The following is a 55601-nucleotide window of genomic DNA, read 5'->3' on the forward strand; positions in this document are numbered from 1 at the left end:
ATGAGCGGCGCGGCGGAGGGCTCGTACGGTATCCATCTGAATTATGTTCCCTATTTACTGCTGCATACGCCGGTGCTTGGCTGGCTGAAAGGGGCGGCGCTGGTGGCGCTGATCTGCTGGCTGTTTCCCGGTAAGCCGCATCCGCCGCGCGACCTGGCGCCGATGCCGGCGATGAGCCGCGACGAGAAGCGTCTGGCGTGGCTGCTGGCGGTGGTCCTCACGCTGTGGGTGACCGAGAGCTGGCATGGCATCGGCCCGGCGTGGACCGGCCTGGCGGCGGCGGTGGTCACGCTGCTGCCGCGGGTGGGCTTTATCAGCGGCGAAGAGTTTGCCAGCGGGGTGAATATGCGCACCTGCATTTATGTTGCCGGGATTCTGGGACTGGCGATCGCCGTCACCCAAACCGGAATTGGCGGTGCGGTGGGCAATGCGCTGCTGCAGGTGATGCCCCTGGATAAAGACAATCCTTTCACCAGCTTCCTGGCGCTGACCGGAATTACCAGCGCGCTGAACTTTATTATGACCGCCAACGGCGTGCCGGCGCTGTATACCACCTTTGCCCAGAGCTTTGCCGACGCCACTGGCTTCCCGCTGCTGAGCGTGATTATGATTCAGGTGCTGGGTTATTCCACGCCGCTGCTGCCGTATCAGGCGTCACCGATCGTGGTCGCGATGGGGTTAGGCAAAGTTCCGGCGAGGGCGGGGATGTTGCTTTGTCTGGCGCTGGCGGCGGTGAGCTATTTGATTTTGCTGCCGCTGGACTACGCCTGGTATCAGCTGCTGGGAAAACTGTAGCGGCAAAAAAAGCCCGGCTTGCGTTGTGCGAAGCCGGGCCTCAGAGATTTATCAGTCATCCCGGTCGCGTGTCGCCACCGGGAAAAGCGGATTACGCTTTTTTCGCCGCTTCCGCAGCTTTCACGATCACCGCGAAAGCGTCAGCTTTCAGGGAGGCGCCGCCAACCAGCGCGCCGTCGATGTCCGGCTGGGTGAACAGCTCTGCGGCGTTGCCAGCGTTAACGGAACCGCCGTACTGGATGATCACTTGCTCAGCGATTTTAGCGTCAGCTTTAGCAATGTGGTCACGGATGAATTTGTGCACCGCCTGAGCCTGAGCCGGGGTCGCGGATTTGCCGGTACCGATAGCCCATACCGGTTCGTAAGCGATAACCACGCCTTCGAAAGCGGCAGCGCCCTGCGTTTTCAGTACCGCGTCGATCTGACGTGCGCAAACTTCTTCCGTTTTGCCCGCTTCGTTTTCGGCTTCGGTTTCACCGATGCACAGTACCGGAGTCAGACCCTGCTCTTTCAGCACGGCGAATTTCTTCGCGATCAGCTCGTCGGATTCTTTGTGGTAGGTACGACGCTCGGAGTGGCCGATGATGATGTACTGTGCGCCGATATCTTTCAGCATTTCGGCGGAGGTTTCACCGGTGAAAGCGCCGGACAGGTTTACGTCAACGTTCTGCGCGCCCAGGTGGATGTGGCTGCCTTCTGCCGCACGCTTAGCCAGGTCCAGATACATTTCCGGCGGGGCGATGGCAACTGCGCAGCCGCTTACGCCAGCCAGCTCGGTACGCAGGTTCGCAACCAGTTCGTTTACCATGTGGCGGCTGCCGTTCAGTTTCCAGTTACCCATCACTAAAGGATGTCGCATTTTAATTCTCCACGCTACTTAAGCGAATTAAGGAATATAGCCGCCCCAGAGGGCAGCATGGTCTGTGAAACAGTATAGAGACTCGTCACTGGAAAGGCTTTGCTTTTTGTCATTTATTGTTACCTTCCAGCGTTTCAGATAGCGCCAGCTTAATCGGTTCAACAGCGAAGGTCAGACCCTTTTCACCATGATCTGCCACCACATAGCGCACAGCGCCCTCGGTGTCGGAGAAGTAGCGTTTGCCTTTGCCGGCAGTCAGCAGTTTCTGCAGTTTTTGCTGGCTCTGCGCCGGGCTAAGGGTGGGCACGAAGGCGCGGATCATGGCGCTCATATACTCCAGCGCTTTGGCCTTCGCCGCCTTTTGCTCCGGCCCCTGGATCGGCAGCCAGGTGATCTGCATGGATTTGATCTTCAGCGTGCCGCGCTCCAGCGCGGTGGAGGCATAGAGATTTTCGTTAATCTTGCTGGCGGCGCGGGTCAGGTTAGCCCGATCGCGGCTGGTTGATATGGAACGGAATTCATTCAGAGGCAGCTTCGGGTTATCGGTGTTAAATTTTTCCCGGAACTGGCTGATCGACAGGTCAAAGCTCGGCGCGCCGGCGAGCAGGTAGGGGGCTGCGGTCGTCGATTCGCTTTCTGCGGACAACGCATGCGGGCCGACGGCAAGGCCCATCAGCCCACTGAAACACAAGATTGTCCACTTCTTCATGCCCGTCGTTCCTTTTTTTGCCTGCTGACGATTAAATCGGGAAGCGCGGCGCTTGTCAAAAAGTCACGACGCCAGGGTAAACTACGCAGACGATGATGATAAGGAAAAACGCATGACCCTACAGCAGTGGTTATTCTCAATTAAAGGGCGCATTGGCCGCCGCGATTTCTGGATCTGGATTGCCATTTGGCTGGTGACCATGAGCGCGCTGTTCACCCTGGCAGGCAGCAATCTGCTTAATCTGCAGACGGCGGCGTTTATTATTGTCTGCCTGCTGTGGCCGACGGCGGCGGTGGTGGTGAAGCGGCTGCACGATCGCGGCAAATCCGGACTGTGGGCGCTGCTGATGATTCTGGCGTGGATGCTGCTGGCGGGGAACTGGGCGATGCTGCCGCAGGTCTGGCAGTGGGGCGTTGGGCGCTTTGTGCCGACGCTGATTATCGTCATGATGCTGATCGACCTGGGGGCGTTTGTCGGCACCCAGGGCGAGAATAAGTTCGGCAAGGAGACCCAGGACGTGCGCTGGAAAGCGGACGCCTGATTACCAGTAGTGCTCCGCCGTCATGTGGCCCGGCCGGCGACGCAGATGTTTGGTCATCTGCCGGGTCTCTTTTAACAGCTGTTGGGTATCGCGTACCATCTGCGGGTTGCCGCACAGCATCACATGGCTGGTGTCGCGGGTCATCGGCAGGCCGACCGCCTCCTCCAGCGCCCCGGTTTCAATCAGGGACGGCACCCGGCCGGTCAGCGAGCCTGCCACGGTTTCGCGGCTGATCACCGTCTGGATGCGTAATTTGCCGGCGTAGCGCTGCTCAAGCTCGCGCATCAGCGGCAGATAGCTCAGGTCTGCGGCGTAGCGCACGGCGTGGACCAGCACCAGATGATTAAATCGCTCAAGATCTTTGCCTTCCTGGAGAATCGACAGATAAGGCCCGAGGGCGGTGCCGGTCGCCAGCATCCACAGAGTATCGCAATCCGGTACTTCCTCGAGGACGAAGAAGCCAGCCGCTTCGCTCACCACCTGGACCTCATCGCCCGGTTTCAGCGCCGCCAGACGCGGGCTCAGCTTGCCTTCCGGGACGGTGACCAGATAGAACTCGAGATCGGGATTGCCGGGGGCGTTGACGTAGGAGTAGGCGCGCTGCACGCGTTCGCCGTCGATTTCCAGCCCGAGCTTGGTAAATTGCCCGGCGGTAAACGGATGGACAGGCGCCCGCACGTATAAACTGAACAAGGCGTCCGTCCAGTACTCCACTTTTGTCACTTTGCCGCTAACCCAGTCCGCCATCGTCTTCTCCCGTTGCCAAGCGATGCCTTATCTTCGGCCCAGACGGGCAAGATTTCCACCCCGCAGGCGCAAGAAAGCTCTATTGATCAAATATAAACGAAGAACAGGACAACCGCCCGCGGACGGTTGCCTGGAGGAGAGAAAGCGGTATTACAGGATGTGCTGCTGGACGTCCGGATCTTTACGGTCGAGGTAATGAATCGACTGGATCCGACGGATGGTGCGCGACTTGCCGCGGATCAGCAGCGTCTCGGTGGTGGCCATATTGCCCTTACGGGTGATGCCGTCCAGCAGATCGCCTTTGGTGATGCCGGTAGCGGAGAAGACGACGTTATCGCTGCGCGCCATTTCATCAAGGCGCAGCACTTTACCCGCTTCGATGCCCATGGTTTTGCAGCGCGCCAGCTCGTTTTCACCGATGCGGCGATTCTCTTCGCTGTCGCCCTTCACGTGGTGACGAGCCAGCAGGCGGCCCTGCATATCGCCGTCGAGCGCGCGGATCACCGCGGCGGAAACCACCCCTTCCGGCGCGCCGCCGATGCCGTACAGCACGTCCACTTCGCTATCCGGCATGCAGGTAAGAATGGAGGCCGCGACGTCGCCATCGGGAATGGCGAACACGCGCACGCCCAGCTGCTGCAGCTGAGCAATCGCCGCATCGTGGCGCGGTTTCGCCAGCACGGTGACGGTCAGCTCGCCCAGCGGCTTGTTCAGCGCGCGGGCGATATTGCGCAGGTTCTCTTCCAGCGGCAGATTGAGATCGATAGCGCCTTTAGCGCCTGGGCCGACAATCAGCTTTTCCATATACATATCCGGCGCGTTGAGGAAGCAGCCTTTATCGCCGACCGCCATCACTGCCAGGGCATTAGCCTGGCCCATCGCCGTCATCCGGGTACCTTCGATGGGATCGACGGCGATATCCACCGCATCGCCCTGGCCGGTGCCCACTTTTTCGCCGATATAGAGCATCGGCGCTTCATCGATTTCGCCCTCGCCGATGACGATGGTGCCGTCGATATTGACGAGGTTAAGCATAATGCGCATGGCGTTAACCGCTGCGCCGTCGGCGGAGTTTTTATCGCCGCGGCCCAGCCATTTATAGCCCGCCAGCGCGGCGGCTTCGGTGACACGCGAAAATTCGATGGCCAGTTCTCGTTTCATAATCCACTCATTGTGTAGAAAGATTGCCCGCAGCGCGGCAAAAGCGCGCTACGCGTTGGAATAGCGTTCGGTTTCCGGCATCCAGCGCTCGATCAGCGCCTGGGCCTGCAGCGGATAGCGTTCATGAATGTGGCGCGCTATGCGCTGAACGTCGGGGATCATCGCCTGATCGCGCAGCAAATCCGCCACTTTAAACTCAGCGTTGCCGGTCTGGCGGGTGCCGAGCAGCTCACCGGGACCGCGAATTTCAAGGTCTTTCTGGGCGATGACGAAACCGTCGTTACTGTCACGCAGCACCTGCAGGCGTTTCTGCGCCGTTTTAGAGAGCGGCGATTTATAGAGTAGCACGCAGTGGGAAGCGACCGCGCCGCGCCCGACGCGCCCTCTGAGCTGGTGCAGCTGCGCCAGACCCAGACGTTCCGGGTTTTCGATAATCATCAGGCTCGAGTTCGGTACGTCGACACCGACTTCAATGACCGTAGTGGCCACCAGCAGATGCATTTCGCCCTGCTTGAAAGCCTGCATCACCGCCTGCTTCTCCGCCGGTTTCATCCGCCCGTGCACCAGACCGATATTCAGCTCCGGCAGCGCCAGCTTGAGCTCCTCCCAGGTCGCTTCCGCCGCCTGGGCCTCCAGCAGATCGGACTCCTCAATCAGCGTACAGACCCAATACGCCTGGCGGCCTTCGTGGGTGCAAGCGTTGCGCACGCGGTCAATAATATCGCTGCGCCGGGTGTCCGGGATAGCGACGGTAGTCACCGGGGTTCGGCCCGGCGGCAGCTCGTCGATAACCGAGGTATCGAGGTCGGCGTAGGCAGTCATCGCCAGGGTGCGCGGGATCGGCGTGGCGGTCATGATCAGCTGATGCGGGTGGAAACCTTGCTGCTGACCTTTCTCCCACAGCGCCAGCCGCTGGTGTACGCCGAAGCGGTGCTGTTCGTCGATGATCACCAGCGCCAGGCCGTTAAACTGCACCTGTTCCTGGAAGATGGCGTGGGTGCCGACAATCATCTGCACCTCGCCGCTGGCGATAGCGTCCTGCTGCGCCTGGCGTGCTTTGCCTTTCTGTTTGCCCGCCAGCCAGCCGACCTCAATGCCCAGCGGTGCAAACCAGCTGCGGAAGTTGTTGGCGTGCTGCTCGGCGAGCAGTTCGGTGGGCGCCATCAGCGCCACCTGTTTGCCGTGGGCGATAGCGCGCAGAGCGGCCAGGGCGGCGACCAGCGTTTTACCGGAGCCAACGTCGCCCTGCACCAGGCGCATCATCGGCACGTCCAGCGCCATATCGCGCTCGATCTCGGCGGTGACCCGCGCCTGCGCGCCGGTGGGCTTAAAGGGCAGGGAGGCCAGCAGCTGATTTTTCAGGGTATCGTTGGCGCCGAGCGGCAGGGCGTGATAGCGCTGGGCGCCTGCCCGTAGCGCCAGCATACTAAGGTTGTGCGCCAGCAGCTCTTCCAGAATCAGGCGCTGCTGCGCCGGGTGCTTGCCGCTTTCCAGCTCGCTAAGTTGCAAGGAGGGAGGCGGACGGTGCAGCGTACGCAGCGCCTCCGGCAGGCTCATCATCCCCTGCGCCAGCTCCGGCGGCAGGAGTTCGCTAATTGCGCAGGTCTCGAGCAGCTCGAGCGCCTGATCTGTGAGCTTGCGCAGGGTCGCCTGCTTAATGCCTTCGGTAGTCGGGTAGACCGGCGTCAGGGTCTCCTGCAGCTCCGGGGTGCTCATATCGCCCTGGACGCGGTATTCCGGGTGGATCATCTCGGCTCCGTACTTCCCGCGTTTGGCTTCACCGTAGGCCAGCACTCGTCGACCGGTCGCGAGGCTGTTTTTCATCGCCGCGTTGAAGTTGAAAAAGCGCATGGTGAGGATGCCGGTGCCATCGCTGATCTGGCAGGTCATCATTCGGCGGCCGCCGAAGGTGATATTGCTGTTGAGCACTTCGCCTTCCACGGTGGCATAAACCCCGGGCAGCAGATCGGCTATCGGGTAAAGATGGGTGCGATCTTCGTAGCGCAAAGGCAGGTGCAGCAGCAGATCCTGTACCGTATGCAGGCCGATCTTCGCCAGCTTGCTGCTCTGCGCAGCCCCAACGCCGGTGAGTGAACTGAGCGGAACGGCATCTAACAGGCGGCCTGACATGGGGTTTACCTCGCAGCCTGCATGGTGGCCCACCACGCGGCATCGGCTTCCACTTCGCCCTGCTCGTTAACGTGGGGGTAAGGCAGCCCTTTCTGTCTCGCGACGCGGGCCAGCACCGGATAGCCGCCTTCAAACAGCAGGCGCTGCTGCTCTTCCGGCGGCAGCATGCTGTTGGCGCGTTGGTACATCCCGGCGTTTTGTCGCTGCCGCTGGGCTTCATACAGGATCAGCGCCGAGGCGACGGAGACGTTCAGCGACTGCACCATGCCGATCATCGGGATAATAATGTCCTGATCGGCCAGGGCCAGCGCTTCCTGAGTGATGCCGGTTTTCTCCTGACCCATCAGGATGCAGGTTGGGCGCGTATAGTCGATTTCACGGAAATCGATGGCTTTGCCGGAAAGATGGGTGGCGAGGATTTGCATACCCTGGCCTTTGAGGTGGCCGACGGCATCTGCGATGGTACGGTGGGTTTTCACCTGCACCCAGCTGTTGCTGCCCGCGGCGGCGGAGGCCATGGTGCGCATCCGGCTGCTCGGCCAGACCGCGTGCACCTCGTGTACGCCAACGGCGTCTGCGGTCCGGATGACCGCAGAGACGTTATGGGGCTTATGGACCTGCTCCATGCAGACCGTCAGGTCAGGCTGACGCCTGGCGAGCATCTCGCAGATACGCGCGTAACGCTGTGAATTCATTACACTTCATCCTTCGAATTACCTCTTTAGTCGCTGCGGATCACGCGGCCCATCCCTGAGCCTCTCCCCTGACGGGGCCTGCAAGCAGCGTTCAAATCTGCTCCCGGCAGATTTGTCATTCGCTTGCTGCCTTGATGCAATTCGAATGTTTTGTCTAAAAGCTAATTTCGGTTACGGGTGACTTTAATCACGTCCGGCATGACGCGGATTTTGCGCATGATATTCGCCAGATGCACGCGGTCGCGGGCGGTCAGGCGGATAAAGGCGCTGTATACGCGGCCATCTTTCTCTTCCGTATTCAGACTCTGGATATTGGAAGAGGCGGTGTTGATCGCCGCCGTCAGGTTAGCCAGTGCGCCCTGGTGGTTAAACATATCCACCTTGATCTCCGTAATGAACTCCTGAGCGGTCTCTTTATCCCACTCAACCGCCATAAATTTCTCCGGCTCTTTCTGGTAGCCGCGGATGTTACGACAGGATTCATGATGGATAACCAGCCCTTTGCCGGGACTGACGTGGGCGATAATCGGGTCACCGGGGATCGGACGACAGCATTTGGCGAAAGTGATCAGCACGCCATCGGCGCCTTTGATCGGTAGATGGCCGTGGTTCGAGGCATTGGCCGGCACCGGTGCCGCAGCGGCTTCGCCCTGCTGCAGGTTTTTCGCCACCACCACGCTCATGGCGTTGCCCAGACCGATCTCCGCCAGCAGATCGTCAAGCGAGGCCAGCTTCATCCGGTCGAGCTCGCGCTGGATATTCTCCGGCGGGATCTCGGCGAGTTTGCGGCTACCGCCCAGCGCGTGGTTGAGCAGACGACGGCCAAGGCTGACCGAGTCATCGCGCTTGAGGTTTTTCAGCAGCTGACGGATCTTGGCGCGCGCCTTCGAGCTGACGACAAAGTTCAGCCAGGCGGCATTCGGACGTGCGCCCGGCGCGGTAATAATTTCGACAGTCTGACCGCTGGAGAGCGGCTGCGACAGTGGATAGGGCTGGCGGTCGACGCGCGCGCCGACGCAGGCATGGCCGATATCGGTATGCACCGCATAGGCGAAGTCCACCGGCGTGGCGCCAGCGGGCAGTTCGACAATGCGCCCTTCCGGGGTGAAAACGTAAATCTCATCGGGGAACAGATCGGATTTAACGCTCTCAATAAATTCAAACGAGCTGCCGGCGCTCTGCTGCAGCTCCAGCAGGCTTTGCATCCAGCGCTGGGCGCGGATTTGCGCGGTGGTGCTGCTTTCGCCGCCGTGCTCTTTATAAGCCCAGTGCGCCGCGACCCCCATCTCCGCCATCTGGTCCATGTCTTCGGTACGAATTTGTACCTCGACCGGGACGCCGTGGGGGCCGATCATCGAGGTGTGCAAAGACTGATAGCCGTTCGCTTTCGGAATGGCGATATAATCTTTGAAACGACCTGGACGCGGTTTATAGAGGCTGTGCATCTGGCCAAGCACGCGGTAGCAGACATCGGCATCATGGACGATAACGCGGAAGGCGTAGATATCCATGATCGAGTGAAAACGCTGCTCTTTGAGCACCATTTTGCAGTAGATCGAGTACAGATGCTTTTCGCGACCGCTGACGCGGCAGGGGATCCCCGCTTCCTGCAAACGCCCTTCGATTTCCGAGAGGATCTTTTGGATCATCTCTTTACGGTTGCCGCGCGCCGCTTTGACCACCTCTTTAATGACGCGGTAGCGGTTCGGGTACAGCGCCTCAAAGCCCAGCTCTTCGAGCTCAGTTTTGATGTGATGGATACCTAAACGGTGCGCCAGCGGGCTGTAGATTTCCAGCGTTTCGCGGGCGATGCGGCGGCGTTTATCCGGGCGTAGCGAGCCCAGGGTACGCATGTTGTGGGTGCGGTCGGCAAGCTTGATGAGGATGACGCGGATGTCCTGCACCATCGCCATGATCATTTTACGAAAGTTTTCGGCCTGCGCCTCTTTCTTATCGCGGAACTTGAGCTTATCAAGTTTCGATACCCCCTCTACCAGTTCGGCGACGCTTTTACCAAAAAGCTGTTCCATGTCCTGGTAGGTGGCGGGAGTATCTTCAATCACATCATGCAGCAGCGCGGCCATCAGCGTTTCGTAGTCGAGCTTCATCTCGGCCAGAATACAGGCTACCGCGACCGGGTGCGTGATATAAGGTTCACCGCTTGAACGTGTCTGACCCTCGTGAGCGTCACGTGCAACGAGATACGCCTGCCGCAGACGTTTGATCTGGTCTTCCGGCAGGTAGTTTTGAATCAGCTGATTCAGGCTTTCAAACAGATACAAGGGCGACCCGCTGTGTGATTAACGACGACCTTCAGCAATCGCGGTAACGGCTTGTAATTCAGCGGCTTCCTGCTCTTGCTGTTCCTGGCGCTCACGTACGTCGAGGATCTGGTTGTTGATCAGACCTTCTTCGATTTCGCGCAGTGCGATTACGGTGGTTTTATCGTTTTCTTCCGGTACCAGCGGATCCTTTCCGCCTACCTGCATCTGACGAGCGCGACGCGCGGCGACCAGTACCAGGTCAAAACGGTTACCAATTTTCTCTACAGCGTCCTGAACAGTTACGCGTGCCATACTTAAAATGCTCCACAGGTGAAGAAATGACTGGGCATGATACTGAATGTGGGTTCAGTCTGCCAATAGTTTGGTGATTAAAGCGCCATGTCGCTGCTTTTGGCGGCTCATGCGCAGACGTTCAGCGCGGATGATATTTTTCAGGTCGCTCAGGGCGGTGTCAAAATCATCGTTCACAATCAGGTAATCATATTCGGCGTAATGGCTCATTTCCGCAACGGCCTGGGCCATTCGTTTCGCGATCACCTCTTCGCTGTCCTGGCCGCGGCCGCGCAGGCGACGGTCCAGTTCATCTTTTGACGGCGGCAGAATAAAAATGCTGCGTGCGCCCGGCATGCTTTTACGGATCTGCTGCGCGCCCTGCCAGTCGATATCGAGGAAGACATCAACACCGGTCGCCAGCACCTGCTCGATCGCTTTACGCGACGTGCCGTAATAGTTGCCAAAGACCTCTGCATGTTCCAGAAACGCGTTTTCGCCAATCATCGAGCGGAATTCGTCGTGATTCACGAAGAAATAGTGTTCGCCGTGCACTTCACCCGGACGCGGCGCCCGCGTGGTATGGGAAACCGATACCTGGGTGTCATACAACGGTTGGGTTTTTAATAAAGCCTGAATCAGGCTGGATTTACCCGCGCCGCTAGGGGCGGAAACAATATAAAGCGTGCCTTGAGCCATGAGTGTCTTTTGTATGTGGTTATCGAAAGAGGTCCTACATACGAGCCTATTATACACGTCGCCGCGGCGTGACGCAGTCCTTGTCACACTTTTTGCCGCTGTTTCTTTCATTTTGCCTGCCGTTTTCCTAAATTCGCCAGCCGTTGCTGCAACGAGGTGCAAATCCTGGAAGGCGCTTCGCAGGGTGAAAAAGCCCCCGTCGCGGTTTCCGGTATTCTGCCGCAGACTCTCCGTCAGGTGCTGAAGGAGGGAACTGCAATGCGTAAAGGAGGGGGGTGGCTGGCGATAGGGATGTTCTCTGCCAGCGCGCTGGCGACGTGCCCGGACTGGCCGCCGGCTAAAGGCAGACAGGAGATTGCACGTCTTCATCAACAGATTGACGCCTGGAACGAGGCTTACTGGCGACAGGGCGCCAGCGAGGTGAGTGATGACGTTTACGACCAGCTCACCCAGCGCCTGACGCAGTGGCGGCAATGCTTTCCGGGCGCGACGCCTGAGGAGGACGGTCTGTCTCCACCGACCGGCGATACGCGTCATCCGGTCGCCCATACCGGCGTACGCAAGCTGGCGGATGAAGCCAGCCTGGCCCGCTGGATGAAAAATAAAACCGACCTGTGGATACAGCCTAAAGTGGACGGCGTGGCGGTAACCCTGGTCTATCGCCAGGGGCATCTGGTTCAGGCTATCAGCCGCGGGGATGGCCTGCGCGGTGAGTTGTGGACCGCCCGAGCGCGGCAGATCCCGGCGCTGGCGAAGCTGACGACCGGCGAACTGGCCAACAGCGTGCTGCAGGGGGAGCTGTTTCTGCGTCGGGAGGGGCATGTTCAGCAGCAGGCTGGCGGAATGAACGCGCGGGCGAAAGTCGCCGGGTTGATGATGCGGGCTGACGCGGCGGCGCCCCTCAGCCAGCTGGACGTTTTTATCTGGGCCTGGCCAGACGGTCCGTTGGATATGCGCCGTCGTCAGAAGCTGCTGGCGCAGGCGGGGTTTATCTACAGCGGACAATACACCCATCCGGTGACGCGTGTTGAGCAGGTGGCGGAGTGGCGCCAGCGGTGGTATCGCTCGCCGCTGCCCTTCGTCAGCGATGGCGTGATTGTGCGTGAAGGGCGCGAACCGGCGGGGCGCGTCTGGTCACCGGGAAAGGGCGAATGGCTGGCAGCCTGGAAATATCCTCCGGCATCGCGGGTGATGGAGGTGCGGGCGATCCATTTCAGTACCGGCCGCAGCGGTAGAGTCAACGTAGTGGTTGAGCTTGAGCCCCAGCGACTGGATGACAAACGCGTGCAGCGGGTTAACGTTGGCTCTGTGGCCCGCTGGCAGGCGCTGGATATTGGGGTTGGCGATCAGCTGCAGATCAGTCTGGCAGGTCAGGGTATTCCACGGATCGACGCGGTCGTCTGGCGGATGGCCGAGCGCCTTAAACCGACGCCGCCGGCGGCCAAATTCAATGCGCTAACCTGCTATTTCGCCACCCCTGAGTGCAGCGAACAGTTTCTTTCCCGGCTGGTCTGGTTGTCATCAAAGTCGGTGCTGGATATCGATGGCGTAGGGGAAAACGTATGGCGCGTCATTCAGCGGCAGCACCCGATGGAGCATCTTTTTTCCTGGCTGGCGCTCACGGCGGAGCAGCTGCAGGCGATGCCTGGGATCTCGGCCGCCCGTGGGCAGCACCTCTGGCATCAGTTTGATCTTATTCGTAAACGGCCTTTTATACGCTGGGTGCTGGCGATGGGGATCCCGGTGCCCCAGGAGGCGCTGGCGCAGCCTGGAAATGAAAACTGGCGCCTCCTCACGGCAAAGAGTGAAGCGCAATGGCGCACGCTGCCGGGCGTGGGGGCGATCAGAGCCCGACAGCTGGTGGCTTTCCTGCATCACCCTGACGTGGCGGCGCTGGCGCAATGGCTTAGCGGGCAACGCATCCCCGGGTTTTGAGGCGGTTAGTGGGCGTCGTGGGTGTAGTGGAAGACCGGTAGCCCGAGCTTCCAGCGCAGCGCCAGCATGCGGGCGGTAAAGCCGAACAGCAGCGTGGCCAGGACCACCACATCGTGGCTGCTAACGTAATGTTGCAGCGCTATATAGAGTACCGCTGCGGCAAACGAGATCCCGGCGTACAGCTCTTTCTGGAAGACCAGCGGAATGCGTTTGCAGAACATATCGCGCAGTACACCGCCAAAAACGCCGGTGATGACCGCAGCAATAGAGGCGATAACCGGCCCTTCTCCCATATCCAGGGCGATTTGCGCACCGATGATGGAAAATACGATCAGCCCCAGCGCATCCAGCACCAGGAAAAGCCGGCGCAGGTGCGGCATTACCGGGGCGGCAATTGTGGTAAGGACGGCGGCGACGGCGACAATAATGACGTATTCCGGATGCTTCACCCAGCCGAGAGGATAGTGTCCCAGCAGGATATCGCGAACGGAACCCCCGCCCAGCGCGGTCGCGGTGGCGATAATAATGACGCCGAACGTATCCATCCGCCGACGCCCGGCAGCCAGCGCTCCGGTCATGGCTTCCGCGGTGATACCGATTAAATACAGAACATGAAGCAGCATAGATCCCCCCAGACAGTGGCCGGCAGGTTAACGATTTGTGCGCAGGATCACGATTGAGATTTTCTAAAGTGAAATAGTTAGGCCAGGAAAAACTAATGCCAATATAGATTAAATTGGCTTTAATTGGCGGTTGATTTCTATTTTTTGAATTTTTAAAGATTAGAAAAAGTAATGACTTGTTCCCGATCGATTTTCTATATTGAAAACGCTACGAATACCTAATGTTTAAGTCCCGACCTTTATCCTTTTATTTTCTTTCTCGAGGAGATGAGAAAATGCGTGTCGCCGCCGGGAGCAAACATTCTCTGACTCGCCTGTTGGCCGTGGTATTAACCGGGATTCTGGCCGGTCTGTCCGGCATGGTTTTGGCACTGATTTTACACGCCATTCAGCACCTGGCTTTTGGCTACAGTTCCGGGCTGATCGTCGGTTCGGTGTCATTTTTACAGGGCGTCACGGCGTCGCCCTGGCCACGTCGCATCGCGGCAATCGTGGCCGGCGGCATCGTCGCCGGATTTGGCTGGTGGCTGCTTGGTCGCTATGGGCAGAAGCGGGTTTCCATTGCCGCGGCGGCGGCTAACCCTTCCGTCCCCATGCCCGCGGGCACCACGACGATCCACGCCCTGTTGCAGATCGTCACCGTAGCGCTGGGTTCCCCGCTTGGCCGCGAAGTGGCGCCGCGGGAAATGGGCGCGCTGGGAGGGGGGATGGTGGCGCGTAAGCTGAGCCTGCTGGAGGATGACACCCGCACGCTGATTGCCTGTGGGGCGGGCGCGGGCCTGGCGGCGGTGTATAACGTCCCGCTGGCAGGGGCGTTGTTCACCCTCGAGGTCATGCTGCTATCGTTTAGCTGGGAAAAAACGCTGGCGGCGATAATGACCTCGGCGATTGCCGCCTGGACGGCCACCCTCGGGTTAGGGGATGAATCGCAATACCATTTTGTTTCCAGCGCGCTTCCGCACACCTTTCTCTGGTGGGCGATTCTGGTGGGCCCGATTCTGGGCGCCGGCGCCTGGCTCTTTCGCAAAGCGACCAGCGCAGCGCGTTCACGCGTGCGAATTAACTGGCAGATGCCGGTGTTCTGTCTGCTGGCGTTTTCACTTCTTGCCGTCCTGAGCCTCTGGCTCCCTGCGCTACCGGGCAATGGCAAGGGGCCGATGCAGCTGGCGCTCAGCGACGGGCTGTCTCTCTCCATGGTCGCGATCCTGTTAGGGCTGAAGATGGTGGTGATCCTGGCGGTGCTGCGCGGCGGCGCGGAGGGCGGGTTGCTAACCCCGGGGCTGGCGGTGGGCGGGCTGGCCAGCCTGCTGCTCTGCGCGCTCTGGCAATCAGGGTTCCCCGGCGGAGATGAAAGTAGTTTCGCCCTGGTGGGAGCAGCCGCTTTTCTCGCCGCCTCCATGCAGATGCCGCTGACGGCGGTGGTGCTGGTGATGGAATTCACCCACATGGATCACAGCTATCTGGCCCCGACGCTGCTGTGCGCGGCAGGGGCGTTTTTGACCTGCCGGGTACTGGATAAGAAAGCGGTTAATGAGCTGCAGCGAAAGTGAACCGGGAGAGGGCCATTCATCCTGGAAGTAAAATCAGCCGCAATTTTGCCTGATGGTTGCCTCATGGTTGATAAGCCATTTTTTACGCGCAATGCCGCCGCCATAACCCGTCATCGAACCATCTTTGCCGATAATTCGATGACAGGGGATGATGATGGCGACACGATTGGCACCATTTGCGGAAGCGACCGCCCGCGTGGCCGTCGGCTTACCTATATCCATGGCAATGGATTGATAATTCGTCGTCTCGCCGAAGCTAACGCGCTGTAAACTGTGCCAGACCGCTCGCTGGAACTCACTGCCTGGCGTATCAAGCGCCACCTCGAATGATTGGCGCTGCCCGGCAAAATACTCTGTTATTTCTTGTTGCGCCTGCCGGGTGTGGGCGTTTTCTCCTGCGATGATGCTGGCGTCGAACCGTCGCTGCAGGTCGCTGAATTCTGTCTCCAGCGCTCGTCTGTCGACAAATTCCAGCAGACAAATTCCCCCTTGCGTTGCGCACACGAACATTGGTCCTAGCGGAGTGGTAAAGCGATGAATTAAAACAATCTGGCGTTGCGCGCTGGGAGCGGAACCGGTCAATTTTTTGCAGGTATAGCCGAAGCCGCTTAAGGATTCGTAGCCGCTATCGAAAGCGACATCGGTAGTTGAGCGGCCTGCTTTCAGCTCCTGAAGCGCCATATTCACGCGCTGCATCCGTTGAAAAGCCTGAAAAGTGATCCCGTGATTTTGCAGGAACCAGCGGCGAACGCGTTCCGGGCTAATATCATGCTGACGTAGTTCGTTATCGCTGAGGCGAACCTTCGGATTTTCTCGCAGCAGGCGAAGCGCTTGCTCAACAAAGGCGGGAGCCGTCCGGGCATTCTCCGTCGGGCGACAGACTTTGCATGGCCGGAATCCAGCATCCAGCGCGGATTTAACGTCATTATAAAATTCGACGTTTTCGCGTCTGGGTTTTCGCGCCCGGCAGACCGAGATACAAAATACACCGGTGGTTTTGACGCCAACGAAAAAGACGCCGGTGAATTCCACTGCGCGTTCAAGCAGCGCCTGATACCAGATATCGCACTGGACACTGTCGGTAATTTTCATGGTAAAAAAACGTCCGAGAAAGAGTGATGAGCTTGTACCTGACAGAATAAGTCTTTCAGTTTGGTCTGTGTGGCAGCGTGCAAAAAATTGCCCATTGAAATACGTCTTACGCCCAGCGCAGATAAGGCGCTGAAGTCTGCCAGCTCAGGCATACACATTACGTTTAATGGTAAAGGCACGCGGCGAACGATGGAGGTAATATCCTCTGCATGGGTGACGCAAGGCACAAAAAAACCGTCTGCGCCGTGGTTCGCGTAGAGTTGACCGCGATAGAGCGTCTGATCCAGCGCATCTTGAACGTCGAGAAGAAAGGTATCGGTGCGGACATTAACAAACATGCCGGGACAGGCGCGGGTGATTGCCTGCAGTTTGACGGCAAAGCGCTTCGGATCATCAAGAAGACGCCTGTTATTTACCACCTGACTATCCTCGAGGTTTATTCCGCTCACGCCGAGATGCGCCAGACGCTGAATATTCTCAATAATGTGGCTGGTTGTGGCGCCGTAGCCGGCCTCTAAATCGACGCTTAACGGCAGTTCGCTAACGGCTTTGATGCGTGAGACGATATAGAACAGCTCGTCAAAACTCATCTCTTCGCCATCTTTATAGCCTAACATCGCGGCGATAGCGGCGCTGGAGGTTCCCAGCGCCTGGTAATCGGCCTGCTGAGCGGCCTGAGCGCTGCTGGCGTCCCAGACGTTGGCAAGCAACAAAGGTTGGTTTTGCTGGTGAAGCGCGTTGAAGTCCATTCTTTTCTCCCGCAGTGGTGTTTCCCCTGACTGTGCCGCGTTGTGCTCATTGGCCACAACCGAAAACTGGACGACTATTTTTTACGGCAGCTTATCGTCAGCCTGCGGTAGAGATAAATAAAAAGGCCATGATTGATCATGGCCTTGTGAACGGAAAGACTTTAACAGACGAGAGCGCGTTACTCGATATTCTGGATCTGCTCGCGCATTTGCTCGATCAGCACTTTCAGCTCAATCGCAGAGTTGGTGACCTCGGCATTGATCGATTTTGACGCCAGGGTGTTCGACTCACGGTTGAACTCCTGCATCATAAAGTCGAGACGGCGACCCACGGCCTCTTTCTTTTTCAGAATGTTGTAGGTCTCTTTCACGTGGGCTTCGAGGCGGTCCAGCTCTTCGGCAACGTCGATACGCTGCGCCATCAGCACCAGCTCTTGCTCGAGACGGTTATTCTCCAGCTGCACTTCCGCATCCTCCAGCTTGGCGACCAGACGCTCGCGCTGCCACTGGAGAATTTCCGGCATATGAGCGCGAACTTTCGCCACTTCGCCGCTCACGCCTTCAAGACGCTGCTCGATAAGCGTTTTCAGCGCCTGGCCTTCCGTTTCGCGAGCGACGATGAAGTCATCCAGCGCGCCGTCAAGGGCTGCCAGAATGTCGGCGGCGATGGCGTCAAGATCCTGCTCTTTGGCGGCCATCACGCCCGGCCAGCGCAGGATATCAACCGGATTGATTTCCCCTTCATCGCTCTGCATTTTCACCCAGTTGGCAGCGTTAACCAGCTGTTTAGCCAGTTTTTCGTTGAGAATGAGTTCGCCCTGAGCGCTGGGGTCTTGTTCAAAACGCAGGGTGCATTCGACTTTACCGCGAGTCAGGCGGGCGCGAATGCGTTCGCGTACCACGGGCTCCAGGCTACGGAACTGCTCCGGCAGGCGGAAGTACGTTTCCAGATAGCGCTGGTTTACCGAGCGCAGCTCCCATGCGGCGCTACCCCAGTCACCCTTGATTTCACGGCGGGCATAGGCGGTCATACTGCGGATCATAGTCGTTCCTGTTTTTAAAGGAGAGTGGGGAGGATTATAGCTTTCGAGGCCTTATCAGGATAGGAATAAGCGCCTTTAATCCGTATAATGCGCAGCCACATTCGTTTCAAGCCGGAGATTTCTATCATGCGTCCAGCAGGTCGTAGCGCCAACCAGGTGCGCCCCGTCACCCTGACCCGTAATTACACAAAACACGCTGAAGGCTCTGTGCTGGTTGAATTCGGTGATACCAAAGTGCTGTGCACCGCCTCCATTGACGAAGGCGTTCCGCGTTTCCTGAAAGGACAGGGACAGGGGTGGATCACCGCTGAATATGGCATGCTGCCGCGTTCAACGCACACGCGTAACGCGCGTGAAGCGGCAAAAGGCAAGCAGGGCGGCCGGACGATGGAAATTCAGCGCCTGATCGCCCGTGCGCTGCGCGCGGCGGTTGATCTGAAAGCGCTGGGCGAATTTACTATCACCCTCGACTGCGATGTGCTGCAGGCCGACGGCGGCACCCGCACCGCGTCTATTACCGGTGCCTGCGTGGCGCTGGCCGACGCGCTGAATAAGCTGGTGGCGGCCGGCAAGCTGAAAACTAACCCGATGAAAGGGATGGTTGCGGCGGTCTCTGTTGGGATCGTTAATGGCGAAGCCATCTGCGATCTGGAGTACATCGAAGACTCTGCCGCGGAAACCGACATGAACGTGGTGATGACCGAAGATGGTCGCATCATTGAGGTGCAGGGTACGGCAGAAGGCGAGCCGTTCACCCATGAAGAGCTCCTCACTCTCCTGGCGTTAGCCCGAGGGGGGATCGAATCCATTATTACGACGCAGAAGGCGGCGTTAGCAGATTAGTTTTTAAGGCGACTGAGAAGTCGCCTTTTTTTTGACCGTAAAAAAGTAAGATGAGGAGCGAATCCATGAAGCCGTATCAGCGCCAGTTTATTGAGTTTGCGCTTAGCAAGCAGGTTCTTAAGTTTGGCGAGTTTACGCTGAAATCCGGGCGTAAGAGCCCCTATTTCTTTAACGCCGGCCTGTTTAACACCGGGCGCGATCTGGCTCTGCTGGGCCGTTTTTATGCCGAGGCGCTGGTGGATTCCGGGATTGAGTTCGACCTGCTGTTTGGCCCGGCCTACAAAGGGATCCCGATCGCCACCACCACCGCGGTGGCGTTAGCCGAACACCATGACCGCGACCTGCCTTACTGCTTTAACCGTAAAGAGGCAAAGACTCACGGCGAAGGCGGCAATCTGGTCGGTAGTCCACTGCAGGGGCGGGTCATGCTGGTGGATGACGTGATCACCGCCGGTACGGCGATTCGCGAATCCATGGAGATCATCCAGGCCAACGGCGCGCAGCTGGCGGGCGTGCTGATCTCCCTGGATCGTCAGGAGCGCGGCCGCGGTGAAATCTCCGCCATTCAGGAAGTGGAGCGGGATTACGGCTGCCAGGTTATCTCGATCGTAACCCTGAAAGAGCTGATCGCTTATCTGGAAGAGAAACCGGAGATGGCGGAACACCTGGCCGCCGTTCGCGCTTATCGCGAAGCCTACGGCGTGTAACGAAAAAGCCCGGTAAGCAGAGCGCTACCGGGCAATGCAAAGAAAACTACTGCAGCTGTGCGGCGACCAGCGGCCAGCGGGCGTCGAAATCATCCGTCGGACGGTATTTGAACTCGCTGCGCACAAAGCGCGACAGCATGCCCTCGCAGAAGGCGAGCAGCTGGCTGGCCAGCAGCGTTTCGTCGAGCGTGTAGCCTTCGCCTTCGCGCATTTTTTTCTCGCGCATCACCTGACGCAGCTGCACTTCGATGCGTTCAAAAAGCTGGTTGATACGGCCCTGCAGCCGGTCCTGTTCGAACATCAGCGCGTGTCCGGTGAGGATGCGCGTCAGCCCAGGATTACGCTCGCCAAACCCAAGAATCAACAGAACAATCAGGCGCAGGCGCGCGGACGTGTCCTTCTCATCTTTCAGAATCAAATTGATGCGCGTAATCAGACTGTCTTCAATGAACTCGATCAGGCTGTCAAACATGCGGGTTTTGCTGGGAAAATGGCGATACAGCGCGGCCTCAGAGACGCCGACGGAAGCCGCCAGTTTCGCGGTGGTAATACGTTGACTACCATCGCTGGATTCCAGCATTAGCGCCAGAGATTGAAGTATTTCTTCGCGACGATTCCGTTTCGCAGTTTGCTTTTCTGCCATGTTTTAAAATACCCCTGAAAATAAGCACTTGTCAGGCAGACATCCACAACGCGACCGCAAACCAGAGTTTGCGGTGGTGTTATTGCATTATGCGCGTTGGGATGCAGATTCCGTGTTGCTGGGCCTATTTGCGCCCTGAGTGACCGAAGCCGCCTTCGCCGCGGTCGGTGGCATCGAAAGATTCCACCAGGTTAAATTCCGCCTGCACGACCGGCACAAAGACCATCTGCGCGATACGTTCGCCCGGCTCGATAACAAAACTCTGCTGACCGCGGTTCCAGACGGACACCATCAGCTGCCCCTGGTAATCGGAGTCGATAAGGCCCACCAGGTTGCCCAGCACCACGCCATGCTTATGACCCAGGCCGGAGCGCGGCAGGATCACCGCCGCCAGAGAGGGATCGGCGATATGAATCGCAAGGCCGGTCGGCAACAGCGTGGTTGCGCCCGGCGCAAGCTCTACGGCGTCGTCGAGACAGGCTCGCAGGTCAAGTCCGGCGGAGCCGGAGGTGGCATAGGTCGGCAGCGGAAATTGCTGGCCGACACGCGGGTCCAGAATCTTAACGTCGATTTTTTTCATCATAACGGGTCACGATCTCGTCGAGTAATAATTGGCCCAGGAGTTCCTTGCGCTCAAGTGGTAAGCGCTTTTCCCCATCCTGCCAGAAAAGGTGTAATGCGTTGCTATCGCTGTTAAAGCCCTGATTAGGCTGGGAAACATCGTTGGCGCAAATCAGGTCGAGGTTTTTGCGGGCACGTTTTTGCCGCGCATATTCTTCCACATTATTCGTTTCGGCGGCAAACCCAACGACGTAGGGGCGATGCGATTTTAGCGCTGCAACCCCGGCCACGATATCCGGGTTTTTAACCATTTTTATTGTTAATTCATCACCTTGTTTTTTTATTTTATCTTCGGCGATGGCGGCGGCGCGGTAATCCGCCACCGCGGCGCAGCCAATAAAAATGTGCTGCTGCTGAGCGCCGGCCTGGACGGCCGCTTCCATTTCCAGCGCGGTAGTGACATCAATACGCTGCACAAAGGGCGGTGTCGGAAGTGATACCGGTCCGCTGACCAGGGTCACGTTCGCGCCGCGCTGTGCGGCGGCGGCGGCAATCGCGAAGCCCATCTTACCGGAGCTGTGGTTAGAGATGTAACGCACCGGATCCAACGGTTCACGGGTCGGGCCCGCGGTAATCATGAGGTTGAGATGTTGCAAATCTTTGACAGGGGAGGCGAAATGCTGTGCGGCCATCTCCACGATGGTTAACGGATCGAGCATTCGCCCCGGGCCGATGTCGCCGCAGGCCTGGCTACCGCTGTCCGGTCCCCACAGCAGCAGGCCGCGGGAAGCGAGCGTCTGCAGATTATGCTGGGTGGCCTGCGCGCGATACATCTGCTGGTTCATGGCGGGCAAGACGGCAACCGGAGAAGGGGTGGCAAGACAGATCGTCGACACCAAATCGTTAGCCATGCCGGCCGCCACGCGGGCAATCAAATCGGCGGTCGCCGGGGCGAGGATCACCAGGTCGGCCCATTTTCCGAGCTCAATATGGCCCATGGCCGCTTCCGCCGCCGGATCGAGCAGGCTATCGGAAACCGGATAGCCGGATACCGCCTGCAGGCTGAGTGGGGTGATGAACGCTTTTGCCGCCTCCGTCATTGCGACACGCACTTCCGCGCCGCGTTCACGCAGTCGCCGCACCAGTTCCGGGGTTTTATACGCCGCGATACCGCCGCTGACGCCCAGGACGATTTTTTTACCCGCCAGAGTCATCATGATGTATTCCTGTTGCCGTAGACCAGAATCCGCGCATCTTATCACAATCCTGACGTGGTCGTGCCTCTGACGGGCATTCACTTTGCGAGCGGCTACGCAGGGTGAAAAGCGGCGCGTCGGCAGCGCCGTCAGGTTGTGCCAGGATAGGCTGATTCACGCAGGAGGGCGCATGGACGGAACGGAAAATCTGATGCCACGGGAGAAGATGCTGCAATTCGGCATCGAGGCGCTGACGGATGTTGAGCTACTGGCGCTGTTTCTGCGCATTGGCACACGCCGTCAGGATGTGCTGAGCTACGCCCAGGCGTTATTGCAGCGTTTTGGTTCGCTCTACGCTCTGCTTTCCGCTGATAAAGCGCAACTGGTTGCCGTTGACGGGCTGGGGCTGGCGAAATATGCGCAACTGAAGGGGATTGCCGAGCTGGCGCGGCGCTATTTTAGCTCGCAGCTGGTTGAGGAGGCCGCGCTGGTCACCCCCTCGATGACGCGGGAATTTTTGCAAAGCCAGCTGACGGAAGAGGAGCGCGAGATCTTTATGGTGATCTTTTTAGATAATCAGAACCGCGTGTTGAAACATAGCCGCCTTTTTTCTGGTACTCTTAGCCACGTTGAGGTGCATCCGCGAGAAATTGTACGCGAAGCCATCAAAGTGAACGCCGCCGCCGTGATCCTTGCGCATAATCATCCCTCCGGTAGTCCGGAGCCGAGTCAGGCTGACAGGCTGATTACCGAAAGGGTGGTAAAGTGTTGTCGATTCATGGAGATACGTGTGCTTGACCATCTGGTTATCGGCCGCGGTGCGTATGTATCTTTTGCCGAACGTGGCTGGATTTAGCCCCGAACTGGCGATCCTTCGGGATCTTTGTCTGTTCGGGACTTGAGCACATCGCCGAGTCAGCGTATACTACGCCACCTTTGAGAATCTCGGGTTTGGCATTTGGGCCTGGCAGTCGAGAGTTCACATTGAACTGCGATGACCAGGCTGTAAAGCCTGACGAGGCGCCAATACCCCATACGAAGCTCGAGCTAATTTGATTTTTGGAGAATAGACATGTCCCGAGTCTGCCAAGTTACTGGCAAGCGTCCGGTGACCGGTAACAACCGTTCCCACGCACTGAACGCGACTAAACGCCGTTTCCTGCCGAACCTGCACTCTCACCGTTTCTGGGTTGAGAGCGAGAAGCGTTTTGTCACCCTGCGCGTATCTGCTAAAGGTATGCGTGTAATCGATAAGAAAGGCATCGATACAGTTCTGGCTGAACTGCGTGCCCGTGGCGAAAAGTACTAAGTACTTAGAGGAAATAAATCATGGCTAAAGGTATTCGTGAGAAAATCAAGCTGGTTTCTTCCGCTGGTACTGGTCACTTCTACACCACCACGAAGAACAAACGTACCAAACCGGAAAAAATGGAACTGAAAAAGTACGATCCGGTTGTACGTCAGCACGTTATCTACAAAGAAGCTAAAATCAAATAATTTTAGCCTCCTTGTATAAAAACCCCGCTCCGGCGGGGTTTTTTGTTTTTAAAACTCCCCCATATTGCTTTCACACACTCCCTTTTCAGCCACCTGTCCGTGAAGCACAATACGCCGGGTTAATGGAGGAAAATCATGCCTGAATTACCAGAGGTTGAAACCAGCCGTCGCGGCATTGAGCCGCACCTGGTTGGCGCCACCATTCTGCACGCCGTCGTGCGCAACGGACGGTTGCGCTGGCCGGTTTCCGAAGAGATTTATCGCCTGAGCGACGTTCCGGTGCTCAGCGTGCGACGTCGCGCCAAATATTTGCTTCTGGAACTCCCGGACGGCTGGATCATCGTCCATCTTGGGATGTCGGGGAGCCTGCGCATCCTGAGCGAAGAGCTGCCTGCGGAAAAACACGATCACGTTGATCTGGTTATGAGTAACGGTAAAGTCCTGCGCTATACCGATCCGCGCCGCTTTGGCGCCTGGCTATGGACCAAAGAGCTGGAAGGCCACCCGGTGCTGGCGCATCTGGGGCCGGAACCGCTAAGCGATGCCTTCAACGCCGACTATCTCCAGCAGAAATGCGCGAAGAAGAAAACCGCGATCAAACCCTGGCTGATGGATAACAAGCTGGTGGTGGGCGTCGGCAATATCTACGCCAGTGAATCGCTGTTCTCCGCCGGGATCCACCCTGACAGGCTGGCGTCCTCGCTGTCGCGGGACGAGTGCGAGCAGTTGGTGAAGGTGATTAAGCTGGTCCTGCTGCGCTCGATAGAGCAGGGCGGCACCACGCTGAAGGACTTCCTGCAAAGCGATGGCAAGCCTGGCTATTTTGCCCAGGAGCTACAGGTCTATGGCCGCAAGGGCGAACCCTGCCGGATCTGCGGCACGCCGGTCGTCGGGACCAAACATGCCCAGCGGGCGACCTTTTATTGCCGCCAGTGTCAGAAATAGTTACCGGAACAGGAATGATTGTCGGCAGGTCAGCGAAACTGCGGGTGCGCATCTGGCGGACCCGGGGCGTTTGTAGGCCAGGTAAGCGCAGCGCCACCTGGCATCAAGACAGAGACAGAGCCGGTGTGGATGGCCCAGCGGCGCAGCGCCAGCCCGTGTGGCTCACGCCCCAGCAGATGCGTTACTTCAGCTTATTCAACAGCGCCTGGTGGACGTTGGCTGGCAGGAAATGAGAGACATCGCCCTGGTGGCGCGCGACTTCCTTCACCAGCGAAGAGGAGATAAACGACCACTCTTTGCACGGCATCAGGAACACGCTCTCAAGGGTGGGCATCAGATGGCGATTCATATGGGCCAGCTGCATCTCATACTCGAAATCCGCCACCGCCCGCAGGCCGCGGATCAGGATATTGGCCTGCTGCGCGCGCGCGAAGCTGGCCATCAGGTCGCTGAAGCCGACCACCTGCACGTTCACCAGGTGGGCCGTCGCCTGCTCCGCCAGCGCAATGCGTTCATCAAGGCTGAACATCGGCTTTTTGCTTGGGCTGGCGGCGATAGCCAGCACCACTTTATCGAACATACTCGCCGCGCGGGTGACAATATCGATATGGCCATTGGTGATGGGATCGAAGGTACCCGGATAGATCGCTTTTGTGCTCATGATGACTCTTTCTCCGAGTAGCCGTGGCTCAGCGCCCACAGCTCGGTATATTTTGTAAACGTATACTGCGCGTTGACCATCGCCAGTAACCAGCCCTGCTTACCGTCCAGCACCCCACCGCGCAGCAGCAGCGTTTTCAGGAACGCCCCCAGCGTATGGCTGAATATCCCCGCCATCGAGGTCTTCTTGCCCTTCTGATGGCGTTCCAGCGCCCACGCGGCGGCATACGCCAGCTGTTTTTGCTGGAAGCCAGCGAAGTCGCGGCACGTCAGATGCAGGAGATCGCCGGTCAACGGAATGACCTCGGCGCCCAGGCTATCCAGCGATTCATGGACCAGATTATCGTTATAGCGGTAACGGGCGCGTTCGTACAGGCGCAGGACGCGATCGGGGTACCAACCGCTGTGGCGCATAAAGCGTCCGAGAAAATAGTTACGCCGGGCGATGCTGTAGATGGCGCCGCGCTGCGGGGCTTCCAGTACCTTAAGAATAGCCTGCCTGAGTTCTGGCGTGACGCGCTCATCGGTATCGATCATCAACACCCAGTCGCCGGTGGCGTAGTCCTGCGCGCGTTGGCGCTGAATGCCATAGCCTCGCCAGTCGGTATGGGTATAGACCTGCGCCCCGAGGCGGCGAGCCAGCTCGACGGTGCTGTCAGTACTGCCGGAGTCGAGGACGATAATTTCATCCGCCCAGCTAACGGAGTCCAGACAATCCGGCAGCAGGTCCGCTGCGTTTTTGGCGATCATCACCACGGAAAGCCGGTTAGACATTAATGACTCCGCTGCGGCAGGTAAGGTTGCAGTAACTGTAGCAGACGCGACAGCGCGCCCTGGTTCTGGTGCAGCACTTCCACCGCGTGACGGCCATACCACAGGCGGTAGTCTTCATCGGTCAGGAGCGTGGATACCTCTTTGACCAGCGAGTTCGCGTCGGTGACGGTGATCAGGCCATCGTCCTGCTGCAGCTTGGCGCAGATATCTTTGAAATTGAAGGTATGCGGCCCCATCAGCACCGGAATGGCGTGCGCCGCCGGCTCGAGCGGATTATGGCCGCCGCGCTCCACCAGGCTGCCGCCGACGAAAGCGAGGTCGGCAATGCCGTAGAGCAGCATCAGTTCGCCCATGGTATCGCCAATAACCACCTGGGTACTGGAGGAGGGGATCTCGCCGGTGCTGCGTAGAGTGAAGCTCATCCCGGCTTTTTGCACCATGTCGCGAGCGTCAGGGAAGCGCTCCGGATGGCGGGGAACAAGGATCAGCAGCAGGTTCGGAAAGGTCTCCAGCAGCTTTTTATGCGCCTGGAGGATAATTTGCTCTTCGCCATCGTGGGTGCTGGTGGCAATCCAGACTTTGCGGTGCGGCGCCCATTGCCGACGCAGCGTCACCGCGCGCGCCGCCAGCTCTGGCGTAACGGAGATATCGAATTTCAGGCTGCCGGTGACCGCCAGCTGATTGCGCTTCAGTCCCAGCGCGAGGAAGCGGTTGCCATCTTCTTCATTCTGCGCGGCGATAAGCGTAATACGGCTCAACAGGCGGCGCATAAAGCCGCCCAGTTTGGCATAGCCTTTGGCGGAACGTTCGGACAGGCGGGCGTTGGCAATCACCAGCGGGATCTTACGCTTATGCAGCGCGGCCACCATGTTCGGCCACAGCTCGGTCTCCATGACGATCACCAGCTTCGGCTGAACGGTGTCCAGGAAGCGGTTCATGGCGCCGGGCAGATCGTAGGGCAGATAGACGTGATGGACATCTTTGCCGAAGGCCGACATGGCGCGCTCGGAGCCGGTCGGCGTCATGGTGGTGACGGTAATCGGCAGAGAAGGGTAGCGGTGGCGCAGGGCGCGAACCAGCGGAATGGCGGCTAAGGTCTCGCCGACGGAAACGGAGTGCAGCAGAATGCCATCCGGCTCTACCTTGTTCTGACAGAAGCCATAGCGTTCCGCCCAGCGTTTACGGTAGGCAGGAGCCTTACGACTGCGCAGCAGCAGCCGCAGCCACACCAGCGGCTGAATAAGGTAAAGTAGGGTGGTATAAAGCAATTCCAAACTATTTATCCGTTCTCTGTTTTGGCGGGCAAATTCTAAGCATTTAGCCCGCGTAAAGCTATCTCTTTGGCGGAAACAGCGGGTTTTTGGTCTATCCCGCGTGGCGATAACGCTTAATACGCAGATAACGGCGTCCCAGGCGCCAGCGTAAACGGAAAGTACAGGCGTTTTTCCAGATTAACCGCCAGATACCGCGGTCGAAGAATTCTTTAATAATAACATGCTTTTTCGACTCATCTTTCATGCTGTCGAAGGTGTGGATGATCCCCAGGCCTTCTTTGGCGATCTGCCAGCGACAGGCGGCGATATGGCGCACTTTATCCGGGTAACGCTGGTTGATCGCCTCCAGCATCTCCAGAATTTTCATGTAATGGCGCGCCGAACGCATCAGCGTGTCGTCGTTGTCCGGCTTATGCGATACCGACTCAGAATGGATGTAGTAATCATAGAATTGCTGACTGGTGTACTGCACGCGCTCCGCGGCCAGCAGCGCCTCGGTGGTCCACGGGATATCCTGATGGCGCAGGCCGGGCTCGAAATGGAAGTGATGCTGGCGGATAAAATCGTGGCGATAGATATTGAGCCAGGTGACGTGCAGAAATTTCCGCGAGTCCAGGGCCTGCTTGAGCCAGACATGGCCCGGCAACACGCCGGTCGAGGGCAAGCGATCCAGCGGGAAGATCGGGTGGCTCTCGCGGCGCTTTTCGTACACGTAGGTGCCGTTGCAGGTGGCGACATCGAGATGTGCTTTCTCGGCCATTTCCAGCAGCGTGCGATACATGCCCGGATAGAGTTTATCGTCGATGTCCGGAAACGCGAGGTACTTGCCGCTGGCGGCGGCGAGGCCGGTATTACGCGCGACCGAGACGCCCTGGTTTTCCTGCTCCAGCACCTGGACGTTCTGCAGCCGATCCCGCCATTCGGCGATCACCGCCAGGCTGTTGTCCGTCGACCCATCGTTCACCAGGATCAGTTCATAGCTGTCCAGCTGCTGCTGTTCAATGCACTCAAAGAATTGCGCAAGAAATTTCTCACCGTTGTAGACGGCAGCCACGATGCTCAGTAAAGGCGTTTGACTCATAAATCTTCGATCCTGGTTAACTAACGGCGTCAGGTGCGCTGCAGCTGACGGTACTGCTGACAAATGGACACGACGCTGAATTTTTCCAGCGCGGCATCGTCGATGGCCGGCGGGTTATGGTAAATGCTTTGCATCGTCTGAGCCAGCGCCGGACTGGTGAGATCCGCCAGACCCCGGGCAAGTTCGCCGGTCAGGATCTCGGTGACGCCGCCGGGACAGCGGGTGCTGGCGACCGGGGTATGTAACAGCAGCGCCTCCACTACCACATTGCCGAATCCTTCGCTATCCGAGCTCAAAACCAGCATCCGCGCGCCTTTGATCCACGGTAAGGGGTTTTTCTGAAAACCCTTGAACCACACCCGGTCTTCAATCTCAAGCGTTTTGGCCAGCTGGCGCAGGCGTTGCTCTTGCTCCGGTTTCCCCTGTCCTAACAGCACCAGCGGCGCGTCAATGCCGCTTTGCGCGTAGGCTTCGAGCAGGCGGTCGTGACGTTTACCGGGATGGAAGCGGCCGACGTGAATCAGGTAGTCGCCGTCCGGGCGCTCGCTGTCGGCTTCCGCTTCTGCGCGCAGGGCGGCGATATCGAAGGGGTTATAGATGGTTTTCAGCTGCGCCGGGCGCAGGGCGAAGGCTTCCACCAGATCGCGCCCCACGGCGTCGGAAACCGCCACCACGTTGCGCCCCTGGTAAATCTGCTTAATTTTCTGCTGCTTCATCCAGCGGTCAAAGCCGGTACGGTGACCGAGATAAGAGGCCGAGAAGACGCCGTGCAGGCAGAACCAGACGTTGCGCTCGCGCAGCGCGCGGCTGCGGGCGACGATGCGGTCGGTTTTATGCAGGTTGGAGAGTACAAGGTCAAATTGTCCCTGCTGCTCGGCCCGGATGACCGCGGCGTCCAGCTGGCGGGCGCGGCGGGACAGCTCGGTCAGCTTGCGCCAGGGTTTGCGGCAGCGATCGGCCACCACCTGGTAGTCGAGCCCCTCGGGCAAGGGGTACTCGCAGACGTCGCGTAGCGAAATGAGTGATACCCGATCGCCGTCGCGCAGGAACTGTGCTGCCAGGGTCAGGACCACTTTTTCCGCGCCGCCGCCGGGCAATCCATCAATCACAAATAAGATGCGCATCGTTATTTCACCAGATCCTGATAAAGGGAAAGCAGCTGGGTGGAGAGGCGCTCGCTGGTGCAGGCCATGATGCGCTCGCGGGCGCGGTCGCCTTCCGCGGAGCCCAGCGCGCGGGCGGGCAGGGCCATCACCGCCTGCTGCAGCGCCGGGATATCCAGGGCGTCGCAGACGTAACCGTTGTGGCCGTTGACGATAAACTCCGCCCCGCCGCAGCCGGTGGTGGTGATCACCGGCAGACCGCAGGCCATTGCCTCGAGGATGACGTTGGGGAACGGATCGTAGAGGGTGGGCAGCAGCAGGCCATCGGCCATCTGATAGAACGGCAGCGTCTCCGACTGCATGCCGAAGAAGCGCACCCGCGCTTCGCAGTTCAGGCTCTTCGCCAGCGCCTGGTAGCGCGGCTGATCCTTATCTTTGCCAACCACCAGCAGATAGCGATCGGTCGGGGCGATGGCGCGGATCGCCGCCGCCAGCCCTTTACGCTCAAAGCCGGAGCCGACGTAAATCAGGCAGGTTGCCTGCAGCGGCAACTGCCATTTGGCGCGTAAGGCGGCAAAGGTGTCTTCGCCCGGCGGCAGGAAACGCTGGTTATCAATGGCGTTATAGATAACGTGGATCTTGTCCGCCGGCAGGCCAAAGTCTTCGATGATCTCGCGCTTGATCATCTCGGCGTTGCAGATCACCCCGCGCAGATGCGGGTCTTCGTACATCTCCCGTTCCGCTTTCATCACATAACGGTGGTAGCGGTCGGCGAACAGCAGGCGGCTTTTCCAGGCCGGTAAGATGCGCGAGCGCTGTTGCAGCCAGCGGCGATGAACGCCATCGCCGGCGCGGTAGAGATCGCAGCCGGGAATACGCTCATGGCTCTGCACCAGGTCGAAGGACTCGCGCTGCCAGAGCGCTCGCGCGGCGTTGGCAAACCCACGCTCGCGGCTGATGCGCCCCCATTTGCGTGGGTTACAGATATGGATCTGCCAGTCGGGCTTGACCGGCCCCTGCCATTCGCGGGTGATGACGTTCAGCTGCAGATGACTGCTGTCGAGGGCTTCCAGCGCGCGGGAGACAAACCGTTCTGCGCCGCCGTCCGGGCGGTACTTCTGCCGCACCAGAGCCAGCCTGAATTTACTCATGCCAGTACCTTTTTCGCCGCCGCGATCACGGCGTCGGTAGGAATTAAATCGAGATAACGTTCGTCGGTGTTGGTGTTGATGGCGTCCGGGTCGGGCAGCGGTCCGAAGTCGCCGGCCCAGATCACCTCGCCTTTCGCCTGCCACGGACGCCAGAAGGTCAGCTTCGAGGGGCCGAACAGGGCGACCAGCGGGGTGCCGAGAGCCGCTGCCATATGCATCGGCACCGAGTCGACGCCGATAAACAGCCGGGCGTGATCGATCACCGCCGCCAGCTGGCGCAGCGTTAACTGACCGGCTAAAGAGTGCAGCCGCGCCTGCGGGCAGCCGGCGATGATGGTCTCCACCATCTGCTTCTCTCTGTCGTCGGGGCCGGAGGTGAGCACCACCGCGTACCCTTCGGCGGACAGCGCGTTGATCAGGGCGCTCATCCGATCTTCGCGCCAGCATTTAAAGAACCAACGCGACGTTGGCTGGATGACGATGTAGTTATCCCGGAAGTCCTCCGGCAGCAGGGCGCGGCTGGTGGCCCAGTCTGCTTCGCTGTAGCCCATCCGCGCCGGCGCGTCGTTCAACTGGATACCGAGCGGAGCGAGGATAGAGAGATTCTGCTGTACCGTATGCAGCTGATTATGCTGTTGGGTGGCGGCCAGCGCGGTGTGGCAATAGCGCCAGAACGGGTGGCGACGCTTCGGAAAATCAAAGCCGATCCGCGTCGCGGCGCCGGTCAGTTTGCTGATAATCGCGCTCGGCCACTGGTCGGCAAGGTTAAGCACCATATCGTATCGCTGCTGGCGCAGCGTCTGAATGAGCTGCCATTGCATCTTCAACTGATGCTTTTTCCCCTGCTTTTTCCAGCGGCGGTCGAGACCATAAATTTGGTGAATATCGGGGTTGGCGGCGAGCATATCCCGGGTCTCTTCATACAGCAGGACATCCACGCAGGCGGCGGGGTACTGCTGTTTCAGCGCGTGAATAAGCGGGGTGATCAGCAGCATGTCGCCATGATGGCGCAGCTTAATGACCAGGATCCGCGCCGGGTTCAAGGGGCTGCGGGAGAGGGTTTCAGGCGTCATACTCTGTTCTTCATCCAGGATAAGGGTTCCGATTCTAGGGGATCAGACAGATTGAGAGAAGCGTTGTATTGCTCTACCATGACCCGATACGTATGGCCTGAGGACGTTTTCGTGCACAATCCCGCATTTCTCATCACGATTGATACAGAGGGCGATAACCTCTGGCAAAAACATGACAGCATCACCACCGAGAATGCGCGTTATCTCCCGCGTTTTCAGCAGCTTTGCGAAAAGTATGGCTTTAAACCGGTCTATTTGACCAACTATGAAATGGCCATCGACCCCTTTTATATCGAATTCGCCAGAGACGTGATTGCCCGCGGCACCGCGGAAGTCGGTATGCATTTGCATGCCTGGAACAGCCCGCCGACCGAGCCGCTGACCGCCGACGACTGGCGGCATAAGCCTTATCTCATTGAATACAGCGATGCCATGATGCGTGAAAAGGTCGACTATATGACGCATCTGCTGGAGGACACCTTCCAGACCAAAATGGTTAGCCATCGCGCCGGGCGCTGGGCCTTTGACGAGCGCTATGCGCGTCTGCTGGTGGAGCACGGTTATCAGGTGGATTGCTCGGTGACCCCACGGGTGAACTGGAAGACCGCCAAGGGGGCGCCGCAGGGCGATGGCGGGACCGATTATCGCCGCTTCCCGCAGCATGCCTATTTTCTCGATGAAAATGACATCAGCCGCGAAGGCCACTCGCCGCTGCTGGAAGTGCCGATGAGCATTCAGTACAAGCACTCCGCGTGGATGAACAGCGTGAAGCAGGGCTACGACCGCCTGCGCGGCAAAGTGCGTTCTCCCTCCGTACACTGGCTGCGTCCGATGGGCGGCAACGTGGAGACGATGAAAAAAGTCGTCGAACAAACGTTGACGCAGGGCAATGACTACGTGGAATATATGCTCCACTCTTCAGAGTATATGCCCGGCGGCAGCCCCACGTTCCAGAATGAACGGGATATTGAGCGTTTATACGCTGACCTTGAAGCCTTTTTTAGCTGGCTGGCGCCGCAGGTGAAGGGCATGACGTTGGCAGAATATTACCAGCGGAAAATCACACAGCGCTAACACAGCTCAAGGTACCGTATGCGTATCCTTAAACAATTGACGCGGAAAAAGAACGCTTTTTTCCGCGGCATTAAATTTAATTTAATTAACTATCGATACAGAAATAAGCCGGCGCGCAAACCCTTCGACCCGGTCCCCGTGCGCCGCGTGCTGCTATTGCGTCTGGACGATAAAGTCGGCGATATGGTGGTGACCACCGGCTGCGCCAGAATACTGGCCGAACGGGGATATCAGGTTTCGGTGTTAACCGGACCAATATGCTGCGAAATATTAGCCGGCTCAGAATTCATCGAGCAAGTATATTTATATCGACCACGCATGCCCTTAAATACGTTACGGGCGGCGGGTTTTGATGCGGTTATCGATTTTGATGACGTGACCAGCTATGAACGTTTTAAATTACTCGCCGATTTACGGGCGACCAGCGTGATTGGGTTTAATAAAGAGCCCTATAAACTTTACGATCATTCGATCGCTTTTTTTGACAGCAACAGCCATATTTCCCAGCGCTATAAACAGGTGGTGAAGCTTTTTGGCGTCGTTGACGACCAGCCATACGACTATCATCTCCCTGGCTGTCGCCATGAGCGGGAGAAGGTGGCGCGCTTGCTTTCCCAGGCCGGAGAGGTCGCACTGCGCATCGCCATTAACCCTTTTACCGCCTCCGAAGATAAAGACTTCTGTCGTCATCAGGTGGCGACCCTGGTCGAGCGGCTACATGCTCTGCCTTACCGGGTCTGTATCGTGATGGTGGGGCGCAGTGAGAAGATTCAGCAGCTGGGGCTGGATATGGCGCTGTACATCGCCGACAGCACCATCAACTCCGCCGTGGAGGTGATCCGCAGCTGTGATTTAGTCATTACGCCGGACACCTCGATCGTGCATATCGCCCGCGCCTTCGATAAACCGATGGTGGCGGTCTATAACAAACGTAAACTCAAGGATACCGGGCTGCCCGGCTATCATATTTGGGCGCCGGGCTATGACAAAGCGAGGCAGATCGTCTGTGAAGAAGCGAATGTCGCCGATGTGGCGATTGAGTCGGTGTGGCCGGTGATTAAAGAGCAGGCCGACCGGCTGGTCGCCGCCCGCAGTTAATATAAAAGTGACTATAAAAAAGGGCCGTCAGCGGCCCTTTTTTGTTAACGCTTTTCCGCTAGCCCTTTGCTGAGCGCTATGCCCAGCGGCAGCCAGAACAGCACCCAGGTCTCCCGGGGGTTGCTGATGATAAACATCCCCTGCGAGGCCATAAACACCAGGGCGTAAAACAGGATCGCCAGACTGTAGCGGCTGTCGGAGCGGCGCTTGCGCCACGCCTGCCAGAGTCCGCAGGCAATGACCGCAAGCAGCAGTAGTAAACCCACGATGCCGCCTTTCAGCAGGGCGCCCATATACACGCTGTGGGTGGTGGTGATGTGTTCGCCGCTGTAGTTGATGAAATCCAGTTCATAGCTGAAACCGCGTCCCAGCCAGGGCTGGCTGGCCATCTCCGACAGCGTATGGTGCCAGATACTCAGACGCAGCCCGCTTTGGGTGCCCAGCTCTTCGAAACGGGCGAGCAGCATGTCGCCCACCGGCGTCATGACCAAAAGCAGAGCCACCAGCACGGCCAGCGCCGCGGCGATCAGCAGGTTGCGGCGGGTGAAGACGTGCAGGTGCAGCGTACAGCCGACCGCCAGCACCAGGGCGATGATCGGCCCGCGGCTTTGGGTCAGCAGCATCATCACCAGCATGATGGCCACCGGCAGATAGAGCCAGTGGCTGGCTTTTTCTTTCAGTAGCATGCCGCAGATTAAGATGCCGATGCCGCAGTATCCGGCAAGGTCGATAACGTTTGTTGGCCCGGGGTTCTCGGGGGAGACCGCTCGTTCGGTGAGGACCAGCGTGTGGTCGAACATCAGCGTCCACAGCGAGAGCACGGTGATCCCGCCAACCACCGCCAGCATGGCCAGGCGGCGGGTTCGTTCGTCGCTAAGCAGCATCGCCATCAGCAACAGATAGCCCGTCAGATACACACCGTGGGTGATCGGCGAATCAATATGCTGCGGCGTATGGCCCCACAGGTTACTGAGGGCGTAATAGGTAAAGAAGGCCGCCAGCAGCGTCCAGGTCTGCCACTGCTCGCGTAACACGTCGGCCAGCGCCTGGCGGTTTTCCTGGCGTACCAGAGACAGCAACAGCAGCAGGATCGATAAATGCAGCAGATTATTGGTCCGGGTGGACATACAAAAAATCGCGCTAAAAAATAAAAACAAAGGAAAGACAATCGAGTAACCCTGTCGGGCGAAGTTACTCACTTTTAAAGTACTCATTAAACGCAACCTTTTCGAAAATAGTATCCGGTACAGCGCTTTCTGGGGAAAAATTAATCACCCGGATCTGGCGTTGCTGCAGTACCTGCGCGGCATGCGCAAAGGAGGGCATGACGAGGGTATCCACTTTTGTTGCCAGGTAAGAAGGCAATTTTTCTTGTTGTGTTTCGTAGAATCGCGGCTGGTTAAAATTGGTCATATCCAGGCCGCTCACCAGGATAGTATTGAAGCCCAGCCAGGCGAGAACTTGCAGCGCCCAGTAGACCACCGTACCGGCATCAAAGACGCCCTGGCGAATATCGGTGCTAAAGCAGATATCCGGGCGCTGGGGATGAAAGCACATCGCCGGATTCTGCTGGTAAGTGCGCTTTATCGCTTCGCTGGCGACTTTCGGCTGGTAAATCTTATAGCAACCGTCCTCAATCAACGCCAAACGGCAGCGCAGCGCGTCCGCATAGCGATCGACGATTTTGGCGATCCCATGCATGGTGGTGAACAGCAGAATGTCCGGTTGGCTGACGATAGCGCGGATAATGTCCGGCTTCTTATCGAAAAACTCCATGTCGACGATGGTATAGAGCGAAAAGTGCAGGCGGTCGGCAAGATGCCAGGCGCCATTGACGCCCATCACTGGGATCGTTTTCGACAACAGGGAAAAATCGATATTGCGGGTCGAAGGACCGGTGGCGGTCAGCAGGACTTCACCCTGCATGCTGTTTTTCAGCGCGCTCAGGCTGACCAGCGGCACCGTTTTCCCTCTATAGCGCAACGCGCTGATTTCGCCGCTCGGCGCGCGAGTGATGCGGGTAAAAGGCCACAGATTTTCATTGTGACGATAAGCGCGAGGGCGGGTGTAGCGATAGATCTGCTTAAACAGAGATCCCATCAGAGCAGCCCCTGATTGTGCAGAAGAAGATGAACCCGGCTGGCGGTAATATCGCCGGTGCTGGCGCTGTTTTCCGGCCGCACGATGTGCTGGTTTTTACCGTATCCGCCAATCAGCCCCGGATCGGTCGGGCCGTAAAGCGTGAAGTTCGGTTTATCCAGCGCGGCGGTCAGATGACTGAGGCCGGTATCGACCGAGACGACGGCCCGGGCGCTGGCCAGAACCTGCGCTACCTGCTCAAGGCTCATGCGCGGCAGCACTTCAACATACTCCCGGCCTTCCGCCAGCCGCTTCGCCCGCGCCTCTTCGTGCGGGGCGCCCCACGGCAGCTTAATGCGGACGCCACTGTCGGCCAGCAGATCGAGCAGCTCCTGCCAGCGGTTTTCCGGCCAGTGCTTATCGTCGCGGGTGGTGGCGTGCAGGAACACCAGATAGGGGGCGGCAGCGCTAGCCTCGTGCTGCAGGAAATGGCGCGCAATGGCGTAATCCCCCTGGGTTTGGGGTTTCGCGTAGCCGAGACTTTTGGCGAACAGCTCGCGGGTACGTTCCACGGCGTGCTGCTGTTTCGCAATGTGGTGGCGGCGGTTGTAAAACAGGCTGGCCAGCGGCTCGCGGGCCGTTTGCCAGTCCATACCATGCTTGACGCCGTGCGCCAGGCGGGTGACTAGCGCAGCGCTTTTCACCAGCCCCTGGGCGTCGATGATGGCGTCATACTTTACCGCCTGGACGACCTCGCGAAAGGCTTTACGCTCCGCTTTGATCGGCGCGGAGAACCAGGCTTTACGCCAGCGGCGGATCGCCACCGGGATCACCCGCTCGACGCTTTCATGCCAGGAGGGGATCTGCGCGAAGCCTTCTTCCACTACCCAGTCGAAGCGGATGCCGGGGATAGCCTGCGCGGCGTCGGTCAGCGCGGGCAGCGTGTGCAGCACGTCGCCCATCGATGAGGTTTTTACAATCAATACCCGCATCCGCTACGCTTCCTCGTGTCCGGTTTTATCCGTCAACAATTCATTCAGCTCTTGCAGGACGCGCTCTGGCGTAATGTCGATCAGGCTCTGATGATAGCCTTCGGCGGCATCGCCTTTGCGCACTTTGTGGTAGCCGGTAATCAGGCGGATCACGCGCGCTTTATGCGACAGCGGCGGGGTAAAGTCCGGACTGCTCGGGCCATACAGCGCCACCAGCGGGCGGTCCAGCGCCGCGGCGACGTGCATCAGCCCCGAATCGTTAGTCACCACCGCTTTACAGGCGGCAATCAGGATCACCGCCTGCTCCAGCTGGGTTTCACCCGCCAGATTCCGGCACCAGGCCTGCTGCTCGCTGCTGAGGGCGGCGATGATCTCTTTGCCGGCCTCGTTATCTTTTGCCGAGCCAAATAGCGCAATCTGATAACCATCGTCGATGAGCTTTTTCGCCAGCGCAGCATAGTGATAGTGCGGCCAGCGTTTTGCCGGGCCGAACTCCGCGCCGGGGCAGAAGCCGATGATCGGCCGAACGTTGGACAGGTTAAAGGCGCTGCAGGCCTGCGACTTTTCCCCTTCGTTGACCTGCAGCTGCGGCCAAAGCAGCGGCTGCGGCAGATCTTTGGCGCAGCGCATCACGCCGTTGTCGTAGGCCAACGCCACATAGCGTTCCACCATCAGCGGCCAGGCGTCTTTGTCCAGCACCCGGGCGTCGTTGAGCAGGCCGTAGCGCATCTCGCCGCGCCAGCCGGTGCGCAGCGGGATGTTGGCAAAGAAGGGGACTAATGCCGATTTAAACGAGTTCGGCAGCACATAAGCGCGATCGTAGCGACGCTCGCGCAGGCTGTGCCCGAGCTTGCGGCGTTCGCCGATAGCCAGCGCGCCGTGGCCCAGCGGCATCGGGATCGCTTCGTTCACTTCCGGCATGCGCGATAACAACGGACGGCACCAGGCAGGCGCCATCACATCGATAATCGCCTGGGGATAGCGCGCCCTGAGCGTACGATAAAGACTTTGCGACATCATCATGTCGCCCACCCAAGACGGGCCTACCACCAGAATTTTCATGTTATCTCTTACGCGCCCCGATTCAGCCAGGCCATATACTCCGTTACGCCTTCGGCAACGGTTTTGAACGGTTTGTCATAGCCCGCTTTACGCAGGTTAGTCAGATCCGCCTGGGTGAACGCCTGGTAGCGGCCTTTCAGTTTGTCCGGGAACGGGATGTACTCGATGCTGCCTTTTTTGTGGTACGCCAGGGTCGCATCGGCGACGGCCTGGAAGGATTCCGCGCGGCCGGTGCCGAGGTTGAAGATGCCGGAAACGCCGTTTTCCCAGAACCACAGGTTGACGTCAGCCACGTCGCCGACGTAGACGAAGTCGCGCTTGAAGCCGTCGCTGCCTTCGAACAGTTTCGGACTTTCGCCATTATTCAGCTGGGTGTTGAGGTGGAAAGCGACGCTCGCCATGCTGCCTTTGTGGCCTTCGCGCGGCCCGTAGACGTTGAAGTAGCGGAAGCCGACGATCTGCGAATTGGCTTCAGGCAGGATCTGACGGACGTATTCATCGAACAGGAATTTGGAGTAGCCGTAGACGTTCAGCGGCTGCTCGTACTCGCGGGACTCGATGAAATCGCTGGTGCGTCCACCGTAGGTGGCTGCCGAAGAGGCGTACAGGAACGGAATTTCGCGCTCCATGCAGTAGTGCAGCAGCTCTTTGGAGTACTGATAGTTGTTGTCCATCATGTACTTGCCGTCCCACTCCGTGGTGGAAGAGCACGCGCCTTCGTGGAAGATAGCGTCAATGTCGCCGAACTCTTCGCCTGCCATAATCTGGATCAGAAAGTCTTCTTTATCCATGTAGTCAGCGATGTTCAGGTCAACCAGGTTCACAAACTTGGTGCCGTCTTTCAGATTGTCGACAACCAGAATGTCGGTAATGCCCTTGTCGTTCAGCGCTTTAACGATGTTGCTGCCGATAAAGCCTGCGCCGCCGGTTACGATGATCATAACTGTACCTTTGAAGTTGAGAGCCCGGAGACAATCCGGACATGAATGCTCATATCATATCACCACATGAGCAAGCCTACAGCCATTCGCAGAATAAGGTGCTGGGCTGACGTGATTTATGCTGCAAATAATTCATTCAGGCATGCATCATCTCGTATCAGCGTATAGCTTTGGGTAATATGTGCCAAATTTTGCCGAATCTGGAGAGTTGCAATGCGTGGTGATTTCTACAAACAGTTAACTAGCAATCTGGAGACCGCTCGGGCCGAAGGCTTGTTTAAAGAAGAGCGCATCATCACCTCGGCGCAGCAGGCGGACATTACCGTCGGCGATAGCCACGTGATTAACTTCTGCGCCAATAACTATCTGGGTCTGGCCAACCACCCGGCGCTGATCGACGCGGCGAAATCCGGTATGGACAGCCACGGCTTCGGGATGGCCTCGGTACGCTTCATCTGCGGCACCCAGGATACGCACAAGCAGCTGGAGAAGAAGCTGGCGGATTTCCTCGGTATGGAAGACGCGATCCTCTACTCCTCCTGCTTCGACGCCAACGGCGGCCTGTTTGAAACGCTGCTCGGCCCGGAAGACGCCATTATCTCCGACGCCCTGAACCATGCCTCTATCATCGACGGCGTACGCCTGTGTAAAGCGAAACGCTTCCGCTATGCCAACAACGACATGCAGGAGCTGGAAGCGCGCCTGAAAGAAGCCCGCGACGCCGGGGCGCGTCACGTGTTAATCGCCACCGACGGCGTCTTCTCGATGGACGGCGTGATCGCCAACCTGAAAGGCGTATGCGATCTGGCGGATAAATACGATGCGCTGGTGATGGTCGATGACTCCCACGCCGTCGGCTTCGTCGGCGAAAACGGCCGCGGCTCCCACGAATACTGCGACGTGATGGGTCGCGTCGACATTATCACCGGCACGCTGGGTAAAGCGCTGGGCGGCGCCTCCGGCGGCTACACTGCCGCACGCAAAGAGGTGGTCGAGTGGCTGCGCCAGCGTTCCCGTCCGTATCTGTTCTCCAACTCTCTGGCGCCGGCCATCGTGGCCGCCTCCATCAAAGTGCTGGAGATGGTCGAAGAGGGTGCAGACCTGCGCGATCGCCTGTGGGCCAACGCGCGTCTGTTCCGTGAAAAAATGACCGCGGCAGGCTTCACCCTGGCGGGCGCCGACCACGCCATCATTCCGGTGATGCTGGGCGAAGCGGTGGTGGCGCAGAACTTTGCCCGCGAGCTGCAGAAAGAAGGGATCTATGTCACCGGCTTCTTCTATCCGGTGGTACCGAAAGGCCAGGCGCGTATTCGCACCCAGATGTCGGCGGCGCATACCCCTGAACAAATTGAGCGTGCGGTGGAAGCCTTTACCCGCATCGGTAAACAACTGGGCGTCATCGCCTAATAAGGGTGTGAGATGAAAGCGTTATCCAAACTGAAAGCGGAAGAAGGCATCTGGATGACCGACGTACCGGAACCGGAAGTCGGCCATAACGATCTGCTGATTAAAATCCGCAAGACCGCCATTTGCGGGACCGACGTGCACATCTACAACTGGGATGAGTGGTCGCAGAAGACTATTCCGGTACCGATGGTGGTCGGGCACGAATATGTCGGCGAAGTGGTGGGGATTGGCCAGGAAGTGCGCGGCTTTAAGATTGGCGACCGCGTCTCCGGCGAAGGGCATATCACCTGCGGCCACTGCCGTAACTGCCGCGCGGGCCGTACCCACCTGTGCCGCAACACCATTGGCGTGGGCGTCAACCGCCCGGGCTGCTTTGCCGAGTATCTGGTGATCCCGGCCTTTAACGCCTTTAAAATCCCCGACAATATCTCTGATGACCTGGCGTCTATCTTCGACCCGTTCGGCAACGCTGTGCACACCGCGCTCTCCTTCGATCTGGTCGGGGAAGACGTGCTGGTTTCCGGCGCCGGTCCGATCGGCGTGATGGCGGCGGCGGTAGCGAAACATGTCGGCGCGCGTAACGTGGTGATCACCGACGTCAACGAGTACCGTCTTGAGCTGGCGCGCAAAATGGGCGTCACTCGCGCGGTGAACGTGGCCAAAGAGAACCTTAATGACGTGATGGTCGAGCTGGGGATGACCGAAGGTTTCGATGTGGGTCTGGAGATGTCCGGCGCGCCGCCGGCGTTTCGCAGCATGCTGGATACCATGAACCACGGCGGCCGTATCGCGATGCTGGGTATTCCACCGTCGGATATGTCCATCGACTGGACCAAGGTCATCTTCAAAGGGCTGTTTATCAAAGGTATCTACGGTCGCGAAATGTTCGAAACCTGGTACAAGATGGCGGCGCTGATCCAGTCTGGTCTGGATCTCTCACCGATCATCACCCACCGCTTCGGCATTGATGACTTCCAGAAGGGTTTTGACGCCATGCGCTCCGGCCAGTCCGGTAAAGTGGTTCTGAGCTGGGAATAACGCCTCCGGTCTGTTGTAAAAACCAGCAAAAAAGGCGCCTGCGGGCGCCTTAATTTAGATTTGGATAACATTTTTAGCCTGCTTAATATCAAGCGCACAATTTCTACATCGATTTTACGGTTATTCGCTTATACAGTGTGTTTAGTCGCGGTTTAACTTTGTAACTATCATGCTTAAACTCTCCGTATGCTTACTGACCTGTAACTCTGCACGTCTGCTCATGGAGGTGCTGCCCCCGCTGCTGAGGGTGGCCGATGAGTGTATTGTCGTCGACTCCGGTAGCACCGACGAAACGGTCTCTATTTGTCAGCAGTTTGGTCTCACCGTCCATCACCATGCCTATAAAGCCCACGGCGCGCAGATGAACTATGCCATTGGGCTGGCCAGCCATGACTGGGTGCTGTGCATGGACAGCGATGAAATTCTTGATAACGACGTCGTGTCGGCCATTCAGGCGTTAAAAGCGGGGGAGGAGCCTGACCCGGCATGCGCCTGGCGTTTGCCGCGCTACTGGTTTGTCCTCGGCAAGCAGGTGCGGACGATCTACCCCATTTCCTCGCCGGATTACCCGGTGCGCCTCTTTAACCGCCAGCAGGCGCGATTTAACGACCGGCCGGTGGATGACCAGGTGGTTGGACACGCGCGATCCGTCAGGCTGCCGGGCTTTGTACGCCATGACACCTTTTATTCGCTGCATGAAGTGTTTAATAAGCTGAACAGCTATACCACCCGGCTGGTGAAGCACCAGCAGATCAAACCTTCGCTGGCGCGGGGGATCGTCAGCGCGATTGGCGCTTTCTTTAAATGGTATCTGTTCAGCGGGGCGTGGCGCTATGGCAAAGTCGGCGTGGTCACCGGCCTGTACGCCACGTTTTATAGCTTTCTCAAATATTTTAAGGCGTGGTACGCCCACGAAGATAACCAGGCGCCCGTCGCGCAAAAGCGAACGGACCCCTGAGTGGTCTAGTTGCCGGGATTGTCCCAGCCCTGCCATTTGAGGCGATAGTACTGGACCAGCGCGCTCTGGCTGATGCTGTCGCTGAGGATAGTGAAGAAGCGGCTGGCGTTCACGGGCTCCAGCGGGCGCTTCGGCTTGCAATACTTCACGCCGTGGAACGGATTACGCGGCTTCTGCTGCTGCGGCGCCGTTTGTTGCGCGGGCGGCTGAGCGTAGTTTGGCGTCGAATTGTCGACCTGCGGCTCGTTGAGCAGGCTGCTCGGGCGCACCAGCGTGATATCCGGCGGCAGGTTATAGACCATCTGCTGCAGCACCCGCACCGTCGTCGGATGCGGATGGCCAATGGCTATCGCCGAACCGTTACGACGCGCCAGGGCGATGGCGCGGTTAAACTGGGTGCGGATATCGGCTTCATTCTGCGTATCGTCAAGAAACACCTTGCGCTTAATCACCTTCACCCCGGTGCCCTGCGCGGCGCGCATGGCCTGGGTATTGCCGATGGTCACGCTGTCGAGAAAATAGAGATTGTAGCGCTCCAGGGCCTGCATCACCTTCTGCATGCCAAACAGGTTGGAGGTCATCGCGCTGCCCATATGGTTATTCAGCCCGACGGCGTAGGGGACTTTGCCGTAAGCTTCGCGAATGATGCGCTCGATCTCCTCGCTGCTCATTTCGGGACGCAGGGTGTCTTTTTCCAGCGGCTGTTTGCTGAGCGGCGCCATCGGCAGGTGGATGAGCACTTCATGGCCCAGATTATGCGCTTTCGTGGCCATTTCCCGGGCGTGCGGCGCGTTCGGCAGCACGGCGACGGAGATAGTGGACGGCAGCGCCAGCACCTGATTTTCGGTCTGCGGGCGGTAGCCAAAATCGTCAATAACGATGGAGAGTTTGCCAGCGAACGCTGGCGCCGCCAGAGCCAGCGAACCGGCTACGGCAAGAGCAATTGCGCGAAATTGAAGCAAAACTTATCTTCCCAACCACGGCTGTGGATTGACCGCCTGACCCTGGCGGCGAATTTCGAAATAGAGCGACGGACGGCCCTGACCGCCGCTGCTGCCTACGAGCGCGATAGGCTGACCGGCACGCACCTGCGTACCGACGCTGACCAGCGCGCTTTGGTTATAGCCATACAGGCTCATGTCGCCTTTACCATGCTCGACCACCACCACCAGACCATAGCCCTGCAGCCAGTCGGCCAGAATGACCCGACCATCGGCAATGGCTCTGACTTCGGTGCCTTCAGACGCGGCGATAACCATCCCTTTCCAACGTAGTTCACCTTGCAGCTGTTCGCCATATCGATGAAGGAGCGGACCGCGAACCGGCCAGAACGCCTGACCGCGCGGCGAGCCCAGCCCGCCGGTGCGTGACATCAGCGAACGCTCGCTTTCCGTTGGTTTATAGGTGGTGCCTTTGCGCGATGCTTCCTGCTGGCGGTCGCGCACCGCCTGCGCATCGCGTGCTTCCCGATCGGCTCGGGCTTTGGCGGCAGCCTCCGCCTGGGCGATACGACCGCGTAGGCGCGATTCGTTAGCCCGCAATTCACTTAACTGCTGCTGACCTTGCTGAATGGAGGATTCCAGGCCGGAAAGGGTCTTTTTCCGTTCGTTACGCGCCTGCTCCAGCTTCGCCTGCTGAGCTTTTTGCTCGTAGACCAGCGTCTGCTGCTGGCTCTGCTTCTCTTCGAGCATCGACTTTTGCACCGCCATCTCTTCGCGCGTTTTCTTCAGTTCCGCGATGGTTTCCTGACGGGCCTGGTTGAAATAGCTGAAGTAGACCTGCATCCGCTGATTGCGCTGGCCCTCTTCACCGCTCAGCACCATCTGGATGCCGGTATGCGGCCCCTGGCGGAACGCGGCGTCAAGCTGCGCGGCGAGGTTACGCTCCTGAGACGCGCGCTGGCGCTCCAGCTTGGCGAGAGAGGCGTTCATTTCGTCAATCTGCTTATTGAGCTGGTTCAGGTTGTCCTGGGTTTCGCGCAGTTTGCGGGCCGCGGCGGCGATCGCTTCTTCCTGCGCTTTGAGCTGGGCGAGCAGGCTTGCGCGCTGCTGCTGCTGTTGCTTAATCGCCCGCTGCCTGGCGGCGATGTCGGCCTGGATGGACTTTAGCTGATCGCGATCGTCGGCGTGCGCAGATGACGCGCACAGTAATACGCCAGCGCTGAGCGCGCTGGCGTAAAGGACGGATCGAACTGCCGTTGCGATCCATGTAGTTGAATACGTCGCCTTTCCCCTCATGGGGAAGGATTATTCCACGATGAACAGCGGCTTGCCAGTCATCTCTTGCGGGATTTCCATTCCCATCAGCGACAGCATGGTTGGGGCGATGTCGGAAAGTTTGCCGCCATTGACCGCTTTAACCGCTTTGTTACCGACGTAGATCAGCGGAACCGGCAGGTTGGTGTGGGCGGTATGCGCCTGACCGGTGGCCGGGTCGCGCATCTGCTCGGCGTTACCGTGGTCGGCGGTGATCAGCAGCTGACCGCCAACGGATTCCACCGCCTGCGCTACCTGGTCGATGCAGTGATCCAGCGCTTCAACGGCTTTTACGGCGGCTTCCATCACCCCGGTATGGCCAACCATATCGCCGTTCGGGTAGTTACAGATGATAGTGTCGTACTGGCCGCCTTTGATGGCCGCGACCAGTTTCTCGGTCAGCTCGGCGGAGCTCATTTCCGGCTGCAGATCGTAGGTCGCTACTTTCGGCGAATTAATCAGAATCCGCTCTTCGCCTTTGAACGGCTCTTCTACGCCGCCGTTGAAGAAGAAGGTGACGTGGGCGTATTTCTCGGTTTCGGAGATGCGCAGTTGGGTTTTATCGTGCTTCGCCATCCACTCGCCGAAGGTATTGGCCAGCGAGGCGGGCGGGTAGGCGCAGGCCACTTTGATGTCGGCGGCATATTCGGTGAGCATCACGAAGTCGAGGTTAACCACTTTCTTACGCGCAAAGCCGTCGAAGTCGGCGTTGACGAAGGCGCGGGTGATTTCGCGCGCGCGGTCAGCACGGAAGTTCATGAAGATCAGCGCATCGCCATCTTCCATCGCCGCATCGGCCTGACCGGCGGCGCGGATCACGGTCGCTTTCACGAACTCGTCGTTTTCGTCACGGGCGTAGGCAGCCTGCAGGCCGGCGACGGCGGTATCGGCCTGGAATTCGCCTTTCGCCAGGGTCATCAGGTCATAGGCCTGCTCAACGCGATCCCAGCGGTTGTCGCGGTCCATGGCGTAGTAGCGGCCGATGAGCGACGCGATGCGGCCTTTGCCCAGCGCGGCAAATTTGGCTTCGAAGGTCGCCAGCGTTTTTTCCGCGCTGCGCGGCGGCGTATCACGGCCGTCGAGGAAGGCGTGCAGGTAGATCTTCTCAGCGCCGCGCTCTGCCGCCAGCTCCACCATCGCCATGATGTGATCTTCGTGGCTGTGGACGCCGCCTGGCGACATCAGACCCATGATATGTACCGCTTTGCCGGCGGCAACCGCTTTATCGACCGCGGCGGTCAGTACCGGGTTGGCGAAGAAGGTGCGTTCTTTAATTTCCACATCGAGACGGGTCAGGTCCTGATAGACGATACGACCGGCGCCCAGGTTGACGTGACCCACTTCGGAGTTCCCCATCTGACGGTCCGGCAGGCCAACTTCCAGGCCGGATGCATCGATCAGGGTATGCGGACGTTTGGCCCACAGGGCGTCCATTACCGGCGTTTTAGCGCTGTAAATGGCGTTATCCTGTTGGTCTTCGCGATAGCCGTAGCCATCCAGAATCACCAGTACCATAGGTTTTTTAGTAACCGACATTGCGACAACCTCATGCTCAAAGACAGAAATTTTGCGTAATTTTACTACAGCTGAATCGTTTAAATCCCCGTGAAAGATCAAAGAAAGGGAGCGGCCAGTCCGCGGCGCGCCAGCGAGAACGGCTTTTTTTCGCCGCCGCCCGCAGAAAATACATTACATCGCGCTCACTGGCTGTAATTGCCGCAAGGCACAGGTATACTCCTTTCCTGGTTTTTTTCTCACTTAGTCGGGAGTTGTAACCCCCCATGCAAGAAATTATGCAATTCATCGGCCGTCACCCTGTTCTGAGCATCGCGTGGATCGCGCTGCTGGGGGCGGTGCTGTTCACCACCTTCAAGGGCCTGATGTCGAAAGTTAAAGTCATCACCCGTGGTGAAGCGACGCGTCTTATCAATAAAGAAGACGCGGTAGTGGTCGACCTGCGTCAGCGTGACGATTTCCGTAAAGGCCATATTGCCGGCGCCATCAACCTGCTGCCCAGCGATATCAAAGCGAATAACGTCGGCGAGTTGGAAAAACACAAATCGCAACCCATTATTGTGGTAGACGGTTCCGGCATGCAGGCGCAAGAGCCAGCCAACGCGCTGAACAAAGCCGGGTTTGAAAAAGTCTTTGTACTGAAAGAGGGCATTGCTGGCTGGAGCGGCGAAAACCTCCCTCTGGTACGCGGCAAATAACTTACCCCGCGTGGTGATGCCGCCGCGTTTTCCCCGTCGCGCCTGACGTGAGGGGAACACAGGCTGCGGCGTAAAACCCTCAGGGTAATAACAGGAGTGAAGTCATGGCCAATATTGAGATCTACACCAAAGCGACCTGCCCGTTCTGCATCCGCGCGAAAGCGCTGCTGAACAGCAAAGGCGTAACGTTCCATGAGTTGCCGATCGATGGCGATGCCGCGAAGCGTGAGGAGATGATCCAGCGCAGCGGACGGACGACGGTTCCGCAGATTTTTATTGATGCGCAGCACATTGGCGGCTGTGACGACTTGTATGCGCTTGATTCACGTGGTGGACTTGATCCCCTCTTGCGCTAATTTTTGCGCGCTTTCCCTGCCGGAAGCGCGTATTTAAGGACAACACGAAAGGGTTTTACTATGTCAGAACAAAACAGCACCGAAATGACCTTCCAGATCCAGCGTATCTATACCAAAGATATCTCTTTTGAAGCGCCGAACGCGCCGCAAGTTTTCCAGAAAGACTGGCAGCCGGAAGTTAAACTTGATCTGGATACCGCCTCCACCCAGCTGGCTGAAGGCGTTTATGAAGTGGTGCTGCGTGTAACCGTGACCGCCGCTCTGGGCGAAGAGACCGCGTTCCTCTGCGAAGTACAGCAGGGCGGTATTTTCTCCATCGACGGCATCGAAGGCACCCAGATGGCGCACTGCCTTGGCGCATACTGCCCGAACATTCTGTTCCCGTACGCGCGCGAGTGCATCACCAGCCTGGTTTCCCGCGGTACCTTCCCGCAACTTAACCTTGCGCCAGTGAACTTCGACGCGCTGTTTATGAACTATCTGCAGCAGCAGGCTGGCGAAGGTGCTGAACAACATCAGGATGCCTGATGAACGCACTTAATGCTGCAATGACTGTGATCGGTGCCGGCTCTTACGGCACCGCTCTTGCCATCACCCTGGCAAGAAATGGCCACCACGTTGTGCTCTGGGGCCATGACCCGAAACATATCGCGACGCTGCAACACGATCGCTGCAACGCCGCGTTCCTTCCCGATGTGCCTTTCCCGGATACGCTGCATCTTGAAAGCGACCTGGCCACCGCGCTGGCCGCCAGCCGCGATATTCTGGTGGTGGTGCCAAGCCATGTGTTTGGTCAGGTGTTACGCCAGATTAAACCGCTGATGCGTCCTGACGCGCGTCTGGTGTGGGCGACCAAAGGCCTTGAGGCCGAAACCGGTCGTCTGCTGCAGGACGTGGCGCGTGAAGCGCTGGGCGATGATATCCCGCTGGCGGTGATCTCCGGGCCAACCTTCGCCAAAGAGCTGGCCGCCGGCCTGCCGACGGCGATTTCGCTGGCGGCGACGGATCCGCAGTTTGCCGAGGATCTGCAGCACCTGCTGCACTGCGGCAAGAGCTTCCGCGTCTACATCAACCCGGATTTTATCGGCGTACAACTCGGCGGCGCGGTGAAAAACGTCATCGCCATCGGGGCGGGGATGTCGGACGGCATCGGCTTCGGCGCCAATGCGCGGACGGCGCTGATTACCCGTGGCCTGGTGGAAATGTCTCGCCTTGGCGCGGCGCTGGGTGCCGACCCGGAAACCTTTATGGGGATGGCCGGCCTCGGTGACCTGGTGCTCACCTGCACCGACAACCAGTCCCGTAACCGTCGCTTCGGCATGATGCTCGGCCAGGGGATGGACGTGCAAAGCGCCCAGGAAAAGATTGGCCAGGTGGTTGAAGGCTACCGCAATACCAAGGAAGTTCGCGTTCTGGCACAGCGTTTAGGTGTCGAAATGCCAATAACCGAGGAAATTTATCAGGTATTGTATTGCGGAAAAATTGCGCGCGAGGCAGCATTGACCTTATTGGGTCGCGCCCGCAAGGACGAGCGCAGCAGCAATTAGCTTTCCTTTGTCACCTGAATGACCCTGCCAGCGCAGAACTGGCAGGTCATTACCATATCGCCTGGAGTATGCAATGCCGTGTGAAGAACTGGATATCGTCTGGAATAATATTAAAGCCGAAGCCCGGGCTCTGGCTGACTGTGAGCCAATGCTCGCCAGTTTTTACCACGCAACGTTACTCAAGCATGAAAATCTGGGCAGCGCACTGAGCTATATGTTGGCCAACAAGCTGGCTTCCCCGATTATGCCGGCGATCGCCATTCGCGAAGTGGTGGAAGAAGCCTACGCCGCCGACCCGGAAATGATCGCCTCCGCCGCCTGCGATATTCAAGCGGTGCGCACGCGTGACCCGGCGGTGGATAAATACTCCACGCCGCTGCTCTATCTGAAGGGTTTCCATGCTCTGCAGGCCTATCGTATCGGCCACTGGCTGTGGACGCAGGGCCGGCGCGCGCTGGCGATTTTCCTGCAAAACCAGGTCTCCGTCTCTTTCCAGGTGGATATCCACCCGGCGGCGAAAATCGGCCGCGGGATCATGCTCGACCACGCCACCGGCATTGTGGTTGGTGAAACGGCGGTGATTGAGGATGACGTCTCTATTCTGCAGTCGGTCACCCTCGGCGGTACCGGTAAAACCAGCGGCGACCGTCACCCGAAAATTCGCGAAGGCGTGATGATTGGCGCCGGAGCGAAGATCCTCGGCAATATCGAAGTCGGGCGTGGGGCAAAAATCGGCGCAGGCTCAGTGGTGCTGCAGCCGGTGCCGCCGCATACCACCGCCGCAGGTGTTCCTGCGCGCATCGTCGGCAAGCCGGAGAGCGATAAGCCGGCGATGGATATGGATCAGCATTTCAACGGTATTCACCACACTTTCGAGTACGGCGACGGGATTTAACGTCTTGCCCGGTGGCGCTGCGCTTACCGGGCCTACGATCTCATCCCGCCAGCCTGTCGCCCGGATAAGGCGCCGTGCGCTGCAATCCGGGAATCGCTCAGGTTAGCTGCGCAGCACCGCGCCGGGATACCCCAGCTGCCGCCAGGCCTCATACACCACCACCGACACCGCATTCGACAGGTTCATGCTGCGGCTGTCCGGCATCATCGGAATCCGAATTTTCTGCTCCGGCGGCAGGGCATCCAGAATGCTCGCCGGCAGACCGCGGGTTTCCGGACCAAACATCAAGAAATCGCCATCCTGATAGCTGACCGCGCTGTGCGCCGGGGTTCCTTTGGTGGTCAGGGCGAACAGGCGCTGCGGCTGCGCGCTGGCGAGAAATGCCGTGTAATCGGCGTGGCGCTGCACGGCGGTGAACTCGTGATAGTCCAGTCCGGCGCGTCTCAGGCGCTTATCGTCCCAGGTGAAGCCCATGGGCTCAATGATATGCAGACTGAAGCCCGTGTTGGCGCATAGGCGGATAATATTCCCGGTGTTCGGCGGGATCTCTGGTTCGAATAACACGATGTTCAGCATACTGCCCCCTTAATTGCGGGGGGCAGAATAGCAGATATTTGGTCAACCCTCACCCCGGCCCTCTCCCTGAGGGAGAGGGTGAGGAGAGAGAGCACAACGGCGCAGCTTATGCCGCGTTATGCTGCTTCAGCGCATCGAAGGTCTGCAGCGCCTCCGCGTTCTGCACCAGCGAATCACGGCTAATGTCCTCGATGGTTTTCGCGCCGGTCAGGGTCATCGCCACCTTCATCTCTTTCTCGATTAGATTCAGCAGATTCGCCACCCCCTGCTTGCCATGGGTCGCCAGGGCGTACAGGTAAGCGCGGCCCAGCAGTACGCTGTCGGCGCCCAGGGCGATCATCCGCACGACGTCGAGACCGTTGCGGATGCCGCTGTCGGCGAGAATGGTAATGTCGCCTTTCACGGCGTCGGCAATTGCCGGCAGGGCGCGAGCGGAGGAGAGCACGCCGTCAAGCTGGCGGCCGCCGTGGTTGGAGACCACAATACCGTCGGCGCCAAAGCGCACCGCGTCGCGGGCGTCCTCCGGGTCGAGGATCCCTTTGATCACCATCGGACCGTCCCAGAAATCACGGATCCACTCGAGGTCTTTCCATGAAATCGATGGATCGAAGTTATTCGCCAGCCAGCCGATGTAATCCTCCAGGCCGGTCGGCTGGCCGAGATAGGCGGAGATATTCCCCAGATCGTGCGGACGGCCGTTGAGGCCAACGTCCCATGCCCACTGCGGATGGGTGACCGCCTGCCAGTAGCGGCGCAGGGCGGCGTTCGGGCCGCTCATGCCGGAATGGGCGTCGCGGTAGCGGGCGCCGGGGGTCGGCATATCGACGGTAAAGACCAGCGTTGAACAACCCGCCGCCTTAGCGCGCTCCAGCGCATTGCGCATAAAGCCGCGGTCGCGCAGAACGTACAGCTGGAACCACATCGGCCGCTTGATGGTCGGGGCGACCTCTTCGATTGGGCAGACGGAAACGGTGGAGAGGGTAAACGGAATACCTTTGTCATCCGCTGCGCCGGCGGCCTGCACTTCGCCGCGGCGGGCGTACATCCCGCACAGCCCCACCGGCGCCAGCGCCGTCGGCATCGCCAGCTTCTCGTTGAAGAGGGTGGTCTCGAGGCTCAGGTCCGACATATTGCGCAGAATACGCTGGCGTAACGCCACGTCGGAGAGATCTTCCACGTTGCGGCGCAGGGTATGTTCGGCGTAAGCCCCGCCGTCGATATAGTGGAACAGGAAAGGCGGCAGGATACGCTGGGCGGCGGCGCGATAGTCGCTGGCGGCGGAAATAATCATCACGAATTCTCCCTGGAATTATCAATAGCATCGCCGGGCAGGCGGGTAATTCGCGCCTGGCGGGCCTGGTCTTCATCAAAACGTTTAATGGTGGCGTGGACAAAGCCTAAGTGGGCCATCATCGCCTGGCGCGCCGCCTCGGCGTCGCCGGCGACAATCGCCTCCATGACGGCCTGGTGCTGTTCGGTCAGGCGGGCAAATACCGGCGGCACCAGATACATACGCTGACGGCTCTGCTTGACGGAGGAGTGCAGCAGGTCGAAAAAGCCGCGCATGGTTTGCAGGAGCACCACGTTATGCGAGGCTTCGGCGATGGCCAGATGGAAGCGGACGTCCGCCTGCGAGGCGATATCCGGGTCTTCACTCTGGGTCGCTTCAAAGCACAGGCGAATTTTTTCTTTATCGGCGTCGGTGGCCCGCATCGCCGCGTGCCACGCGGTGCTGGCTTCGATGGCGTGGCGGGCCTCGAGGATGTCGAAGCTGTAGTCAGGGTCATCGGCCAGTAGCGTCTTCAGCGGCTGGACGATGTTTTGCTCCGACCACGGCTCATGCTGAAAGCGGACGAAAGTGCCACCGCCGCGACGGCTCAGCAGTACCCCTTCATTGACCAGCATCGCCAGCGCTTCGCGCAGGGAATTGCGCGAGACGCCGAGCTGAGCGGCGAGCTGACGCTCGGCGGGCAGTCGCATGCCCGCCTCCAGCTGTTGTTCTTCAATCAGCGCCCGGACGCGACGGGCTACATCGTCGGCCAGGCGTTTAGGCATCACTATCACGGGATCATCCAGGTTAAAACGTAGGCCTGCAGCGTGGTGATCAGGCCCACCATACAGGTGAAGATCAGGCTGTGTTTGACGGTAAAGCGGAACAGATCCGACTCTTTACCCACCAGGCCAACCGCGGCGCAGGCGATGGCGATCGACTGTGGGGAAATCATCTTGCCGGTGACGCCGCCGGTGGTATTGGCCGCGACCAGCAGGATATCGGAGACGCCAATCTGCTGTGCCGCCGTTGCCTGCAGCGCGGCGAACAGGGCGTTAGACGAGGTGTCCGAACCGGTCAGGAATACCCCCAGCCAGCCCAGGAACGGCGAGAAGAAGGTAAACGCGTGGCCGGTATGGGCAAGCGCCAGGGCCAGGGTTGACGACAGCCCGGAGTAGTTGGAGATAAAAGCGAACGCCAGCACCATGCCGATAGAGTAGATCGGCAGCGCCAGGTCCTTCAGCGTCCCGGCGAAGGTGGTCAGCGCGTCTTTCGGCTTCATACGCAGCCAGACGATGGACAGCAGGGCGGCGAACAGAATGGCGGTGCCGGTTGCCGACAGCCAATCAAACTTATAGATGGCGGCGTAAGGCGTCGCGGCGCTGACCACCGGCGGCATGCGGGCGACCATTTTGTCGAGGAACGGCACCGAAAAATTGATGACGAAGTCATACATCGCGCCGCCCGGTGCGAACAGCGCTTTGAACGGCGGCACGCTCCACAGGGTTACGGTGGCGGTCAGGAACAGGAACGGCGACCAGGCGCGGATCACTTGTCCTGCGGTGTAGCGCGTGCGGGCCAGCGTCATATCCACCTGCGAGGCGCCGATGTCGCCAAAGCGGAAGATGCGCACCGGCTGCCAGCGTTTGAGGAACAGGGTCAGGCAGACCAGGGAGACCAGCGATGAGATGATGTCCGGCAGCTCCGGGCCAAGGAAGTTAGAGCTGAGGTACTGGGCGATAGCGAACGAGCCGCCTGCGACCATCACCGCCGGCCAGGTCTCTTTGATGCCCCGCCAGCCATCCATGATGGCCATGATCCAGAACAGCACGATAATGGTCAGGAACGGCAGCTGGCGGCCCACCATCTGGCCGATGGCGAAGCTGTCGATACCGGTTACCTGGCCGGCTACCAGGATTGGGATGCCCATCGCGCCGAAGGCCACCGGCGCGGTGTTGACGATCAGGCACAGGCCAGCCGCATACAGCGGGTTAAACCCGAGGCCGACCAGCAGCGCGGCGGTAATCGCCACCGGCGCGCCAAACCCCGCTGCCCCTTCGAGAAAGGCGCCGAACGAGAATCCGACGATCAGCATCTGCAGGCGTTGGTCAGGCGTAATTGACAGGATCGACGAGCGGATAATGTCGAACTGTCCGGTCTTCACCGAGATTTTATAGACAAAGACCGCGGCGATAATAATCCACGCGATGGGCCACAGTCCGTAGAAGAAGCCATACACTACCGAGGCCAGGGCACGGTCCACCGGCATTTTATAGAACAGCAATGCGACGGCCAGGGCGATCGCAACGGTCCAGGTAGCGGCGAGATAGCCTTTCAGTTTGAGCTTAATCAGCGCAAAAAAGAAAAACAGAATCGGTAGCGATGCGATAAGACTGGATAACCAGATATTACCGGCGGGATCGTAGTTTTGTTGCCAGAGATTCATGCAGGGTCTCCATCGGGCCGCCAGGACGGGTGGGCTGAGTCTGCGCTCATTGCCGAATCCGTCTTAGGTAAAATTGGCCCGGCCAATTAGGGATAGCAGGGTTGATGACAACGAATGGTTAACCAGATGTTACTCTTAGGCAACGGGTTTGTGATGCATTTTGATGGATTTGTGAACTGCTGGGGGGTAGATGAATTTATTGGTTGGACCAATCTGCCGGCAGGGGACGAAAAAGGGTGGCGGTAGGACAGAATAACCCTCTCCGGACGGAGAGGGCTGGGGATTAGAATTCGCTGCGGGCGAAACCGGTCATCTCTTTCAGACCCATTTCCCGGCCCAGGGCGGTCATCGGATGGACGACCACCAGGCCGCGGACGCTTTTCTTCAGCTTGCCCATATCGGCCTGCTCTTTTTTGGTAATCGCGCGACGGAACGGCAGGCTCATCAGCTTTTGCGCCTCTTTGCTCAGCTTCTGGCTCTGGACGGAACGCAGACGTTCAATCTCCGTTTCCAGAGTGGCTTTTTCTTTTTCCAGCTCAGCGTATTTATCGGCGGCTTCCACCAGCGACAGCTCGGCCTGCTGGTGGCGGATGGCGTCGAGACGATCGCTCAGACGTTTGATTTCATTCTTTTCGACTTCTTTCATGGTGATTTGATCTGTTAATAAAGGGGCTTCATTCGCCTATAGTATGTGCCGTGACCGCTATTGTTGATAGCTATTTATCAAAAATTCGCCGTTAATCGCCGTCAGAATACGATACCTGAACCTGCTAATAATTTGAATTTTATTAATATTCTTTCTGATACCCGCTCTAATTTCATTTCTGTGAAGCCGGTCGGCAGATAAGCACGTTTTCCTTAACCCACGCCGGTGAATTGGCTAATGCTTAATCAGATTATTCCCAAAAGGAGGACGTGATGGCAAAGATCGGCGACGGCGTACCACGTTTAATCGACAAAGCGGTTGATTTTATGGCTTCCAGTCAGGCGTTTATGGAGTATTTGAAAAAGTCTCCGCGGCTGCAGCATGTACCGCGAGATATCCCGCAGGATAAGGAAGCGTTGTTTCTGCAGCGTCTGGAATATTATCGTCAGCTTTACCGGCCGACCTGCGACCAGACGGAGCCGGAATCAGAGCGTTGATTTCTGGAAGGCTTTTTTTAAGCTGATTCGTGAAATCAGCTCAGTCAGGGACAACACCATCGTTGAACGCACCATCTGCTGGTAACGCAGTTTCTGCATTGCCAGCAGTTCGGCGTCGCTGTCATCAAACTGCGGCGTTGGCGGCAGGGCGGCGACGCAGTGCAGTTCGCCGAACGGACCGATAATTTCGTCGTCGGTAAAGCTGTACTCATTGCCGTCGTGATTAAGCTCCTCGCGCAGGGCCATCAGCAGCTCGGCGTCTTCATATTCGGCACGACTTATCACCCCAAGGCCATAAATCAGCTTCAGGCGTACAGAGAGATCGCCGAGCGGCCCGCTGCCCTCCAGCAAGGGCTCGACGGCGTATTTCACCGCGTAGTCGTCTTTACGGAACACCTGAAGCACCAGAATATTGACCGCTTCCGTTAACAGCTCGACGGTGGCGATCAGGAAGCTTCGTACGGTTTTGCCAGCATTCAGACGCTCAAGCACACGGTTTTCAAATGCTTGTGTTTCTTCCATCATTGCCTGCATATCTGACAGGAGTCGTAATGGGCGCGACGTCGGTCGCGCCAGGTTGTGCATCATTTTACCGCGTTGTAGTCGTTAACGGCCTCCGCGACGACATCGCTTGCCGCGTCAAGGCCGGAAATCTGGGCCAGCGCGGCCTGCGGCCCCTTGTCGGCGATCAGCGCCGCCAGCTCCTGAGCCTGCGGATCGTCTTCGCTACGGAAATGCATCGCCGCCGCGATCCCTTTCACCAGGTTGCGGTGCGGCAGGCCGTATTCCAGTGTACCCAGCAGCGGCTTAATTAAACGGTCGCCGGCGCTCAGTTTGCGCAGCGGCTGACGGCCAACGCG

Annotated in this window: 59 protein-coding genes (2 of these 59 running past the window's edge); 21 read left to right on the top strand and 38 right to left on the bottom strand. The window is 58.6% G+C overall.

The genetic code is table 11. The annotated features are described in order from the left end of the window. Window positions 1–795, top strand: the 3' portion of a protein-coding gene (locus KHQ24_RS00270; RefSeq protein WP_211777074.1) for an SLC13 family permease. Its footprint begins 510 nt before the window's first position; 795 of the gene's 1305 nt are visible here — the last part of the coding sequence; the start codon falls outside the window, past its left edge; it ends in the stop codon at window positions 793–795. 91 nt (window positions 796–886) lie between these two features. Here KHQ24_RS00270 and tpiA read toward each other — a convergent pair whose 3' ends face one another. Further along, window positions 887–1654 carry a triose-phosphate isomerase gene (gene tpiA, locus KHQ24_RS00275; protein ID WP_002922909.1) on the bottom strand — a complete coding sequence of 256 codons (768 nt, stop codon included), beginning with the start codon at window positions 1652–1654 and terminating at the stop codon, window positions 887–889. A gap of 109 nt (window positions 1655–1763) precedes the next feature. Beyond that, window positions 1764–2363, bottom strand: a complete 600-nt coding sequence (locus KHQ24_RS00280) for a YiiQ family protein (RefSeq protein WP_004205087.1) — start codon at window positions 2361–2363, stop codon at window positions 1764–1766. A 112-nt stretch (window positions 2364–2475) separates the two neighbouring features. Here KHQ24_RS00280 and KHQ24_RS00285 point away from each other — a divergent pair, with 112 nt between their 5' ends. Beyond that, complete coding sequence (locus KHQ24_RS00285) at window positions 2476–2904, top strand: DUF805 domain-containing protein (RefSeq protein WP_004173894.1); 429 nt, start codon at window positions 2476–2478, stop codon at window positions 2902–2904. On the opposite strand, the gene fpr is transcribed toward KHQ24_RS00285, so the two are convergent. From fpr to gmk, 7 genes are all read right to left on the bottom strand, one after another. Beyond that, window positions 2905–3651, bottom strand: coding sequence for a ferredoxin--NADP(+) reductase (gene fpr / locus KHQ24_RS00290; protein WP_211777075.1), 747 nt, complete (start codon window positions 3649–3651; stop codon window positions 2905–2907). 150 nt (window positions 3652–3801) lie between these two features. Beyond that, the gene (gene glpX / locus KHQ24_RS00295) at window positions 3802–4812 is read right to left on the bottom strand and encodes a class II fructose-bisphosphatase (RefSeq protein WP_004205085.1); all 1011 of its coding nucleotides are present in this window, start codon (window positions 4810–4812) and stop codon (window positions 3802–3804) included. Window positions 4813–4860: 48 nt separating this feature from the next. Beyond that, window positions 4861–6942, bottom strand: a complete 2082-nt coding sequence (recG, locus tag KHQ24_RS00300) for an ATP-dependent DNA helicase RecG (RefSeq protein ID WP_023319342.1) — start codon at window positions 6940–6942, stop codon at window positions 4861–4863. Window positions 6943–6947: 5 nt separating this feature from the next. Continuing rightward, a complete protein-coding gene (trmH, locus tag KHQ24_RS00305; protein WP_023319341.1) occupies window positions 6948–7637 on the bottom strand; it encodes a tRNA (guanosine(18)-2'-O)-methyltransferase TrmH in 690 nt (229 codons plus the stop codon). Window positions 7638–7798: 161 nt separating this feature from the next. Continuing rightward, complete coding sequence (gene spoT, locus KHQ24_RS00310) at window positions 7799–9919, bottom strand: bifunctional GTP diphosphokinase/guanosine-3',5'-bis pyrophosphate 3'-pyrophosphohydrolase (protein ID WP_004205080.1); 2121 nt, start codon at window positions 9917–9919, stop codon at window positions 7799–7801. Between the two features lie 18 nt (window positions 9920–9937). After that, a complete protein-coding gene (gene rpoZ / locus KHQ24_RS00315; RefSeq protein ID WP_000135058.1) occupies window positions 9938–10213 on the bottom strand; it encodes a DNA-directed RNA polymerase subunit omega in 276 nt (91 codons plus the stop codon). 54 nt (window positions 10214–10267) lie between these two features. After that, on the bottom strand, window positions 10268–10891 hold the full coding sequence (gene gmk / locus KHQ24_RS00320; protein ID WP_002922664.1) for a guanylate kinase: 624 nt from the start codon (window positions 10889–10891) through the stop codon (window positions 10268–10270). Between the two features lie 258 nt (window positions 10892–11149). Between gmk and ligB the strand changes: the two genes are divergently transcribed. Beyond that, window positions 11150–12826, top strand: coding sequence for an NAD-dependent DNA ligase LigB (gene ligB, locus KHQ24_RS00325; RefSeq protein WP_211777076.1), 1677 nt, complete (start codon window positions 11150–11152; stop codon window positions 12824–12826). A gap of 5 nt (window positions 12827–12831) precedes the next feature. On the opposite strand, the gene KHQ24_RS00330 is transcribed toward ligB, so the two are convergent. Beyond that, window positions 12832–13449, bottom strand: coding sequence for a trimeric intracellular cation channel family protein (locus KHQ24_RS00330; RefSeq protein WP_002922654.1), 618 nt, complete (start codon window positions 13447–13449; stop codon window positions 12832–12834). A gap of 275 nt (window positions 13450–13724) precedes the next feature. On the opposite strand from KHQ24_RS00330, the gene KHQ24_RS00335 reads away from it, so the two are divergent. Beyond that, window positions 13725–14999: a chloride channel protein gene (locus tag KHQ24_RS00335; protein WP_211777077.1), complete on the top strand. Its 1275-nt coding sequence runs from the start codon at window positions 13725–13727 to the stop codon at window positions 14997–14999. Between the two features lie 33 nt (window positions 15000–15032). On the opposite strand, the gene KHQ24_RS00340 is transcribed toward KHQ24_RS00335, so the two are convergent. The 3 genes from KHQ24_RS00340 to KHQ24_RS00350 form a co-directional block, all read right to left on the bottom strand. Continuing rightward, window positions 15033–16091 carry a bifunctional transcriptional activator/DNA repair enzyme AdaA gene (locus KHQ24_RS00340; protein WP_043522736.1) on the bottom strand — a complete coding sequence of 353 codons (1059 nt, stop codon included), beginning with the start codon at window positions 16089–16091 and terminating at the stop codon, window positions 15033–15035. Then, window positions 16088–16840, bottom strand: coding sequence for an isocitrate lyase/PEP mutase family protein (locus KHQ24_RS00345; protein WP_043522734.1), 753 nt, complete (start codon window positions 16838–16840; stop codon window positions 16088–16090). The genes KHQ24_RS00340 and KHQ24_RS00345 overlap by 4 nt, the downstream gene beginning before the upstream one ends. A gap of 179 nt (window positions 16841–17019) precedes the next feature. Further along, entirely contained in the window at window positions 17020–17883 is an 864-nt protein-coding gene (locus KHQ24_RS00350) for a YicC/YloC family endoribonuclease (protein ID WP_004205076.1), read from the bottom strand. Between the two features lie 126 nt (window positions 17884–18009). Here KHQ24_RS00350 and rph point away from each other — a divergent pair, with 126 nt between their 5' ends. Continuing rightward, window positions 18010–18726 (top strand): ribonuclease PH, encoded by a 717-nt coding sequence (rph, locus tag KHQ24_RS00355; protein ID WP_023319338.1) that lies wholly within the window; start codon window positions 18010–18012, stop codon window positions 18724–18726. A gap of 65 nt (window positions 18727–18791) precedes the next feature. Further along, a complete protein-coding gene (gene pyrE, locus KHQ24_RS00360) occupies window positions 18792–19433 on the top strand; it encodes an orotate phosphoribosyltransferase (protein WP_004205073.1) in 642 nt (213 codons plus the stop codon). A gap of 46 nt (window positions 19434–19479) precedes the next feature. Here pyrE and slmA read toward each other — a convergent pair whose 3' ends face one another. The 3 genes from slmA to coaBC form a co-directional block, all read right to left on the bottom strand. Then, entirely contained in the window at window positions 19480–20076 is a 597-nt protein-coding gene (gene slmA, locus KHQ24_RS00365) for a nucleoid occlusion factor SlmA (protein ID WP_004205072.1), read from the bottom strand. A 124-nt stretch (window positions 20077–20200) separates the two neighbouring features. Continuing rightward, complete coding sequence (gene dut, locus KHQ24_RS00370; RefSeq protein WP_017900056.1) at window positions 20201–20659, bottom strand: dUTP diphosphatase; 459 nt, start codon at window positions 20657–20659, stop codon at window positions 20201–20203. Beyond that, complete coding sequence (gene coaBC / locus KHQ24_RS00375) at window positions 20637–21851, bottom strand: bifunctional phosphopantothenoylcysteine decarboxylase/phosphopantothenate--cysteine ligase CoaBC (protein ID WP_032431274.1); 1215 nt, start codon at window positions 21849–21851, stop codon at window positions 20637–20639. Before coaBC ends, dut begins: the two co-directional genes overlap by 23 nt. Window positions 21852–22023: 172 nt before the next feature. Here coaBC and radC point away from each other — a divergent pair, with 172 nt between their 5' ends. From radC to mutM, 4 genes are all read left to right on the top strand, one after another. After that, a complete protein-coding gene (radC, locus tag KHQ24_RS00380; protein WP_017900054.1) occupies window positions 22024–22689 on the top strand; it encodes a RadC family protein in 666 nt (221 codons plus the stop codon). 216 nt (window positions 22690–22905) lie between these two features. Further along, complete coding sequence (gene rpmB, locus KHQ24_RS00385) at window positions 22906–23142, top strand: 50S ribosomal protein L28 (protein ID WP_000091955.1); 237 nt, start codon at window positions 22906–22908, stop codon at window positions 23140–23142. 20 nt (window positions 23143–23162) lie between these two features. Then, window positions 23163–23330, top strand: a complete 168-nt coding sequence (gene rpmG / locus KHQ24_RS00390; RefSeq protein WP_002922510.1) for a 50S ribosomal protein L33 — start codon at window positions 23163–23165, stop codon at window positions 23328–23330. 135 nt (window positions 23331–23465) lie between these two features. After that, window positions 23466–24275, top strand: a complete 810-nt coding sequence (mutM, locus tag KHQ24_RS00395; protein ID WP_032456731.1) for a bifunctional DNA-formamidopyrimidine glycosylase/DNA-(apurinic or apyrimidinic site) lyase — start codon at window positions 23466–23468, stop codon at window positions 24273–24275. A gap of 181 nt (window positions 24276–24456) precedes the next feature. On the opposite strand, the gene coaD is transcribed toward mutM, so the two are convergent. The 7 genes from coaD to rfaQ all read right to left on the bottom strand — a co-directional run bounded on the left by coaD (window position 24457) and on the right by rfaQ (window position 31391). Beyond that, on the bottom strand, window positions 24457–24936 hold the full coding sequence (gene coaD / locus KHQ24_RS00400) for a pantetheine-phosphate adenylyltransferase (RefSeq protein WP_004205067.1): 480 nt from the start codon (window positions 24934–24936) through the stop codon (window positions 24457–24459). Beyond that, complete coding sequence (locus KHQ24_RS00405) at window positions 24933–25709, bottom strand: glycosyltransferase family 2 protein (RefSeq protein WP_023319330.1); 777 nt, start codon at window positions 25707–25709, stop codon at window positions 24933–24935. Before KHQ24_RS00405 ends, coaD begins: the two co-directional genes overlap by 4 nt. Next, entirely contained in the window at window positions 25709–26983 is a 1275-nt protein-coding gene (gene waaA / locus KHQ24_RS00410; RefSeq protein WP_004205065.1) for a lipid IV(A) 3-deoxy-D-manno-octulosonic acid transferase, read from the bottom strand. The genes KHQ24_RS00405 and waaA overlap by 1 nt, the downstream gene beginning before the upstream one ends. A gap of 91 nt (window positions 26984–27074) precedes the next feature. After that, window positions 27075–28064, bottom strand: a complete 990-nt coding sequence (locus KHQ24_RS00415) for a glycosyltransferase (RefSeq protein ID WP_004205064.1) — start codon at window positions 28062–28064, stop codon at window positions 27075–27077. A 29-nt stretch (window positions 28065–28093) separates the two neighbouring features. Then, on the bottom strand, window positions 28094–29188 hold the full coding sequence (locus tag KHQ24_RS00420) for a glycosyltransferase (protein WP_017900050.1): 1095 nt from the start codon (window positions 29186–29188) through the stop codon (window positions 28094–28096). A gap of 2 nt (window positions 29189–29190) precedes the next feature. After that, entirely contained in the window at window positions 29191–30318 is a 1128-nt protein-coding gene (locus KHQ24_RS00425) for a glycosyltransferase family 4 protein (RefSeq protein ID WP_004205062.1), read from the bottom strand. After that, entirely contained in the window at window positions 30315–31391 is a 1077-nt protein-coding gene (gene rfaQ / locus KHQ24_RS00430; protein ID WP_017900048.1) for a putative lipopolysaccharide heptosyltransferase III, read from the bottom strand. The genes KHQ24_RS00425 and rfaQ overlap by 4 nt, the downstream gene beginning before the upstream one ends. A gap of 111 nt (window positions 31392–31502) precedes the next feature. Here rfaQ and KHQ24_RS00435 point away from each other — a divergent pair, with 111 nt between their 5' ends. Both KHQ24_RS00435 and KHQ24_RS00440 read left to right on the top strand, forming a co-directional pair. After that, window positions 31503–32465, top strand: a complete 963-nt coding sequence (locus tag KHQ24_RS00435; RefSeq protein ID WP_012540311.1) for a polysaccharide deacetylase family protein — start codon at window positions 31503–31505, stop codon at window positions 32463–32465. Window positions 32466–32483: 18 nt separating this feature from the next. Continuing rightward, a complete protein-coding gene (locus KHQ24_RS00440; RefSeq protein ID WP_017900047.1) occupies window positions 32484–33563 on the top strand; it encodes a glycosyltransferase family 9 protein in 1080 nt (359 codons plus the stop codon). A gap of 44 nt (window positions 33564–33607) precedes the next feature. Here the strand turns inward: KHQ24_RS00440 and KHQ24_RS00445 are convergent, their stop codons facing one another. The 5 genes from KHQ24_RS00445 to rfaD are packed head-to-tail and all read right to left on the bottom strand — an operon-like array spanning window position 33608 to window position 38637. Continuing rightward, complete coding sequence (locus KHQ24_RS00445) at window positions 33608–34777, bottom strand: O-antigen ligase family protein (protein ID WP_017900046.1); 1170 nt, start codon at window positions 34775–34777, stop codon at window positions 33608–33610. Then, window positions 34755–35663, bottom strand: a complete 909-nt coding sequence (locus KHQ24_RS00450; protein WP_049003215.1) for a sugar glycosyltransferase — start codon at window positions 35661–35663, stop codon at window positions 34755–34757. The genes KHQ24_RS00445 and KHQ24_RS00450 overlap by 23 nt, the downstream gene beginning before the upstream one ends. Next, window positions 35663–36634 carry a lipopolysaccharide heptosyltransferase RfaC gene (rfaC, locus tag KHQ24_RS00455; protein ID WP_117246899.1) on the bottom strand — a complete coding sequence of 324 codons (972 nt, stop codon included), beginning with the start codon at window positions 36632–36634 and terminating at the stop codon, window positions 35663–35665. The genes KHQ24_RS00450 and rfaC overlap by 1 nt, the downstream gene beginning before the upstream one ends. Window positions 36635–36637: 3 nt before the next feature. Beyond that, window positions 36638–37696, bottom strand: a complete 1059-nt coding sequence (rfaF, locus tag KHQ24_RS00460; protein WP_211777078.1) for an ADP-heptose--LPS heptosyltransferase RfaF — start codon at window positions 37694–37696, stop codon at window positions 36638–36640. Window positions 37697–37704: 8 nt separating this feature from the next. Next, window positions 37705–38637, bottom strand: a complete 933-nt coding sequence (rfaD, locus tag KHQ24_RS00465; RefSeq protein ID WP_057212700.1) for an ADP-glyceromanno-heptose 6-epimerase — start codon at window positions 38635–38637, stop codon at window positions 37705–37707. Between the two features lie 213 nt (window positions 38638–38850). Here rfaD and kbl point away from each other — a divergent pair, with 213 nt between their 5' ends. The 3 genes from kbl to KHQ24_RS00480 all read left to right on the top strand — a co-directional run bounded on the left by kbl (window position 38851) and on the right by KHQ24_RS00480 (window position 42040). Beyond that, a complete protein-coding gene (kbl, locus tag KHQ24_RS00470; RefSeq protein ID WP_017900044.1) occupies window positions 38851–40044 on the top strand; it encodes a glycine C-acetyltransferase in 1194 nt (397 codons plus the stop codon). A gap of 12 nt (window positions 40045–40056) precedes the next feature. Beyond that, window positions 40057–41082: an L-threonine 3-dehydrogenase gene (tdh, locus tag KHQ24_RS00475; RefSeq protein ID WP_043522712.1), complete on the top strand. Its 1026-nt coding sequence runs from the start codon at window positions 40057–40059 to the stop codon at window positions 41080–41082. A 169-nt stretch (window positions 41083–41251) separates the two neighbouring features. Continuing rightward, complete coding sequence (locus KHQ24_RS00480) at window positions 41252–42040, top strand: glycosyltransferase family 2 protein (RefSeq protein WP_017900043.1); 789 nt, start codon at window positions 41252–41254, stop codon at window positions 42038–42040. Window positions 42041–42045: 5 nt separating this feature from the next. Here the strand turns inward: KHQ24_RS00480 and KHQ24_RS00485 are convergent, their stop codons facing one another. Genes KHQ24_RS00485 through gpmM form a run of 3 tightly spaced genes read right to left on the bottom strand, consistent with a single transcriptional unit; the run spans window position 42046 to window position 45831 of the window. Then, on the bottom strand, window positions 42046–43002 hold the full coding sequence (locus KHQ24_RS00485) for a divergent polysaccharide deacetylase family protein (protein ID WP_004205049.1): 957 nt from the start codon (window positions 43000–43002) through the stop codon (window positions 42046–42048). Window positions 43003–43005: 3 nt separating this feature from the next. Continuing rightward, window positions 43006–44277: a murein hydrolase activator EnvC gene (envC, locus tag KHQ24_RS00490; RefSeq protein ID WP_004205048.1), complete on the bottom strand. Its 1272-nt coding sequence runs from the start codon at window positions 44275–44277 to the stop codon at window positions 43006–43008. 9 nt (window positions 44278–44286) lie between these two features. Next, window positions 44287–45831: a 2,3-bisphosphoglycerate-independent phosphoglycerate mutase gene (gene gpmM / locus KHQ24_RS00495; RefSeq protein WP_023319322.1), complete on the bottom strand. Its 1545-nt coding sequence runs from the start codon at window positions 45829–45831 to the stop codon at window positions 44287–44289. Window positions 45832–46076: 245 nt separating this feature from the next. Here gpmM and KHQ24_RS00500 point away from each other — a divergent pair, with 245 nt between their 5' ends. The 5 genes from KHQ24_RS00500 (at window position 46077) to cysE (ending at window position 49306) form a co-directional block, all read left to right on the top strand. Continuing rightward, on the top strand, window positions 46077–46508 hold the full coding sequence (locus tag KHQ24_RS00500; RefSeq protein WP_004205046.1) for a rhodanese-like domain-containing protein: 432 nt from the start codon (window positions 46077–46079) through the stop codon (window positions 46506–46508). A 104-nt stretch (window positions 46509–46612) separates the two neighbouring features. Continuing rightward, a complete protein-coding gene (gene grxC, locus KHQ24_RS00505; protein ID WP_002922429.1) occupies window positions 46613–46864 on the top strand; it encodes a glutaredoxin 3 in 252 nt (83 codons plus the stop codon). A 60-nt stretch (window positions 46865–46924) separates the two neighbouring features. Then, the gene (gene secB / locus KHQ24_RS00510; RefSeq protein WP_002922428.1) at window positions 46925–47392 is read left to right on the top strand and encodes a protein-export chaperone SecB; all 468 of its coding nucleotides are present in this window, start codon (window positions 46925–46927) and stop codon (window positions 47390–47392) included. After that, a complete protein-coding gene (gene gpsA / locus KHQ24_RS00515) occupies window positions 47392–48411 on the top strand; it encodes an NAD(P)H-dependent glycerol-3-phosphate dehydrogenase (protein ID WP_004205045.1) in 1020 nt (339 codons plus the stop codon). The genes secB and gpsA overlap by 1 nt, the downstream gene beginning before the upstream one ends. A 73-nt stretch (window positions 48412–48484) precedes the next feature. Then, window positions 48485–49306 carry a serine O-acetyltransferase gene (gene cysE, locus KHQ24_RS00520; protein WP_002922426.1) on the top strand — a complete coding sequence of 274 codons (822 nt, stop codon included), beginning with the start codon at window positions 48485–48487 and terminating at the stop codon, window positions 49304–49306. 102 nt (window positions 49307–49408) lie between these two features. Here cysE and trmL read toward each other — a convergent pair whose 3' ends face one another. The 5 genes from trmL to KHQ24_RS00545 form a co-directional block, all read right to left on the bottom strand. Then, entirely contained in the window at window positions 49409–49882 is a 474-nt protein-coding gene (gene trmL, locus KHQ24_RS00525; RefSeq protein ID WP_032456727.1) for a tRNA (uridine(34)/cytosine(34)/5-carboxymethylaminomethyluridine(34)-2'-O)-methyltransferase TrmL, read from the bottom strand. A 106-nt stretch (window positions 49883–49988) separates the two neighbouring features. After that, a complete protein-coding gene (gene lldD, locus KHQ24_RS00530) occupies window positions 49989–51173 on the bottom strand; it encodes an FMN-dependent L-lactate dehydrogenase LldD (protein WP_165708118.1) in 1185 nt (394 codons plus the stop codon). Then, the gene (gene lldR, locus KHQ24_RS00535) at window positions 51173–51946 is read right to left on the bottom strand and encodes a transcriptional regulator LldR (RefSeq protein WP_004205041.1); all 774 of its coding nucleotides are present in this window, start codon (window positions 51944–51946) and stop codon (window positions 51173–51175) included. Before lldR ends, lldD begins: the two co-directional genes overlap by 1 nt. Continuing rightward, complete coding sequence (gene lldP, locus KHQ24_RS00540; protein WP_004205040.1) at window positions 51943–53598, bottom strand: L-lactate permease; 1656 nt, start codon at window positions 53596–53598, stop codon at window positions 51943–51945. Before lldP ends, lldR begins: the two co-directional genes overlap by 4 nt. Window positions 53599–53881: 283 nt before the next feature. Further along, window positions 53882–54244 carry a YibL family ribosome-associated protein gene (locus tag KHQ24_RS00545; protein WP_002922410.1) on the bottom strand — a complete coding sequence of 121 codons (363 nt, stop codon included), beginning with the start codon at window positions 54242–54244 and terminating at the stop codon, window positions 53882–53884. Between the two features lie 272 nt (window positions 54245–54516). On the opposite strand from KHQ24_RS00545, the gene KHQ24_RS00550 reads away from it, so the two are divergent. Then, window positions 54517–54741: a hypothetical protein gene (locus tag KHQ24_RS00550; RefSeq protein ID WP_002922402.1), complete on the top strand. Its 225-nt coding sequence runs from the start codon at window positions 54517–54519 to the stop codon at window positions 54739–54741. Here the strand turns inward: KHQ24_RS00550 and mtlR are convergent. Then, window positions 54730–55326, bottom strand: a complete 597-nt coding sequence (gene mtlR, locus KHQ24_RS00555; protein ID WP_002922401.1) for a mannitol operon repressor MtlR — start codon at window positions 55324–55326, stop codon at window positions 54730–54732. The genes KHQ24_RS00550 and mtlR overlap by 12 nt on opposite strands. Next, window positions 55326–55601: the final stretch of a mannitol-1-phosphate 5-dehydrogenase gene (mtlD, locus tag KHQ24_RS00560; protein WP_004205038.1), read on the bottom strand. The gene runs 873 nt beyond the window's last position; the window shows 276 of its 1149 coding nt (coding positions 874–1149); the start codon falls outside the window, past its right edge; it ends in the stop codon at window positions 55326–55328. Before mtlD ends, mtlR begins: the two co-directional genes overlap by 1 nt.

Origin of the sequence: Klebsiella sp. 54 (assembly GCF_018223875.1) — a bacterium.
Taxonomy (GTDB): Bacteria; Pseudomonadota; Gammaproteobacteria; order Enterobacterales; family Enterobacteriaceae; genus Klebsiella; species Klebsiella quasipneumoniae.

Excerpts from the sequence above, each read along its gene's own strand:
- KHQ24_RS00500 (WP_004205046.1), top strand. The coding sequence starts at position 46,077 with ATGCAAGAAATTATGCAATTCATCGGCCGTCACCCTGTTCTGAGCATC.
- glpX (WP_004205085.1), bottom strand. The coding sequence starts at position 4,812 with ATGAAACGAGAACTGGCCATCGAATTTTCGCGTGTCACCGAAGCCGCC.
- KHQ24_RS00450 (WP_049003215.1), bottom strand. The coding sequence starts at position 35,663 with ATGGGATCTCTGTTTAAGCAGATCTATCGCTACACCCGCCCTCGCGCT.
- KHQ24_RS00420 (WP_017900050.1), bottom strand. The coding sequence starts at position 29,188 with ATGCGCATCTTATTTGTGATTGATGGATTGCCCGGCGGCGGCGCGGAA.
- KHQ24_RS00280 (WP_004205087.1), bottom strand. The coding sequence starts at position 2,363 with ATGAAGAAGTGGACAATCTTGTGTTTCAGTGGGCTGATGGGCCTTGCC.
- dut (WP_017900056.1), bottom strand. The coding sequence starts at position 20,659 with ATGATGAAAAAAATCGACGTTAAGATTCTGGACCCGCGTGTCGGCCAG.
- fpr (WP_211777075.1), bottom strand. The coding sequence starts at position 3,651 with ATGGCGGACTGGGTTAGCGGCAAAGTGACAAAAGTGGAGTACTGGACG.
- KHQ24_RS00350 (WP_004205076.1), bottom strand. The coding sequence starts at position 17,883 with ATGATCCGCAGTATGACCGCCTATGCCCGCCGTGAAATCAAGGGTGAC.
- rfaF (WP_211777078.1), bottom strand. The coding sequence starts at position 37,696 with ATGAAAATTCTGGTGGTAGGCCCGTCTTGGGTGGGCGACATGATGATG.
- coaBC (WP_032431274.1), bottom strand. The coding sequence starts at position 21,851 with ATGACTCTGGCGGGTAAAAAAATCGTCCTGGGCGTCAGCGGCGGTATC.
- lldP (WP_004205040.1), bottom strand. The coding sequence starts at position 53,598 with ATGAATCTCTGGCAACAAAACTACGATCCCGCCGGTAATATCTGGTTA.
- KHQ24_RS00405 (WP_023319330.1), bottom strand. The coding sequence starts at position 25,709 with ATGTCTAACCGGCTTTCCGTGGTGATGATCGCCAAAAACGCAGCGGAC.
- rpmB (WP_000091955.1), top strand. The coding sequence starts at position 22,906 with ATGTCCCGAGTCTGCCAAGTTACTGGCAAGCGTCCGGTGACCGGTAAC.
- cysE (WP_002922426.1), top strand. The coding sequence starts at position 48,485 with ATGCCGTGTGAAGAACTGGATATCGTCTGGAATAATATTAAAGCCGAA.
- KHQ24_RS00480 (WP_017900043.1), top strand. The coding sequence starts at position 41,252 with ATGCTTAAACTCTCCGTATGCTTACTGACCTGTAACTCTGCACGTCTG.
- rfaC (WP_117246899.1), bottom strand. The coding sequence starts at position 36,634 with ATGCGGGTATTGATTGTAAAAACCTCATCGATGGGCGACGTGCTGCAC.
- tpiA (WP_002922909.1), bottom strand. The coding sequence starts at position 1,654 with ATGCGACATCCTTTAGTGATGGGTAACTGGAAACTGAACGGCAGCCGC.
- gmk (WP_002922664.1), bottom strand. The coding sequence starts at position 10,891 with ATGGCTCAAGGCACGCTTTATATTGTTTCCGCCCCTAGCGGCGCGGGT.
- KHQ24_RS00415 (WP_004205064.1), bottom strand. The coding sequence starts at position 28,064 with ATGAGTCAAACGCCTTTACTGAGCATCGTGGCTGCCGTCTACAACGGT.
- recG (WP_023319342.1), bottom strand. The coding sequence starts at position 6,942 with ATGTCAGGCCGCCTGTTAGATGCCGTTCCGCTCAGTTCACTCACCGGC.
- tdh (WP_043522712.1), top strand. The coding sequence starts at position 40,057 with ATGAAAGCGTTATCCAAACTGAAAGCGGAAGAAGGCATCTGGATGACC.
- grxC (WP_002922429.1), top strand. The coding sequence starts at position 46,613 with ATGGCCAATATTGAGATCTACACCAAAGCGACCTGCCCGTTCTGCATC.
- secB (WP_002922428.1), top strand. The coding sequence starts at position 46,925 with ATGTCAGAACAAAACAGCACCGAAATGACCTTCCAGATCCAGCGTATC.
- mutM (WP_032456731.1), top strand. The coding sequence starts at position 23,466 with ATGCCTGAATTACCAGAGGTTGAAACCAGCCGTCGCGGCATTGAGCCG.
- coaD (WP_004205067.1), bottom strand. The coding sequence starts at position 24,936 with ATGAGCACAAAAGCGATCTATCCGGGTACCTTCGATCCCATCACCAAT.
- slmA (WP_004205072.1), bottom strand. The coding sequence starts at position 20,076 with ATGGCAGAAAAGCAAACTGCGAAACGGAATCGTCGCGAAGAAATACTT.
- rfaD (WP_057212700.1), bottom strand. The coding sequence starts at position 38,637 with ATGATCATCGTAACCGGCGGCGCAGGCTTTATCGGCAGCAACATCGTT.
- KHQ24_RS00425 (WP_004205062.1), bottom strand. The coding sequence starts at position 30,318 with ATGAGTAAATTCAGGCTGGCTCTGGTGCGGCAGAAGTACCGCCCGGAC.
- trmL (WP_032456727.1), bottom strand. The coding sequence starts at position 49,882 with ATGCTGAACATCGTGTTATTCGAACCAGAGATCCCGCCGAACACCGGG.
- KHQ24_RS00335 (WP_211777077.1), top strand. The coding sequence starts at position 13,725 with ATGCGTGTCGCCGCCGGGAGCAAACATTCTCTGACTCGCCTGTTGGCC.
- KHQ24_RS00445 (WP_017900046.1), bottom strand. The coding sequence starts at position 34,777 with ATGAGTACTTTAAAAGTGAGTAACTTCGCCCGACAGGGTTACTCGATT.
- pyrE (WP_004205073.1), top strand. The coding sequence starts at position 18,792 with ATGAAGCCGTATCAGCGCCAGTTTATTGAGTTTGCGCTTAGCAAGCAG.
- kbl (WP_017900044.1), top strand. The coding sequence starts at position 38,851 with ATGCGTGGTGATTTCTACAAACAGTTAACTAGCAATCTGGAGACCGCT.
- KHQ24_RS00340 (WP_043522736.1), bottom strand. The coding sequence starts at position 16,091 with ATGAAAATTACCGACAGTGTCCAGTGCGATATCTGGTATCAGGCGCTG.
- envC (WP_004205048.1), bottom strand. The coding sequence starts at position 44,277 with ATGAGGGGAAAGGCGACGTATTCAACTACATGGATCGCAACGGCAGTT.
- gpmM (WP_023319322.1), bottom strand. The coding sequence starts at position 45,831 with ATGTCGGTTACTAAAAAACCTATGGTACTGGTGATTCTGGATGGCTAC.
- ligB (WP_211777076.1), top strand. The coding sequence starts at position 11,150 with ATGCGTAAAGGAGGGGGGTGGCTGGCGATAGGGATGTTCTCTGCCAGC.
- lldD (WP_165708118.1), bottom strand. The coding sequence starts at position 51,173 with ATGATTATTTCCGCCGCCAGCGACTATCGCGCCGCCGCCCAGCGTATC.
- KHQ24_RS00330 (WP_002922654.1), bottom strand. The coding sequence starts at position 13,449 with ATGCTGCTTCATGTTCTGTATTTAATCGGTATCACCGCGGAAGCCATG.
- KHQ24_RS00440 (WP_017900047.1), top strand. The coding sequence starts at position 32,484 with ATGCGTATCCTTAAACAATTGACGCGGAAAAAGAACGCTTTTTTCCGC.
- KHQ24_RS00285 (WP_004173894.1), top strand. The coding sequence starts at position 2,476 with ATGACCCTACAGCAGTGGTTATTCTCAATTAAAGGGCGCATTGGCCGC.
- gpsA (WP_004205045.1), top strand. The coding sequence starts at position 47,392 with ATGAACGCACTTAATGCTGCAATGACTGTGATCGGTGCCGGCTCTTAC.
- radC (WP_017900054.1), top strand. The coding sequence starts at position 22,024 with ATGGACGGAACGGAAAATCTGATGCCACGGGAGAAGATGCTGCAATTC.
- KHQ24_RS00545 (WP_002922410.1), bottom strand. The coding sequence starts at position 54,244 with ATGAAAGAAGTCGAAAAGAATGAAATCAAACGTCTGAGCGATCGTCTC.
- rpoZ (WP_000135058.1), bottom strand. The coding sequence starts at position 10,213 with ATGGCACGCGTAACTGTTCAGGACGCTGTAGAGAAAATTGGTAACCGT.
- mtlR (WP_002922401.1), bottom strand. The coding sequence starts at position 55,326 with ATGCACAACCTGGCGCGACCGACGTCGCGCCCATTACGACTCCTGTCA.
- KHQ24_RS00345 (WP_043522734.1), bottom strand. The coding sequence starts at position 16,840 with ATGGACTTCAACGCGCTTCACCAGCAAAACCAACCTTTGTTGCTTGCC.
- rph (WP_023319338.1), top strand. The coding sequence starts at position 18,010 with ATGCGTCCAGCAGGTCGTAGCGCCAACCAGGTGCGCCCCGTCACCCTG.
- rpmG (WP_002922510.1), top strand. The coding sequence starts at position 23,163 with ATGGCTAAAGGTATTCGTGAGAAAATCAAGCTGGTTTCTTCCGCTGGT.
- rfaQ (WP_017900048.1), bottom strand. The coding sequence starts at position 31,391 with ATGACGCCTGAAACCCTCTCCCGCAGCCCCTTGAACCCGGCGCGGATC.
- KHQ24_RS00550 (WP_002922402.1), top strand. The coding sequence starts at position 54,517 with ATGGCAAAGATCGGCGACGGCGTACCACGTTTAATCGACAAAGCGGTT.
- trmH (WP_023319341.1), bottom strand. The coding sequence starts at position 7,637 with ATGAATTCACAGCGTTACGCGCGTATCTGCGAGATGCTCGCCAGGCGT.